We start from the raw sequence: 52,741 nt of genomic DNA on the forward strand, positions 1-52,741 counted from the left end.
ACCGCTGACGGCCCCGCTCACCGCCCTGCTCGTCGTCCAGGTCACCCTGTACTCCACCCTCACCACCGGGGTGCGCCGCGTGAACTCCGTCGTGGCCGGGGTACTGGTGGCGGTCGGGTTCAGCGCGCTCGTGGGACTGACCTGGTGGAGCCTCGGGCTGGTCATCCTGGCCTCGCTGGTCGTCGGGCACCTGGTCAGGGTGGACGAGTTCGTCCCCGAGGTGGCGATCAGCGCGATGCTGGTCCTCGGCGTCACCCGGGTGGCCGACACGGCCTGGGACCGGGTGCTGGAGACGCTCATCGGCGCGGTGGTCGGACTGGCCTTCAACCTGCTGTTCGCCCCGCCCGTCTGGGTGGAGCCCGCCGGCCGGGCGATCGACGACCTGGCCGCCCGCATGGCCGCGCTGATGACCGGCATGGCCGACGAACTCACCGGCCGCACCACCGTCGCCGAGGCCGCCACCCGGCTGCACGAGGCCCGCCGGCTCGACAACGACATCGCCGGGGTGGACGCCGCGCTGCGCCAGGCGGAGGACAGCCTGCGCATGAACCCCCGCGTCCGGGAGGGGCTGATGTTCCGGCTGGTCCTGCGCACGGGCCTGGACACCCTGGAGATCTGCGCGGTCGTGCTGCGCGTCTCGGCCCGGGCCCTCACCGACCTGGCGAAGGCCCGCACGGACGAGCCGCTGTTCTCCCCGCCGGTGACCCGCGCCCTGCAGGACCTGTTCGGCCACATGGCGCTCGCCGTCCACAGCTTCTCCCGGCTGATCACCGCCCAGGTCACCACCAACGCCGAGGAGCAGGAGGACCGGCTCACCCGGGAACTGGGCATGGCACGCCAGGCCCGCGACCGGCTGGCGCACCTCCTGCTGGAGCAGCTGCGGACCGAGCCGGGACACTGGCAGCTGCACGGCGCCCTGCTCGCCGACGTCGACCGGGTGCTCGACGAGCTCGACGTGGACAAACGCTCCCAGCGCCTCATGGAGGAACTGGACCGCCACTCCCGCCTGCGCCGCGAGGGCGGCACCGCCGTGCGCCGCGCCCTGCGCCGGGCGCGCAGGCCCAGCGGTCCTTGAGGAGGGCGCGGGCGAAACCGCCGAACCGCGACGGCGCCGTGGCGCCCTGACGCCGCCGCCGGGCGGAGCGGAGGGAGACGGCCATGAGCCCGGCCGGACCCGGCGGCGCCCCGCCAACCCCACGCCCGCGGTGGCGAGGCCCTTCCACTGTGTCGCCCGATCGTGGCTCCCCACGGCGACCGGCCTCCGGGCCCGCGGCGCCTGCGCTACGTTCACCGCCATGGACATCCTGCGCGAGAAGATCAGCCACGGCTTCGATCTGCTGGACGCCGACGGCGACGGGGCCCTGACCGAGGCCGACCACGTCATCATGGGCGACCGGGCCGCCGACCAGCTCGGGTACGCCCGCGGCTCGGCCGAGCACGCACGCATGGTCGACGCCTACGTCGCGGTCTGGCGCGACCTGCACGCCCCGTACGTCGGCGGGGCCGGCGGTCGCATGACCAAGCGGGAGTTCGTCACGAGCACCCTGACCCTGGCCGCCGACCCCGAGGCCGCGGCCACCACCGTCGGCGCGCTCGCCCGGGCGTTCTTCGCCATCGCCGACGCCGACGGCGACGGCCGGGTCAGCAGGACCGAGTTCGACGCCTTCCAGCGCAGCCACTTCCCGGGGATCGGCCAGGCGGACCTGGACGCGGCGTTCGCCCACCTGGACCGCGACGGCGACGGTGCCCTCGACCCGGCCGAGTTCGAGTCCGCCGTGGTCGAGTACTGGTCCAGCACCGACCCCGCCGCCCCGGGCAACTGGTGGATGGGGCGGCCCGACGCCCGGGCGTGACGCCCCCCTCACACCGGGACCGGTGACGGAGGGGTCACGGTCACGCCCTGCCTTCCAGGATGCTTTTGAGGGTGGCCAGTTCGGTGTCCACGAGGGCGGTCTGCTCGTCGAAGTAGGCGTCCGTGAAGGCGGGCGGCTGGAAGAAGGTCATCATGAACTCCGTACCGTCGCCGTTGGCGACGACGCGAGCGGGGACCTGCCAGGACGCCTGCTCGTCGACGTAATCGTGGTCGAGGAGGCCGCGTGCGGCGTCGGCGCGGATGCGGAGGCGAGCGGGCCCGTGCGGGGTGGTCATCAGCCACCAGTCGGGGTCGCCGGAGGGTTCGACGGCCTTGACGTTGACGACGGCCCAGGCGGGCCAGTTCGCGGGATCGCGGAGGAAGTCGAAGACCTCCGCGACGGGCCGGTCGATGCCGACGGTCTTGGTCACCGAGCGGGCGGTGGCGTGGCTGTGGTCCATGGCGGGGTCTTTCCGGGGGCAGGGGGGTCGGGCGGGACCTCGCCGACCAGACCACGGATCCAGTCCTCCAGCAGGAGGCGCTGGTCCGGGTCGAGGTGGGCGAAGAAGTGGGCGTCGTTGAGATCGGCGATCTCCGCGAGGCGCGGGGTGAGCTCGCGGCCGGCCTCGGTGAGGGTGAGCCGCATGATGCGCCGGGATCCGGGGTCGCTTTCGCGGGACATCAGCCCCTTGGCGATCAGCCGGTCGACCAGGCGGGAGACCGCGCCGGCGTCGATGCCGACGTAGCGGGCCACCTCGCGGGTGGTGCTGGCGTCGTCACGATGGACGGTGATGAGGACCGCCCACTGCGAGACGGTCACCCCGTGTTCCGCGAGCTGTTTCTCGAAGCGGCCGTGGACCTCGTCGGAGAGCCGGCGCAGCCAGTACCCGAGGTGGTCACGAAGACCGCTGCTTGATGCTGTCACCCTCCCAGCATTAATGCCTGGACAACTGTTGTCAAGACAACGAAAATGGGAGCCCAGCGGCCCCGAGGGAAGACGAGGAAGGACGAGTAAGGATGCAGATCGCGAGAGATGACCTCTCCGGACCCGAGATCGCCGGGTTCCTCGACGAGCACGTCCGCCAGATGCGGTCCATCTCGCCCCCGGAGAGCAAGCACGCGCTCGATCTCGATGCCCTCCGCGCACCCGGGATCACGTTCTGGACGGTGCGCGACCACGACGTCCTGGTGGGCTGCGGCGCGCTCAAGGAGCTGGACGCGGGACACGCCGAGCTGAAGTCGATGCGCACCACGGCGGCACGCAAGCGGAGCGGGATCGCGTCGCTGCTGCTGGAGCACATCATCACCGAGGCCGCGCGCGCGGGCTTCACCCGGCTGAGCCTGGAGACCGGCACCGCGGAGTTCTTCCTCCCGGCAAGGAGGCTGTACGAGAAGTTCGGGTTCGTCCCCTGCGAGCCGTTCGCGGACTACCGGCCCGACCCGAACAGCACATTCATGACGAGAAGGCTGTGGACGGCCCCGACGCCCCGGTCTTGACGGCCGGGCCGCCCGGTCGGCGCGACCGCATCGGGGCACGGTGAGCACCGTGACCTCCTCCCGACGCGCGCATCCTCCCGATCTCGCCTAGCTTGTCCAGCGACCGACCGTTTTCCGGAAAGGGAGTGTTTCCTCATGGCGGACAAGGCCAAGGGCAAGATGGAGCAGGCCAAGGGCAAGGCCAAGGAAGTCGCGGGCAAGGCGACCGGCAACGAGCGCATGCAGGCCGAGGGGAAGACGGACCAGCTCAAGGGCAAGGTCCGCGAAGCCGCCGACAAGGCGGAGGAGCAGGCCCGCGGGATCAAGGACTCGCTGCGCGACCGCCGCCAGGAACCCTGAGCCCGTCACGACCGCACGATGAGCACCGCGGCAGGTCCCCGGCAGCGCACGCCGGGGACCTGCCGTGCGTACCGGACGCCGTACGCGGCGGGCGAGCACCGGCCGTGGAGGAGGACCATCCGGCTCCACACCTGATCACGTCACCAGGCCGGAGGCCGGGACCGGTCACCGCCCTCGATCTCCTCCGGCCAGTCGACGGGCCCGCAGTCCGTCCGGCTCAGGATTCCGGGATCCGGCGCGTAGCCCTCCTGCGGCGGTCCGGACCACCAGGCCCGTCGGGTATGCGGAAGGGGTACCTCCCGCAGCCTGCCGCCGTGGATCATCCAGAGGCCGAAGCAGTCGTCCTCCTCGTCGTGGATCAGCACCTGCACCGTCTCCGGACGAGGCCACGGCAAGGACTCCAAGTGCTTCAACAGCCCCGATCTCCAGCTCATGTGCTCGAATTCCGCACCCCAGCCGAAACCCCAGTCACCGCCCGGGCGCATCTCGGAGAAGCAGCCCACCCAGGTACGAGTACGGTCGGGCCGCGTCAGCGGCCTCATCACCTCGTCCGCGTCCTGGGCCAGCACGATGACCTCAGCGATTCTGCTCATGCCCCGGAGTATCGCCGCCGATCACGGGTCTGACGCAACCGGATTGGGCTGCTGGGCACCGCGATCGGCGGCGATGCCCGCCGGACGACGGTACGTCCCCCGCCGGCGGTGACCCCGGGCGCCTCCGGGGCACACGAGGGGTGTACCGGCCGATGGGAGGAGAGACATGACGCAGGACCGCTCAGTGAGGGCTGTCGGATGGGCGCGTTCGCTGCCCGTCACCAGCGGCGTGAAGGCCGCGAGGGAATGGTCGCGCGAACACCTGAGGGCGCTCGGATGGGAACGGACGGCGCCGGACCTGGTGGACTCGGTCGTGCTGACGGTGTCCGAACTGGTCACCAACGCACATGTCCACGCCCGCAGCGGCGCCCAGCTCATCCTCGTCTGGGACGGCCGGTGTCTGCACGTCACGGTGCACGACGCGTCGAGCCGTGTGCCCGAGCAGCGCCGCCCCGACGACGGAGCCCTCGGGGGACGCGGGATGCTCCTGGTCGACGCCCTCGCCGACGGGTGGCAGGCGCGCCCCTGCCCCAGGGGCAAGGACGTCATCGCCTGCTTCCAACCGCCCGCGCGGTGACGCCCGGTGTGAGCCGGGCCGGTGCGGCCGGCCGGGCGGGGCGGGCGCGCTCGGCCCGGCCGGACCCAGCATGTACTCCTCGTAGCGGGCGAGCCCCAGGACGGCACACATCAGCAGGGGCGGTACGAGCAGCGCCAGGAACAGCACGGCGGGACTACCTGCGCCGGGTCAGCGTCGCCACCAGGACGAGAACGGCGAAGGCCATCACCAGCAGGTGGAGCCAGACGGGACCGGACTGGGCGGCCCAGGCCGAAGGCACGATCGGATTCGGAGTCCTGCACCGCGCATGCCCCCGCACCACACGGTGACACGGACGTGGCCGCCGGCATCCAGACGGTGACGGCGACGGTGACGGCGACGGCGACGGCACACCGACCGGTCGTCAGAACCAGTGCAGGCAGTGCGGGGAGCGCTCGGTCCGGAACAGGGTGTCCGCGAGGGCGGCCGCGCCCGGGTGGTGGGCCCTGATGTGCCCGGCGCGCACGAGGGTGCTCGGGGCGGTGCCGCCGAGGTAGACCGAGCCCAGGTCGCTCACGTCCAGGGACAGGTCGGGCTCCCGGTCCGTCGGGACGCAGTCGGCCTTGCCGCCCCGGACGGTCAGCAGGTGACGGCCGTGCTCGCCGAGGAACCGGTCCTCGACGTCGAGGACGATCTCGCCGTCCGCGAACCAGCCGCGCGCGGTCAGCGCCCCCGGCACGTCCAGCAGCCGCACCCAGAGCCAGTCGCCGGCTCCCGTCACCTCGCCGCCCCGGAAGTCCTCCAACTGCCAGCGCAGCGGGTGGTCGGTCGGGACGTGCTTGAAGGAGACCTGGTTGACGAGGTCGTGCTCCAGCAGGAACCGGGCCAGGGCCGTGTGGACGGCGTCGTCGGCGGTGATGATCTCGTCGACCTTCATCGTCCTGGAGGCTCCGGGCTCGATCGTGTAGCTCGCGTACCCGTCCGGGACGCCGTCGGCGTCCCGGTGGACGGCGACGTACCGAGGCGTGGGAGAGATCGGGGGCTGCCCCGCGCGCAGGGACCACCAGCGGTGCGGACGGGACAGCGCGCCGGGCTGTGAGCGGCGGTACCGGTCGTAGACCTCCTCCAGGACCTCGGCGCACTCGCCGCTGCGCACCACCTTGACCGAACCGCTCGCCGCACCCGTACCGCTCGCCGCCCCCGAACCCGCCCCCGTACCCGTGAGCGGATCGTCGTTCCCGCCGCGCGCCCGGGGAACGGCGAGCGCCGCCCGGTGGCGCGGCACCGTCAGCCCCGCCGTGTACGTCGCCGGCCCGTAGCCGAACCTGCGGTAGATGAGGGCCTCGGAGGCCAGCAGCACGGAGAGGAACTCCCCGCGGGCGCGCAGCTCGGCGAGCTGATGCCGCATCAGCGCACTGAGCGTGCCCCGGCGCCGGTGGGAGGGCAGCACGCCCACGGCGGTCACCCCGGAGACGGGGACGAGGGTCTCGCCGGGAAGGGTGAGCTCGAACGAGTAGGCGCCGGCGGTGCCGACGGGCTGCCCGTCCTCCGTCACGGCGAAAAGGCACCGGTCCATCTCGAGCGCCGACCACCAATGTCCGCCCCCGTCGACCGGGGGTTCCGGGTAGAACCCGAACGCGGCGAGCATCGTGTCGACGAAGACGTCGAAGTCCTGGTCGGTCGTGTGACGGATCTCCATGCGCGCCCGCTGCCTTCCCCCGGTACCGGCACCACCGCTCGCGGTGCCCCGCCCCAGTGCAACGCCGGCCCGCGACCGGGTCAACCGAATTACGGCCAGCAGGTTCAGCGCGGTCTTCCGCAGCAGTGCGGGATCACCCGCGACCGGTCCGGGCTCCGCCCACAGGCGCGCTTCCTGTCTCCGTCACTCGGCTTTACTCCGCAGGCGTCCGACCGGCGAGTGAGCACGGATTTCGTCGGTCTCCAAGGACACGCGCTTGTGCTGGCCGGCGAGCACAACGGTTCGCCCGCCAAGCCCGGCGACGGTCGTGGGCCAGCCGGACCAGCCGTCCACCTGGAAGTTCTTCACGCCGAGCCTCCGCTCTGGGTGCTCCGTACCCGGCAGGACCGGCGATTCCGGGCACTTGAGCTGGGAGGATACCGTTCGCCGGAGGCGCTACAACCCGCTACAACCCGCACCAGCCGGGCCGCACACATTCCCGCCACGTTCCGATTACCGATCGAGGTGAGGTCATCCGATCTTCCGCCATGTGTCCGCGCCGATCACTTTTTTACGAACGTACAGGAGAGCGCCCTTCGCTCTGCCGGTCAGTTCCTTACCGAAGTTCTTGAGGCCGAAGTAAGACTGCTGCCTGAACATGCTGTAGGTGATTGCGGAAAGGAGCCACGGAGATACCGTAAGCGCATCGGACGCCAGAGTGTCAGAATCAGAGGTAAGGACAAGACCGAGAGATCCGGTGAAAGCGACGATCATTTGCAGGGCGATATCGCTGAGTGTCATGACCAAACATCCGGCCCCGAGCCCGAGCAGCACGCCGACGGTCATGCGAACCGGATCAACCGGGCCACCTGACAGCAAGAGGCCGGTGGGGACCGACATGACTGACGCGCAGAGGAAGGCGATATTCCACGGAACTAGGAGTGTTGTCAGATTCCGACTCTCCCGCAGGACCTCATTCTTCTCGCAGGCTTTCACTCCTGGTGCCGGATCCGGGAGGGTCAGTGGAGACGCGCGGTTCTCGATGCGCGGAGAACCCAGGTAGTCAAGGAGGAGTCGCACGTGCCTCTTTCTACGGAGAGCCCCGGGGAAGATGAACCAGTTGTCATCGTCCTTCGCACTGCAGAAGCTGGTTCCTTCGAGAAGCCATGTCATCAGGACGAACATGACGCCGAAGCAGTGGAAAAAGACCGAAGCGACAACGGAAAGTGCGCTGTACGGCGGTTCTGATGCGGTGAACGCTCCCACCAGGAACCGAATAGCGTAACCCGCGCCGACACTGAACCAGAGAGATCGCGCGGCTGCGGGATGCTCGGCCTCGCAGGTGCGGAGCGCCTCATATACGACAGCAAAGAAGAAGACCGCCGCCACGAGGATGAGGACGGCTCCGAGGCGACCGAGCGCGAGGCCGACCACAAGGGCGGCCAGGAGCCGAAGCACGGCGACGGAAAGGCTGGAATATACGACGAATCGCGCGTGCCTTCGGGATTCAACCTGCGGGAGGCGGAGGCGCTCCGTGCTCAGCGGGTGCAGGTTGTCGTCCGACAGGCCGCGGATGTCGTTCCACTGGTATCGGGCCGAGTAGACGAGAAACTCCGTGACCACCACCGAGATGAGCAGGTTCGTCCAGTGGAAGTCACGCCCTTGTCCCCAGGACGTGGCGATGAAAGCCAGCGGGATGAACAGCCACTTCACCCAGTCCTCAGGCCGTGGTACCAGCAGATACGCGGCCAGGCTCCGGCCGTTGGACGTCTGCAACGAAGCACCCTCGAAGAGGCTGTGCTCCTGGCGGACGGCAAAGCGCCGGGCGATCCGGATGAACGTGCTTCGTGCGCCGAGAGTGACTGAGGCGACGTCGAAAACAAGGAACGCGAAGGCGGTGCCGTACACGATCAGCATCGGAACGCGATACGGCTTGGAAAAATCGAGGGCGATGTATACGGTCAGACCGGCGAACGCGAGGAACGTGATCAGCATGATCAGGATTGCGAGGATCCGGTACCCGCCCCTTCCCCTTCGCAGAGTCGCCAGCTCGGCCAGCAGCCCGGCGTATGAGGGCGGTCGAATCTCCGCAACCGTCGCGAGCTCGGGCAGTGGCGTTTCCGCGTAGTCTCTGAGTTCCTTTTCCAAAGCCCTCATGTAATAACTGCGCAACGCTGCTGATGCGCCGAGGATCTGCAGGAGGGCGAGCGCGGCAAAAGGGATGGAAGGTGCTGCGGCAAGCAGTTCCGGCGGGAGGTTCGTGCAATCGTCTGCCGAATTCACTTGGCACGTTGCGCTCAGAAGCGTGGCAAGACCGGCCAGCAGCGCCACCGTGATGGCCGCCACAGCCACCTGGATGTTGAAAAACGTCCGCTCGTCCTCGCGCGCCATGGTGTAGTCGAGTACGAGCACATCGAACTGTTTGCGCGGGTTCGCCATCGCCGAAATCCTCCCAGCCGGACTGCAGGCGGTCGAGCAGTATCAGCCGCGGTAGGACGACGCCACCGTCCAGCCCGTGCCGCAGGGGCCGGTCACCCGGTTGCGGGGACCCGCCGCGGCGAGCTGCGGGTTGCGTCAGCTCGACGCATGATGGAGGCGAGTGGTGGAATCCCCAGGGGTTGGATCGAGCGAACCCTCCGGCCCTCCTGCCGCTGAACCTGGCGCGGCCTGCCGGCCCGCCACGTCCGAGGGAGTCGCAGTGGCGCACCGTCAAGCAACCGTGAGAGCCGGCGCTGTGCTCGCGATCAGCCTGATTTTCAGCCTCTTCGGCACATCGGGTGCTCCAACCGCCCTGGGCGCGCCCGAAGCCGCGTCCCAACCCGCGCAGACGGTGACGGTACGTGTGGTGAGGCTGACCGGGTTCGAGCAGATCCGCGGAAACCCCGCGTGGATCGCCCGCGACCAGCAGCGGCTGTCAGGGTCCGTGTGGCAGTTCAACCCGGACGGCACGTTCGCCTGGTCGACGACGGATGTACGAACCGACCTGCTACCGGTCCGGGGTACGTACACGGCTTCCGGGTCTCAATGGAGTTTCGCGGGTCACAACTCGACCGCTATCGGCGGCAGCAGTGCTTTCATCGAGATCACTGGAAACTTTGATGTGTCCCGGTCCGAAATGAGGATGGCCGTAGCGTCCGGTGCCGGCTATGGCGCGGTGGTGAACGGGCAGGCGTTCGGTTCCAGCGCGAGCAGTGCCTACCAAGGCGTCATGGCGGTGGCGGCCCAGTAGTTCGCCGGACGTCGCCCCGATACCCGACGCCCAGGCGAATACAGCCGGGCCTCGTGCCGCAGGCCCGCGTGGCCGCCGTCTACACGTACTCCATCTGGCGGGCGGTGCGACGGGCGAGGCGCTCGCCGAAGAGCCGGCCCACGATGTGCAGGCTGGCGTCGATGCCCGCGCTGATCCTCGCAGAGGTGACGATGTCGCCGTCGTCGACCACCGGACGTCGGTGTGCAACCGGATGTCGGGCCGGCGCCGGGCCAGTTCCTCCCGGTCCTCCCTGTGGGTCGTGGCCGGACGCCCGTCCAGAGCCCCGGTGGCGGCCAGCAGGAAGGCCCCGGTGCAGATGCTGAACGTCAGTGAGAAGGTCTTCCGGCGCCGGGCGAGCCAGTCGATGACCTCCGCGTCCCTCAAGACCGCCGTGGTGACGCCGCCGGGGATCACCAGCACGTCGAAGGGCGGATCCTCGTCGAGGATGTGGTCCGCGACGATCCGCAGTCCGCCGCGGGCACGGACCGGCCGCCTGGTCGCCGCGACCGTCAGCACGCGCAGCAGCAGGGGCTCGTCGGAGACGAGCATGCCGAACGTCAGCGGAGCACCAGGCGCCGAGACCCCCGGGGCGCACCGGGTCGTGGGCGGCCTCGACATCGTGGTGCACCACGGCCTCGGCCGGCTCCGGCATGCCGACGCCGGCACCGTCCCGGGAGGTATCCATCTGCAGCGGCGCGTTCGCCCTGGCCGCCGCGGGCCTGCTGGACGGGAGGGAGGCGACGACGCACTGGCGGCACGCCCGTCGGCCTCCAGGAACGCCATCCGGAGGTGACGGTGAACGCGTCGGTGCTCTAGGGCGAGTATTGAGTCGTGATCAGCGGGTGGTTCGGGTGAGGCGCGCCTGGGCCGAATGGCCGCGCCACTGCGACCCAGGGTGGTGCGCGCAGCGGGTGCACGCGTGTCCGGAGCCGGCTCCCAGCCGGTGCGGGCCATGCTCGGTGCGTGAGCGAGGCCCTGCCGTTGGGCGGACAGGGTCCCGACGGTGACATCGAAAGGCAGCGGTGGATGAGTCCCACCCGGATCCGAGCGGCCCTGGCCTGCGCCGCTCTGGCGACCGTACTGACGACCCTGGGAAGCGGCACGGCTCACGCGGACAAGGGCTGGGAGGAGACCGCGGCGCAAGGGGTGACGGCACCGACCCCGTCCGACGGAGGAAACCACTGCCTCTCCTCGGAGGGGGTCGACATCAATGCGCGGCTGTCGATCCGGGAGCCGATCATCGGCCCGCCCAACTGCCGCGTCGCAGTGGCGTGGAAGCCGTGGGTACGGGTCTTCCCGAGCTGGGGCACGGCCGCCGACGCGGCCACCGCCGTCTATCCGGCGGGGTACACACCCTCGCTGCCGAAGCCCTTCGACGACTTCCTCCTGAAGTTCCTTGGCGTCCGCATCACCCAGGACATCGGCACCCCGCAGGAACGGAGCTACTCCTTCGGCCCCGAGGTCCTGCGTCTGGTGACGATCGAGGAGGGGTTGCCCTTCGGTAACTTCGCGTCGCCCGCGCTGCCTGGCCTCAGGCCCGGTACGCACACGACCACGGTGTTCTTCAGGATGGCCTTCGAGCACTGCGACGGGGTCGGCACCGTTCGGGAGGAGAACTGCCTCCCCGCGGGCGAGACCCAGTACACGGGCAACACGCCGTTCGAGGTCGTCAAGAAGCATGCCCCCGACGCCGGTTGACCTAGGGCGCGTATGTGGTCGTGATCAAGCGCTGGTTCTGGTGAGGTCTTTGATCCAGATCATTGCGCCGCGAAGGTGGGACGAGTAGGCCTTGTCCCCGGCGACCGTGTCGGGCCGGGTCCTGGGACGGCCGACCGGCCCGCGGACCCGGACTTTCCGCAGCACGAGGACGAATTGCGGGCTGTCGGCGGCCTGCCCCTCGGTCAGCACGAACGCCAGCGGGCGACACCTGCGCTCGCCGGCTATGTGGACCTTGCTGGTCTGCCCGCCTCTGGAGCGTCCGAGCAGAGCAGTCTTCAGGCGGAGCTTGCGCCGGCGTCGGATGCGCCGCCGCTCTTGCCGTTCCGGGTCGTCCTGCCCGTCTTGTTCCGGCGGGCCTCCCCTTTTTGCCGGGCCTTCTCCGCCTCCTCGGCGGCCCTCTCCAAGGCGGCCAAGGCGTCGGGCTCCAGGTGCATCCCGGCGGCGTCGTGATGGGCCCGGACGGTGGTGGAGTCCACGCTCACGCCACTGGCTGCCGGTCTTGAAGTGCCAGATCACGTCCTCGAACTGCTGGCGCAGCCGTTCGGGGTACGGGCCGTACTCGCCGATCGGCAGGTACGGCTCGATGAACTCCCATTCCACATCCGATAGTTGCACTCGCGTCACGGCATACGGTCTACCGGGTCAGGCCGCGTCGCGAGGACAACTTCCCAGAATGATCACGACCAAATACGCGCCCTAGGTCGGCCACGGCTCGGTCGTCACCGCCGCCGGCACAGTGGCCGGCATCGACGCCTGCCTGCACCTCATCCGCAAGGACCACGGCTCCGATGTCGCCGCCCGGGTGGCGCGCGGCATGGTCGTGACCGCACACCGCGAGGGCGGCCAGGCCCAGTTCGCGGAACACCCGGTGAGCAGGGCGCCGGCCGACGACCTGGTCGCCAGCGCCGTGCGGTACGCGCTGGACAACCTCCACCGGCGGCTCACCGTCAACGAACTGGCCGGTATCGCGCACCTGTTGGTGCGGCAGTTCGAGCCTACCGGCGCCAGTTCCGACCCTGACCGGCAGTCCTTCCGCCCCCGGTCCGGTCCTCGGGGCGCCGTAGGATCCGCCGCATGTCCGAGACGGCGCCGCCGCCGTCATCCCCGTGGCACTCCCACCACGCCGCTTGCTAGGTTATGGCCCGCTCGGCGTAATGGACATGCCAAGCATCGCCGCCGGAGACGACCCGAGCCGCACCAGGCGCGACGGGCGGCCTCCCGACCGGGAAGGTTCGCCGACATGCTGGCCCAGCGCAAGACCCATGTCCTGATACTCATCTGCCTCTGGGCTGCGTTCAGCGGGGTGCTGACGCCGTTCCTCGGCCCATGGGGCGCCGTGATCGCCGGGGCGGGCGCGACCCAGCTCGCCTATCGCATCGCCAGACCTCTGCTGGCCGACGCGAAGAGCCTGTGGGCCACCGGCATGATCTTCACCTGGGTGGGCGCGATCGCGCTCACCGTCCATGACTGGCGCATCGTCGGCGCCGGCACCGGCATCGTGGAGTCGCTGTGCCTGGCGTTCGTCGCCGCCGCCGGGACCGTGTGGCTGGTCCGCAAGGCGAAACTGGGAGTGGCCGCCTTCCAGGCCGAGTTCAAGGCCTCGTCCCTCAAGGCCGCCGAGATCAGGGAGCGCGCCGCAGCCGAACGGGCCGAACGGAGCGCCGGCCGGCCCGAAGGGTTCGACGGGCTGGGGCTGCGCCGGTCGGCCCGGCTGGGCTCTCTCACCACCACCCTGCTGGATCACGCCCGTAAGACGGTCGCCGAGGGCCGTCCGGCCGAGGGCGCCGTCGCCGACGTCCGCGCGAAGCTGGCCAAGGACCCCGGCCTGCTGCCGCTCCTGCACTACAACGTGGGCAGGGCCGAGGTGGACGACACCGTACGAGCGGCCGCGGCGGCCCTGCTCGCCGAGGTGGCCGGGCCGCCGCCGCAGTCCCTGTAGAGCCCGTCTCCGCCGCGCCCGCGCCGCGAGCGGCGGGGTGGTGGGCCGTGGCCGGTGGCGTGGCGGCGGGGCCGCTGTTCCTGGCCGCCGGGCTCGCCCAGGGACTCGCGCGGGACGGCTTCGACTTCACGCGGAACGCCATCAGCCAGCTCGCCCTCGGCGAGGCGGGCTGGATCCAGACGGCGAGCTTCGTGCTCACCGGCGCACTGCTGATCGCCTGCGCGGCCGGCCTGCGGCAGACCCTGCGCGGCGGCCCCGGCGGCACGTCGGGGCCGGCCCTGGTCGGGGTTTTTGGCGTCTCCTTCTGGCTCGCGGCCGCGTTCCCGGCCGACCCCGGGGCGGGCTTCCCGGCCGGGGCGCCCGAGGCGACCGTGATGAGCGGTCACGGCGCCGTCCACATGTTCGGCGGGATGGTCGGCTACCTCGCCCTGTGCGCCGCGTTCCTCGTCCTGGCCCGTCCGCTCGCGGCCCGGGGCCTGCGGGGCTGGGCCGTGGCGTCCCGCGTCGTCCCCGTGGCCGTACTCGCCGGCTTCATGGCCTCGGCCGCCTCGGTCCTGGCGTTCACCGTCGGGGCCGGCCTCGGTCTGCTGTGGCTGAGCGCGGTGACGGCCCGCCTGGCGGGCGGCCCGGCGGGACGCTAGGGGTCCGGCGGCATCGGTGCCCCCGCCCCGACCGGCCCCGTCAGACGAACCGTCGTCCGCGCCCCAGCCCTCGACGAGTTCGGCGGCAGGTGATCAGGCCGGGACGCCCAGGTCCGAATCGGCGCCCAGCCGGTCCGGCAGGCCGAACAGCGGGAAGAGGCGCGCGGTGTCGCGGAAGGCCGTGATGCTCGTGATCCGGTCCCCGGAGAACTCGACGACCTGGAGCGCCCACGGCTCGTAGCCGGATCCGTCGGCGCGGGGGCGGTACTGGCCGAAGGCCGGGGAGCCGTTCGCCACGGTGGGGACGAGCCGCGATCCACGACAGCCGACGGCCGGCCCCGACAGCCACGATCCGATGTCGCTCACCCCGCGCATCCACTTCGCGTACGGCGGCAGCGACAAGGTGGCGTCGACGTGCAGCAGGAGGTTCAGCTCCGCCACGTCGTAGCGGGAGAACGCCGCCGCGTACCGCTCGGCCAGGACCCGTCGGACGCCCTCGGGCGCAGGCGCGGCCGGCCCGCCCGCTTCCTCCCTGCGGTCGGCGAGGGTGGCACGGGCCCGCTGGAGGGCGCTGTTGACGGACGCGACGGTGGAGCCGTGCAGGTCCGCGACCTCACGGGCCGAGAACCCCAGCACCTCCCGGAGGATCAGCGTGGCCCGCTGCCTGGGCGGCAGGTGCTGGAGCGCCGCGACGAACGCCAGCCGCACCGACTCGGCGGCCTCCGCCGCGCCCCCCGGATCGGCCCCCGGATCGGCCCCGGGAAGCGGCTCGACCCACGCCACGTCATCCGCCGGCGGTCCCGGCGGCGTGGCACCGTCCGCCGGCCCGGACAGGTCCATCGGCAACGCCCGCCGCTTCCCCGCGGCGAGCGCGTCCAGACACACGCGGGTGGCGATGCGGTACACCCACGAACGGACCGACGACCTGCCCTCGAACCCGTCAGCACTCCGCCACGCCCGGACCAGCGCCTCCTGCACGGCGTCCTCGGCCTCCGCGTACGACCCCAGCATCCGGTAGCAGAATCGGGTCAACTCCCCCCGGTACGCCTCCAGTTCCTCCACCACCGAACCGGCCCCCGTGTCCCTCATGCCGTACTCCCCCCATCCCGGGCCCCCGGCGCACAGGAAAGGCGCCGGTCGGCTGCCGCAACGATATGCGCGGGTCATGAACCCGGAACCGGCACCGGTCGGCTCCGGTCGGCACCGGTCGGGAGAGACCCCGAGCGCCCTCCGCGCCGGCCCGGCGGTGGCTAAGGTGTCGGTCATGCGCCCGATGACCCAAGTGGAACGCGAGGCCTTCCTCGCAGAACCGTACGTCGGAATCCTGAGCGTCACGGCCGAGCCGGAACGGGCCCCGCTGACCACCCCGATCTGGTACGAGTACCAGCCGGGCGGGGTCGTCAAGGTGATCACCGCCCCCGGCGCGCGCAAGGCCCGGCTCATCGAGGAGGCGGGCCGGTTCGCGTTGTGCGCGCAGGTGGCCGAGGTCGAGGACTACCGGTACGTCTCGGTGGAAGGTCCGGTGACCGGGATCAGGCCGACCTCGAAGCAGGAGCGCTTCGACATGGCCGCCCGCTACATGGGCGACGCCGCCACCGACTACGTGAACGCGACGGAGGAGTCCGCGGCCGACTACGTCGCGATCCACATGCGGCCCGAACGGTGGAACACCTTCGACTTCCGCAGGCTGCCCGACCTTCAGGAGCGCAACGCCTGATCAGCGACCGCCGCCCGGTCGGTGGGCGCTGAGTTCGCCGTAGGCCCGCAGGGCGCCGGCCGGGTCGCCCGGTCCGCCGTGTCCGTCCCACCCGCCGCGCAGTACGGCGTCCAGGAAGGCGAGAGTGGCTCCGGCGACTACCTGCGGGCTCCGGGTACGGCCCAGGGAGCCGACGATCGTGGGCACCGGCGGCAGGTACAGGGGGCCGTCCGTGAAGGTGAGGTGCGCGGCGCCGGGGACGGTGAGCCGGTAGCTCGTCGCGGTGTTGGCGTCGAGCGCCTCGGTGAGGCGGGGCAGGTAGCGCGGATCGGCCCCCGCGGTGACCTCCTGGGTGAGCGCGAGCACCGGCCGGTCGAGGGCGGGGGTGGCGGGGCCGTGCGGGAAGCCGTCCAGATCGACGACGGCGGCGAACCGGTGGTCCTGGCGGGCCGCCTGGAGTGCGGCGGCGCCGCCCATGGAGTGGCCGGCCACCGCGACCCGGCCGGTGTCCAGCCGCGCGGCCAGCGGGTCGGCGGCCCCGCCCGGCCCCCGGCCGCCCTGACCGCCCGTCAGCCGGGTGAGGACGAAGCCGAGGTCGGCGGCCCGGATCGCCGTCCAGCCGGCCGCCAGCTTCGCGTCCTCGTCCGCGTCTCCGGAGGAGTGGGTCGCGGTGGTGATCGTCCGGCCGTCGGAGAGGACGACGGCGGCCGAGTCGTACGGGTGGTCGAGGGCCGCGACCACGTAGCCGTGACTGGCCAGTTCCTCGGCCCAGGCGGTGTTCTGCGTGCGCACCCCGCCCGACCCGGGCGAGAACAGCACGACGGGGAACCACCCGCCCCCATCGGCCACCGGGGCGTCGAACACCGCACGGCTGCGGGCCCGCGGCACACCGTCGATCAGGAAGCCCGGCAGCCCCACCCCGCGGGCGAGCGCCTCGGAGACGGTGCGCGCCTCCTGCGCCGTGCGTCCGAGGTACTGGGCCCGCCGCACGCCGTCGGGGCTCCTGCGCGCGGGGTACCAGAGCTGGACGACGACCGTGCGCCGGTCGTCCGGATCGGCGGTGAAGGTCTCGGGGCGCTGCGGATCGGTCCACTGCTCCACGCGGGTACCGACCGCGAAGTCGCCCGTCGGCTCGGGGAACACCGGCACCGGGAACGCCCAGGCGGCCACCGGGCCGGCGGCGATCAGCCCCAGGCAGGCCGCCGATGCTGGCAGCGCCAGCCACCAGCGGGCCCGCCGCACCGGTCGGCCGGCCCGGCGTCGCAGCAGTGGGGCACAGGCGAACGGCAGCGCGCAGCCGGCGCCCGCCAGTACCGGCAGCAGCTGCCAGCGGACGCCCGTCACCACCAGGACGAGCGCGGACGGTACGCACAGCGCCCCCGCCGCGACGGTGACGCGCGAGCGGGCGGCCGGAGGAAGCCAGCGCGCCGACACCAGCGCGAAGGCACTCGACAGGACAAGGATTTCGAGGGGGGACAGGGAGAGTCCCGCGATGATCTCGGTCACCCGGCCATCGTCGGCGCCGGGTGCGCGCCGCCACATCGGTCCACGGTCGCCCTCGCGGCCCTCCGGGGGCGACCCGGGTCGCAGTCCGCGACGCCCGCCGGTGCCACCGGAGCGGCAACCGGACACACCCCGACGGGGTCCGCGTTGCGACCGGGGGAGGGGGCCGGGCTCCTCCTGCGGTCGCATCCCGGCCCCTCGTCATCAGACGGTGGGCGCATGCGCCGCGCAGGGCCCGCGCCCTACCGTGTCAGGGCCGCGGCAACCGCCGGGCGGCGCGCGGCGTGCGAGCCCCGTGCCCGGCCCGGATCCCGACGCCCGCGGCGGCGGCCCCGACCGGGGGCGCCAGGGCGCCGAATCGACGGGACGTGGGATGACCGAGGGGGCAGCGGAAGCCGGCAGGGCGTTCCGCCGGGCGCACCGACCGGGTTTGAGCCCGGGCCCGGGACGTGCGCGGTGGGCGCGGTGGGCGGGGGTGGCCGCCGTCGCGCGACGGGGCACCCGGCTGCCGGCCCCCGTGTGGGACTCGCTGCTGCCGGCGCTCCTCCTCGTCAACGTCCTGATCACGCACGCGCCGCCGGAACCGCCGGTGGCCGTGGCCCTCACCGCCGCCCTCGTCCTGCCCCTGCCGTGGCGGCGCCGCGCCCCGCGCGCGGTGTTCGCCGCCGTCGCGGCCGCCGCTTTCGTCCAGTGGCTGGTGGGCGTCCAACTCCCGGCGGACGTCGCCCTCCTGGTGGCCCTCTTCACGGTGGCCGCGCACTCGGGCCGACGTGACACGCTCCTGGCCGGCGCCGTCGTGCAGGGCGGGGTCCTGCTGGCCTGCCTGCGCTGGGCGCCGGAGGGCGCGTTCCTGCCCCCCTTCGTAGCGGTGACCGCGACGGTCGTCGCCGCCGCCGTCCTCGGTGTGAACGTACGCACCACGCGCGCCTACCTCGCCGCCGTGGAGGAGCGGGCCGAACGCCTGGAGCGGGAACAGGAGCAGCAGGCGTGCCTGGCCGCCGCCGAGGAACGGACCCGGATCACCCGGGAGATGCACGACATCGTCACCCACAACCTGTCCGTCATGGTCGCGCTGACCGACGCCGCGCTCTACGCCCAGCACCGGTCGCCCGGACGGGCCACCGCCGCGATGCTCCAGATCTCCGAGACGGGCCGGCAGGCCCTGACCGACATGCGGCGCTCGCTGGGCGTCCTGCGGTCCGGTGAACCCGACGCGGAGCGCCACCCGCTGCCCGGCATCGCCCAACTGGAGGCCCTCACCGACCAGATGTGCGCCGCCGGCCTGCCGACCCGGCTGGAGGTCCGCGGCAGCCACGAGCACGTCCCCGCCACCGCCCGGCTCACCGTCTACCGCCTGGTGCAGGAAGCCTTGACCAACACCCTGAAGCACGCACCCCCCGGCACGGCCGCCGAGGTCCGCGTCCACTGTTCGACCAGGGACGTCACCGTGGACGTCACCGACAACGGCCCATGTCCGCCGCCGCCCGCCGCCGCGCCGCCCGCCGCCGCGCCCCCCGGCCACGGCCTCCCCGGCATGCGCGAGCGCGCGGCCGCGTACAGCGGGGAACTGCGGGCCGGACCGCTCCCGGGCGGCGGGTGGGGGGTCAGCACCCGCCTCCTCCTCGACGGCGCGGGGGCGGCGTCCGCATGACGATCCGCATCCTGGTCGCCGACGACGAAGCACTGCTGCGGATGGCCTTCGGCACCGTCCTGGAGACCCAGCCCGACATGACACCGGTCGGCGAGGCCGCCGACGGAGATCAGGCCGTACGCCTCGCGCGGGAGCTGCGTCCCGACGTCGTCCTCATGGACGTCCGCATGCCCGGGACCGACGGCATCGAGGCGACCCGGCGGATCGTCGAGGTCTCGCCGGGGAGCAGGGTGCTGATCCTGACCACCTTCGACCTGGACGAGTACGCCTTCGCCGGACTCCACGCCGGGGCCTCGGGCTTCCTGCTGAAGAACACCAGACCCGAGGAGCTCCTCACCGCGATCCGCGACGTCGCCGCCGGGGACGCGGTGGTCTCCCCGCGGATCACCGGGCGCCTGCTGGAGAGCCTGCGCCCGCACCTCCCCGACGCCAGCGGCGGCCCCCGCGCGGTCCCGTCCGGGCACGCCGAGCGGCTGGCCCGGCTCAGCGCGCGGGAACGCGAGGTGCTGGTCCAGGTGGGCCGAGGCCTGTCCAACACCGAGATCGCGGCCACCCTGCACCTCGCGGAGGCGACCGTGAAGTCCCACCTGGGGCGGATCCTGCCGAAGCTCGGACTCCGCGACCGGATCCAGGCGGTGGTCTTCGCCTACGAGAGCCGCCTGGTCCACCCGTCCTGAACCCGCCGCCGGTTCACACCCGGCGGGCGGGGTTCGTGATCACCAGGGGACGACGCCGGCGTCCTCGAAGAACCCGCCGGTCGGGCCGCCGTCGGGCAGGGTGGCCAGCCGGATCGCCGCGGCCGCGCCCTCTTCAGGCGTGCGGGGCCCGTGGAAGCCCGTGAAGTCGGTCGCCACCAGGCCCGGGCAGGCGGCGTTGATCAGGATGTTCGTGCCCGCGAACTGCCGGGCGTACTGCAGGGTGAGGCCGTTGAGGAACGACTTCGACGGCGCGTAGGCCGCCATGACCGGGCCGACCTCGGTGTCGGGGTCCGCCTGCCGGGCCAGGGAGCCGACGCTGCTGGAGACGTTGACGATGCGCGGCGAGGCCGAGCGCCGCAGCAGTGGCAGCATCGCGTTGGTCACCCGGACGACCCCCATGACGTTGGTGTCCACGACCGTGCGGAGCACCTCCAGGTCGAGCGCGGTCGGGTCCTGCTCCCACCCCGGGCCCATCTCGCCCGATATCCCGGCGTTGTTGACCAGGGCGTCCAGGCGCCCGGCCAGCCGTTCGACCTGCTCCGCGGCGTCGGTGACGCTCCGGTCGTCGGTCACGTCCAGCGGTACCCCGAACGCGTCCACCCCGGCGGCGCGCAGCTTCCCGACGGCGGTTTCGCGCCGGGTCTCGTCCCGGGCCCCGACGCCCACGCGGTACCCGAGGCCGCCCAGCCCGGCCGCGATCTCGTACCCGATGCCCTTGTTCGCGCCGGTCACCAGCGCGATCTTCTTTTCGCTCATGCCGATCATGGTGGCTCGCGGGCGAGTGGCGCGGCCAACACCGATACGGTGTCCTGTCATACCTGCCGGGTATCACCGCGTATGCTGCGGCCGTGGACACCCTGGAGACCCGCGAGTTGAGGTACTTCGTGGCCGTCGCCGAGGAACTGCACTTCGGACGCGCCGCCGAGCGCCTCGGTATGGCCCAGCCGCCGCTGTCGCGGGCCATCCAGCAGCTCGAACGGCGCCTCGGGGTCTGCCTGCTGGAGCGCAACCGTCGTGGCGTCCGCCTGACCGGGGCCGGAGAGGTGCTGTTGCACGAGGGCCGGGCGGCCCTCGACGCGACCGCCGCCGCCGCGCGCCGCACCCGGCGCGCCGGCGGTGCCGACGGCCCCGGCGGCCCCCGTGGCCGGCTGGTCCTCGCGGTGAAGGCCGCCGCCTCCCACGACCTGCTGCGCAGACTCCTCGACGCCTACGCCGCCGAGCCCGACGGCGCCGGGATCGAGGTCCTGCCGTGCGGCATCGCCGAGCAGGAAGAGCTGCTGCGCGACGGACGCGCCGATGTCGCGCTCATGCACACGCCGTGGAACTCCCTCGCCGGGTTCGACAGCGAGGTACTGGCGACCGAGGGTCAGGTCGCCGTCCTGCCCGCCGGGCACCCCCTCGCCGCCCGCGCGACCTTGTCCCTGGCCGAGGTCAGGGACATCCCCGATCTGCCGCTCGCCCGCTGGCCCCGCCACGGCACCTACGCACCCGGCCCGGGCCCCGAGATCCACAACCAGACGCAGCTGGCCCAGTTGATCGCCCTCGGCCGCACCGTGGCGGTCGTCCCGGACTCGGCCCGCTCCTGGCTGTGGGCCGAGCACATGGCCGTCCCCTTGACCGACGCGTCCCCGGTCGTCACCCACATCGCCTGGCCCGCCCACAGCCGCTCCCTCGCCCTGGCCGGCCTGATCCGCACGGCCACACGGCTATGACCCGCTCCCGCCCAAGGCCGGTCCGTCCGGCGGCGCCGGGTTCCCCGCCGCCTCAGGTCTACTGCCGTCTACCGGATGGCCGGCAGGCGCAGGATGCGGGCAAGGCTGCGCCGGGCCCGTAGCAAGTGGCCCGACACGGTGGCCTCGGACACGCCGAGCAGCTCGGCCACCTCTCGCCCGCTATACCCCATGACGTAGTACAGAAGCACCGTTTCACGCTGCCGCTCGGGAAGGCTGACCAGTGCGTCGTTGAGGACCTCTCGATGCGCGATGGCTTGCGTGGATTCCGTAGCGGGGACCGAGGGTTCCGGGATGTCACTCATCGCCAGCTCTCGCGCCGCACGACGGGACCGCTCCCGATGAGAGTCGACGATGCGCATCTTGAGGATCGCATAGGCATAGGCCATCGGTTGGTCCGCACTGGAAACCTGATCCCACCGGCGCAGCACCTCCAGAAAGACCTGGTGCACCACATCTTCCGCCGAATGGTGATCAAGGCCGCGCATGGACGCGAACCTGTGGAAGCGGTCGTAGTTTCCCGTGAAGAAATCCTCAAAGCCTGATGGCGAGGGAAGGGGGCCCACCCCCTTCACCTCGCCCTCTATCTCTTGCGAGATTTCCTTCAAGAATCGCTCGAATCGTCGCGCTTGCTTCCCCACTCCACCGTGAACGACCCCTTCACCTTGACGCGCTGCACGATCCGCACCAGCGCCAGAGTGGTCAGCTGGACGCCAAGGGTCACAAGGGAGGCCTCGTGCCCCCGCCATGCGATATCCCCTGCCAGCGTGTGGGGTTCCACCAGATGGACCGCGACGCCGGTCGCGACCGCCGACGCGGCGGCAAGCCATTTCCGCGCGCCCATCAGAAGCCCGTCCGGGACGGGTCGTCCGACCTGAAGGGTACTCATTGCACTCCCAATTGCCTTGTCTCGGTTTGGCAGCCAACAACCCAGGTCTCCGGCAAGTCGCCCGCGAGGTCGGCGTCGACAGGAACGCTCTCGGATGAGGGGGGAGGTTCGCAAGCCGAAGGCCCCCGCCTGGGTGGAGTCAAGGCATAACGAAGACGCGTTCCACAACTACGTGGTACGCGCCGGGGTGTTCGGCTGCCGGCGACTCTTGCCGGAGACCGGCAGCCGAACAGACGAGCCTCTTGGGAGTGCTTCGCCAACCCCTTGTCGACTGCGCGGCCGCTATCCTTTAATCGAGATCGAAAGTTTTCCTAAGAGATCGAAATCAATCCGACTTCGAACCAACTTGATCGCACTGCATGCCACAGATATCCAGTTCACCCTATGAGGGGCCCGTGGGGCCGCTGTCACAGCCTGCGGTTACCTTGCTCGGGAACAGGCAAGGGCACAGCAGCAGGGAGCGGTCGTGGTCGTCGAGGTGGGGTACGCGCAGGCGTGGGACCCGGAGTCCCGCGCGGCCTGGCGGACACTGTCCGCCGGGGAGGCCCGGGAGCGCGACGCGGCCGGGCTGCCGTACGTGGTGGTGTACCGGACGGCGGGCCGGGAGGCGCCGCTGGAGGTCCGGCTCGTCTCCTGGCGGGACCACCACGTCGGGCTGTGGGTGTACGACGACCAGGGCCGCCGTACCCAGGACCTGGACCTGAGACTGCTGGACGACCCGGCGCGGCTGTTCCACCGGTACTCCGTCGCCTGGAACTACCCGGACCCGGAGACGGCGGAGTTCGACCCGCAGTGCCCGCGCGTCATCCTGGACCTGTTCCCGGACGGCAGGGGGCGGCGGGTGGAGGAGCCCCGGGGTTACACCACCTCGGCCGGCCTCCGGGAGGACGAGCGCTGGATGGACCGGCCCGCCTTCGGGGAGTGGCCGCTGCTCTCGGCGCGGGTGCACGGGTTCACGGAGCCGCCGGTCTTCGAGGCGGCCGAGCCCCTGGAGGACAAGGGCGAGGGCGACGGCGGAGGAGAGGCGCCCGCCTCCTGCTGGCGGCCGCCGCGTCCCGCGCGGCCGGGCCGGATCGGCGAGTTGTTCCGGCCCGGGGTGCGCGTCACCGACGGGTACCACCCCGAGCAGACGGTCATCGAGCCGCGCCGGGTCGGTACCGTACGCGTCCCCAGTGGGCTGCTGGCCGTCTCGGGACTGTTCATCAGCCATGAGAAGGGGCCGCACATCACGGTCCCCGTCCCGCCCGGGGAGTACGTGCTCGACGAGGCACGGGTCGCATACGCCTACCACTGCGAATGGCGCGACGCCGAGGTCGAGACCACGGACCCCACGGCCGTCCGCCTGCTCCTCAGCGAGACCCCTGCCGTGTCCTGGGAGATGGCCCTGGGGGCGGACGACGACCTCCGCCTCTTCATCGAGGATCAGATAGCCGGATTCGACACGGACGGCGCCACCGGCTGCTTCGCCGACGCCGGGTCCTTCGCGTCACTCCTCTCGCTCTTCGAGCGGGGGCTGATCGACGGGGAGCCGGGCCTCGACGGGTACGAGGACCTGGCCGACGGGTCGATGTTCATCCACCGCACCTGGGACACGGCCACCGGCGGCGAGCTGATGGCCTTCGCGACGACCGGGGACGGTACCTATCCCGTGTGGTTGGGGCGTTCCGCAGCCGGCGAGCCGGTCAGCGTCGTGGTGCTGATCGAGGGGATGCCCGAGATCCTCGCCGAGCGGGACGGGGCCACCGCCGATGCCTGACACGGTGTACGTGACGTACGAGGAGTCCTGGCACGCGGAGTCCCGTACCGGCGGGCGGGAGCTGTCCCCCGACGAGGCGCGGGCGCGGGACGCGGAGGGGCTGCCGTACGTGGTGGTGTACCGCGCTCCGGGTCGCGAAGTGCCGCTCGGGGTGCGGACGGTGGCGTGGCAGGCCGGGTTCGTCGACGCCTGGGCGTACGACGGGCAGGGCCGCCGGACCGCCGAGGCGGAGCTGCGGGTACGGGACGACGAGGGGCGGCTGCTGCTGCGACGGCTGCTCGTGCGGCGGTATCCGGACGCGGGGACGGCGCAGGACGCGGTGGACTGCCCCCGCACGGCGGTGCAGGTGTCCGCCGCCGGCACGGCCTGGATCTCGCACCAGCCCGGGGGCATGCGGGGCGACTCCCTGGAGGCCGAGGTGGAGGTGGCCGACGGGGACCTGTGGATGGTCCGGCCGCGCTTCGACGACTGGCCGGCGCTGCCCGTGGCGGACGTGCTCCCGGAGTGGGCCGGGGCGCTGCCCGACGCGGAGACGCCCGGCTGGCGGCGGGTGCCGTCGCGGCTGCGCGGGCCCGTCGACTTCGACCGGGTGTTCCGGGCCGGGACGGAGATCCCCGGGCTGAAGGTCCTCGACCCGGTGGCGTGCGGGAGCGTGCGCGTGCCGAGCGGGGTGCTGGCGGTGGCCTGCCCGGACACCGGGGAGGGGCTGTCCGGGATCACGGTGGAGGTGCCGCCGGGCGTCTACCCGATGGAGGCGGCCTTGGTCGAGGTGGGGGAGGAGTACTGGGGGTCGTACGTGGACGCGGTGGCCGTCCGGCTGCTGATCGGTGAGGGCCCCGTGGCGGCCTGGGAGATGGCGCTCGGGCCGGGTGACGACACGCTCCGGCTCCGGCCCGGTGCGGCCTTCGGCTTCGGCACGGACGCGGCTGCGGGCGCGTTCGGCGACGCCGAGGTGTGGGAGGAGTTGCGGGACCTGCTGGAGCGGGCGAGGCGGCAGGGCTCCCCGGAGCACGACCGGCTGACCGACTCCGTCGTCGGCATGAACCTGGACGGCGGGAGCCTCGACGCGGACCTGGCGGTGTTCTGCACGGGCGGCGACGGGGTGTACCCGGTGTGGGTGGGGCGGTCGGCGTACGGGGAGGTCGTACGGGTGGCCGTGCAGACGGCCGGGCCGGATCTCGAAGGCTGACGCCGCGGTGTCACCTGCGGTCGCGGTGCGACCCGGGGGCGGGCCGGCCGGCTCGCCGGCCCCGGACGTCCGTCTCGCTCGACCTCGTGCGCGTCAGTCCCGCAGCCAGTGCAACTCGTGCGCCAGGGCCGTGGCGACGCTGCGGATGCGGCGGTGCAGCGGCGACTGCTCGCGGGGGAGGACCAGGTGGATCGTCAGGCCGGGTGCCCCCCGCAGCGGTCGCCAGGTGAGACCGGCCGGTTGTACCGAGGCCGCGGCCTCGCCGGCCGGGGCGAGGGTGACCCCGTCGCGCAGGTCGCGCTGAGACATGTCGAAAGAGACCGCGGGCGTATGGAACCGGGGGTGCGGCCGGGCGTCCCGGAACAGTGCGGACAGCTGATCGTGGATCACGGGGTTGGCCGCACGGTCCGGGAGCCGCAGCGGATACGCGGCCGCGTCGGCGATCTCGATCTCCGGGTGTCCGGCCAGCGGATGGTGCCGCGCCAGCTGGACCCCGACGCGCGCACGCCGCAGCAGGAACCGGCGCACGCCACGGCCCGGCTGTTCACCGCGGGTGATCCCGGCGTCGATGCGGCCGTCGGCGACCGCGGGGGAGATCTCCGGTGTCGTCATCGGGACCGCGCCGACCTCGAGTCCCGGGCTGCTCCGCATGAGCCTGTCCACCAGGGCCGGTACCGTCTCGGCCCCCGTGCTGAGGCTGTACCCGATGCGCAGCGTGCCCAGTTCACCGGCCGCCGCGCTGCGGGCGGTGTCCCACGCCCGGTCCAGCGCCGCCAGCGCGGGCGGCGCGGACTCCGCCAGAGCCGCACCGGCCGTGGTCAGTACGACGCTCCGCGTGTCGCGGACCAGCAGGGCCGTACCGAGTTCCGCCTCCAGCCGGCGCATCCGGGCGCTGAGTGCGGGCTGTGCGATACCGATCCGTGCGGCCGCGCGGGTGAAGTTCAACTCCTGCGCCAGCACCAGGAAGTACCGCAGGCTCACCGTGTCCGGCGCCACGTGCCCTCCCCGCGGATTGATAACGATCCGTTCTGAGCCTATCCCGAACCGGTCTTTCCCTCGGCCGCCCACCCAGCCCTAACCTGCGGGTACCACGATCCGGCCGAACACAGGGGGTTTCCATGGCCAAGGGCTACTGGGTCAGTGTCTATCCGGCGATTTCCGACCGCGAGAGCCTGACCGCATACGACGAGCTGGCCGGTCCGGCCGTACGGGCCGCGGGCGGGCGCCTCCTGTCCCGTGGCGACCGAGTCGTCGCCCACGAGGCAGGCATTACGCAACGCGCCGTTCTGGTGGAGTTCGACAGCCTTGAACAGGCCGTCGCGGCATACGAGAGCGAGGCGTACCAGAAGGCGCTGGTGGCCCTCCCCGACGGCGTCGAGCGGGACTTCCGCATCATCGAAGGCACCGACTGACGGGCGGGGCTCCGCCGTCCGGCGGCTCCGCCGTCGGGCGGGCTGCGTTCAGTGCGGGAAGTGGTGCGGCAGCTCCGCGGTGAATGCGGCCGCCGCAGGGGAGAGCCAGCGCCGGCGGTGGCGGGCCAGTTGGACGGTGACGTCGGGGAACTCCGGGCCGGGCACCTGCGTCAGGCGGCCCGCCGCGAGCGCGTCCGCGACGTTGGCGCGGGCCAGCAGACTGAGGCCGAGGCCGGCGGCCACGCAGGACCGGGCGGCCTCCAGACTGCCGAAGCGCGCGATGCGGGGCCGTGTGCCCTCGGCGGCGGTGAGCAGCCGCTCGATGAAACGGTCGCTGTAGGAGCAGCCCTGCTCGTGCAGGAAGTACTCCTCGCGGGCCAGATCCGCCAAGTCGGTGGGCACATCAGGGGCTCTGCGGGCGGCGGGGTGCTCGGGTGAGCAGACGAGGACCAGCGGTTCGCGGGCCAGCGGCGTGCATGCGATGTCGGGGAAACCAGCCTCGTCCTCCAGGAGCAGGGCCAGGTCCAGGTCGCCGGTGCGGAGCGCGGCGACGGCGGTCGCGGTCCCCATCGTGCGCATGTCCACTTCGATCCCGGGATGGCTGCGCCGCAGCGCCGCGATGACTCCCGGCAGCCGGGCGGACACCAGCGTCTCGCCGGCCGCGAGCACCACGCGTCCGGTCACCCGGCCGCCGGTGCCACCGGCCGAGGCGGCGACCGCCCGCAGCCGGGACTCGGCCTCCAGCAACGCCTCGGCCTGCGCCAGTACCTCACGCCCGGCGCCGGTGAGCACCACCCCGCGCGGCAGCCGGTCGAACAGGCACAGGCCGAGCTCCTTCTCCAGCGCCTGCACCTGGGCGGTGACGGTGGACTGGACGAGGTGCAGTTGCTCCGCGGCGGCGGTCAGGTTCCCGGTCCGGGCGACGGTGGTGAAGGTCCGCAGGAGTCTGGTGTCCATGGTGTGGACCATATCCACTGCCATCGAACCCATCGAACGAATCGATGACTTCGATCAGGATCCATCGTTTGTGAGGATGCCTTCGCGATGTGACAGTGAGGGCATGGACCTGAGGACACACCCCGAAATCCTGCGCTACACCGCCTTCACCACCGACCCCGCCGGTGGCAACCCGGCCGGCGTCGTGCTGGACGCGGCCACTCTGGACGATGCCGCCATGCTCGCGACCGCCGCCGAAGTCGGCTACTCCGAGACCGCTTTCGTCACCGCCTCGGACCACGCGGCGCGCCGGTTCCGCGTGCGCTACTTCAGCCCGCTGGCCGAAGTCGCCTTCTGCGGCCACGCGACCGTCGCCACCGCCGTCGCTCTGGCCGAGCGGATCGGGCCCGGCCCGCTCGTCTTCGACACGCCGGCGGGTGAGATCGCCCTGGACACCTCGGCAGAGCCCGCAGGCTCCGTGACGGCGACGCTCACCAGCGTCCCCACCCGCTCCCGGCCGGCCAGCGACGAGGAGGTGAACGCCTCCCTCGCGGCCCTGCACTGGTCCCTGGACGACCTCGACCCGGCACTCCCCCCGCATGTGGCCTTCGGCGGAATGGAGCACCTGGTCCTGGCCGTGGCCACCCGCGAGCGTCTCGCGGCCCTCGACTACGACTTCGACGCCCTGGCCGAGGTGATGCACCGTCACGGCTGGATCACGCTCCAGCTGGTCTGGCGTGAGACCCAGGACCTCTTCCACGCCCGCGACCCCTTCCCCGTCGGTGGTGTCGTCGAGGATCCGGCCACCGGCGCCGCGGCCGCCGCCTTCGGCGGCTACCTGCGCACCCTCGGCGCCCTCCCGCCCTCCGGCGCCTTCACCATCCGCCAGGGCGAGGACCTCGGCCGGCCCAGCCTGCTCCGCGTCGAGGCGTCCACCGCGGACCCACGCGTGCGGGTGAGCGGGCAGGCGCTGGCGATCCCGGGTCCGGGCGCGCTCACCGTCGAGGGAGGAGCCTGAGCGGGCAGTGACCGTGCGTGCCGGATGGCGTCAAGGAATTCTTGACAAGTGGGCCGTGTCAATGTTTCCTTGACGCATGTTGATCTTGCGTTCGAAGGACCGGCACCGGGACCTGTTTCCCGCGACCGCATCGATGGCCGCCGTGCTCCCGCTCGGTGTGAGCCTGCCGGCCGTGACGGTGATGTTCGGTGAGCGGTTCGGTACCCCTGGCACCATCGCCCTGATCGTCGTCGGTCTCGCGCTCATCGCCGCTACGGCCGGCCTGGCCGCGCGGGCCACGGCCCGCGACTCTGCGGAGCGGGCGCGCCGCGACGAGGCGGTCCTCGACGCGCTCGAACCTCTTGAAGGGCTGCGTCGATGAACGATGTGCCGCTGCTCCACCCGGTGGAGATGGACCGGATTCGCGAAGGGATCGCCGCGACCGTCCTCGGTGCCCCCGAAGGGCTGGCCGACGCGCTCGAGAGTGACCCGCACGGCTACCTGCGCCTGCTGGACGCCTCGCGCGTCGGCGCCGAGGAGGCGAGTCGGCTGCTGCGCGAGGCCGTCCAGGGTGCCAGGGCCGCCGGCCACAGCTGGGACACGGTGGGCCGGGTCCTGGGAGTGAGCCGCCAGGCCGCCCAGCAGCGCTTCGCGGTCAAGACCGCGGACGCGAGTCCGCCGGCGGCGGCCAAGGGGCCGAACGCCCCGAAGCGCCGCACCCTCAGCGGGTTGACCGCGTTCAACGAGATGGCCGCTCTGGAGGAGGCGGGCCGCGACGGCTGGCACATGGTCGGCTATGGCCCCTTCTTCCACGAGGTGGAGGCGTCCGGCCATGCCTGGGAGCACTGCAGGGTCACGCTCCCCTCCACCGCGCGACACCGGCGGATGGAATCCGAAGGCTGGATTCCGGTCGGCGCGGGATGGTTCCCGTGGCGCTACTACAAGCGCCCCCTCGACCCCCGCGCCTGAAGGGTGCCGCCGAGGGCCGATCTCCCCGTCCCGCCCGCCGGGACGGGGGCAGGGGCGGGGGCAGCGCCGGCGCCCGGCGAGGCGACCGGGCGCGGCCTGGGGCGTGCTTGACCTCCGGTTACGCGCGTGGGGGCAGCTGTGCGCGTACCCATGCGGGATCAGGGTTGGTGTGCGCCTGGCCGGCCACGATGACGGTGGGGACGGTCTCGTTGCCGTTGTTGGCTTCCCTCGCCGCCGCGGCTCCGGCCGGGTCACGCCATATGTTGACCCAGTGCAGCCGGGAGGCGTTGCGGCCGAGCCGGAAGCGTAGCCGTATGCAGTACTTACAGCCCGGCCGCCACAAGACGACCGGCCGGCCGTCGGCCGCGCTGCGGCGTCGTGCCTCCTGCACATCGACCGGCCTCGGGAAGATCAGGGGCGAATGCACGCCCGCGAGCACCAGAAACACCAGCAGGAGCACTGCGGCCTTGGCAGGGCTGCCCGAGATGGCCGAACTCGTCGCCACGGCTGAGCCGCAGACCACCAGCAGCAGGGGCAAGATCCAGGAGCGCGTCATGGTGACCCAGGCTACCCATGCGTCTGAGGTGCCGATGCGCCCCCGCCCGAACGGAGACGGACGTCCCGGGCGTGGTCAAGTCCCCAGCGCTCGGGGTGGTTTCCGCGTGAGCGGAGGGGTCTCCCTCCGTCGTCTCCGGTGACCGCGACCGGACGGCCTTCCACCACGGCCCTCACCGTGCCGTCGTGGCCGTCGTGGCTGGCGCGGCCGTCCTGCGGTACCTGGCGTTGACGGCCGCCGCCCGGGCCACCGCCGCGGGGTTCAGGAAGCGCCCCACGCCGATCAAGCGGGACCCGAAACGGTGCATGTGGCGCGCCAGGACCTCGTCACGCGCCGCCGCCGCGAACATCAGCCGCTCCACGGGGTTGAACGGGCGGGACGTGGCGTAGTCGACGGCCAGCGCCTGGTGGCCGCGCAGCCGGCGCCGGTGCGTACGGGCGTACGCCGCGAGCGACCGGTCGAGATCGCCCCGGCCCGCCGCCGGGCCCGCCGCCGGGGCCACCGCCTGGGCCAGCCAGCTGGCGGACTCCAGGGCCCAGCCGCACCCCACGCCCCACAGGGGGTCGCCCGTCAGGGCCGCGTCGCCGATCAGCGCGAGGCCCGGCGCGGTCGGTTCGCGGGTGATCAGCGGGTAGTCGACGGTGCCGATGATCTTGCCGACCCGCTCGGCGGAGTCCACGTCCGGCGCATCGGGCAGGCCCCGGACGAAGGAGAGGAAGCTGCCCTCCAGGTCCTCACGGAAGGCCGGCAGCCGCTTCTTGTCCGGGAGCACCGCTACGACGGTCACCCCGTCGTCGTTGGGGAACGCGTACGCCATGTCGGGTTCCAGGAACCAGGTCCGGCCGAGCCCCCCGTCCAGCGGCATGCCGCGGAAGTGCGCGAGGTACCCGAACCGGGAGTTCTCGAACCGCTTGGTGGGCACTCCGGCGAGTTCGGCCACGGCCGAGTCCTTGCCGTCGGCGCCGACCACCAGCCGCGCCCGGATCTCCCGCTCACCCCGGGGCGTCCTCGCCCGTACGCCGACGGTCCGCCCGCCCTCGGTGAGCAGCCCGGTCACCTGGTGGCCCAGGAGCAGGTCGACGCCGGGGGTCTGGGCGGCGTGGGCCCGGATCATCGGGTCGAGGGTGCTGCGCCGGACGTTGTAGCCGTACTGAAGCGCGGGTCCCGAGGGGGCGGATCTCGGGTGGATCCATCCCCAACGCGTGTACCAGCGGGCCTCGTTGCGGACGGCTCCCGCCTCCTGGAGGGCGGGGAGGAGGCCGAGCTCGTCCAGGACCGGGGAGGCGTTGGCGGTTATGGAGTGGGTGCACAGCACCTTGTACGCCTCGGGGTCCGAACGCCGTTCCAGCAGTGCGACGCGGACACCTCGCCGCGCGAGCAGGATCGCCGCGGTACTGCCGGCGAGGCTGGCTCCGCTGATGACGACGTCGTAGCCGTCTCCCGCGCTCTCAGGCTCGTTCATGCGCTGATCGCCCCCTTCGGGGTGTGGTGCGGTCGTGGAGTGGTGCGGTGTGGTGTGGTGCGGTGTCCAATGCAGTCGGGAGTCCGCCCGGTTGTCAATGCGTCCTTCGGCGCGTGGTTAGCCTGGGCGGGTGACGCACGCCGATGACCGACAGCCGCCGCCCGTCCCGCCCGGCCACGGGCCGGCCGGGGCGCCGCCGCTCGACCCGGAACTGGGCGCCGTGCTGGACGCGTTGGGCCCGCAAGCGTGGGAGCCCGTGACGCCGGAGACGCTCGCCGCGTGGCAGGCGCGGGACGCCGCGCAACGGCCCCGGCCGACGCTGCGGGACCTGCGGGCGGACGGGCTGTTCGAGGTGGCGGAGCTGTCCGTACCGGGGCCGGCGGACGGGCCGGAGGTCACGCTGGTCAGCGCGCGGCCGGCCGGGGCGGCCGGACCGCTGCCGTTGCTGTACTACCTGCACGGCGGCGGGATGATCGCGGGGAACGCGTGGTCCGTGCTGCCGCGCGTGCTGCGCGAGTGGGCGCTGCCGCTGGGCCTGGCGGTCGTCTCGGCCGAGTACCGGCTGGCGCCACGGGCGCGGTACCCGGAGCCGCTGGAAGACTGCTACGCCGGGCTTCTCTGGGTACTGGCCCACGCCGGCGAACTGGGCGTCGACCCGGACCGGTTCGTCATCGGAGGCAAGAGCGCGGGCGGCGGCCTCGCCGCGGCGCTCGCCCTGCTGGCCCGCGACCGGGGCGGCCCGGGGGCGCTGGGGCAGCTGCTGCTGAGCCCGATGCTCGACGATCGCGGCGCCACCTTCTCCACGCGGCAGCTGAGCGGCACTCGCGTATGGGGGCCGGTCTCCAACGCGGTGGCCTGGCAGGCGGTGCTCGGTGAGTGGCGGGGCGCGGCGGACCTGCCGCCGTACGCGGCGCCGGCGCGTGCCACCGACCTCTCCGGGCTTCCGGCGGCCTACGTCGAGGTGGGGTCGGCGGAGATCTTCCGGGACGAGGGCGTGGCGTACGCGAACGCGATCTGGCGGGCGGGCGGTCAGGCCGAGCTGCACGTGTGGCCCGGCGCCTGCCACGGCTTCGACGGCCTGGCCCCGCACGCCGCCCTCACGAAGGACGCCCGCGAAGCCCGCACCCGCTGGCTGCGCCGCGTGCTCACGCGCCCTGCCGCCCCCTGACGCGTACCGCGCTCAGTGGGCCCGGTGTCCGTCGACCGCCGCACCGTCGCCCGCGCGGTCCCGTCACCGGACGGTGCGGACGGTGTCAGTGGCTGGTGACAGGATCGAAGGGTGCTGATCAAGGGATACGACGCCGGCCCGTTGGTGCCGGGCGAGTCACTGCCGGCCCGCCCGGGCTTCTGGTCGAACCACCTTCTGCCGATGTGCGGCCTCGGGGGGTGTGCTGAGCGGCCGGATCCGGAGTGGTTCGGTGAGGACGGCGCCGATGCCGATGCCCTGTCCGACGTACTCTTCGATCCCGGACGCTGGCCGGTGTTCAGGATCCCGGCGGAAGACGGCCCCGGAGCCGTGGTGATCTACCGCAACCTGGAAGGCGACTACGGCACCGACTACCTCCTCACCCAACCGGGCAGAAGCCGCGCCGAGCGGATCGCCGGCTGGGACGGAGACTTCTCGGGCACGGGGCTGACCTGGCACGAACTGATCCGGATCGCCGACCACCCGTCCCCCGCCGCCGAAGGCATCCACGACACGGCCGTCCGCTTCCTGCTGCTGCTTCCCGTCCTCACCGACCCGGACGTGCCGGAATCAGCACCGGCGAGGCTCATCACCGCCCTGACCGCAGTCGGCGCCGCGCAGGACACGGCTTCCGTCACGGCGGAGCATCTGCTGGCCCACCTCACGAAGAGATCCCGGCACGACCCCACGTGGACGTCGCCGCTGAGCGGCAGCCAGACGCCAGCCGGTCGCGGAGTGCCCGCAGCCGGCGGTGAGACGGGGACGGGCGCCGCCCCGTCTCCGTCCCCGTCGTCCGTCCCCGCTCCACCGCCCTCACCCTGTCGCTGCGGGCGGCGCCCGGCCGTCCGTCATTCGAAGGCGGCGGCCGCCTCCCGGAGGGCGCGGGCCACCAGCGCCGGGTCGTAGGGCGCCTGGTCACCGGGGGTGTACGTCACCGAGCGCAGGCGGCCGGTGTAGCGGAAGCTGCGGTGGCGTTCGTACACCGGCCAGGAGACCGGGGATTTGCGGTCCACCCCCACGCTGATCCCCTGGAGCGGTGCCATGCCGATCAGCTGGTGGACGCTGTCCGACCGGCCGGACTCCACCCCGTCGATCAGGATGCGGAACTCCCAGCGCAGGCCCTCCACCGCGGCGGCCGACAGTGTGATCGTCCGTCGGCCCGCGGGCAGCGGGCCGCCGTCGGTCTCGTGCAGCTCGCCGTACTCGTTGTACGCGAAGCGCAGCCGCCCGTCTTCCACGTACAGGCTGTAGCCGCCGCCCTGGTCGCCGTGCGAGACCAGTACCCCCTGGTCCGAGGCCGCGTGCTCGTCGAGTTCGACGGTGACGTCGAAGGACCGGAACGAGATGAGCCGGGAGGAGCGGTAGCGCTCCAGCTCGGGAGTGCCCGCCAACAGGGTCAGGGGGCGGTGGAACCGCTCCTCGGCGGGGTTGCGCCGGGCCAGTGCGCCGCTGCCGTCGGCGAGGGGGAAGACGCCGTTGCGCCAGGCCGCCGCTTCCCACGCCGCGGCCAGCTCCTTCACCACCTCCGGGTGCGCCCCGGCGACGTCGGTGGTTTCGGTGGGGTCGGTGCGCAGGTCGTACAGCGCCCACTCGCCGTCGTCGTACGGTGCGCCCGGCCGGTGCAGCGTGACCAGCTTCCAGCCGTCGCGGTAGTAGCTGCGGTTCCCGGACATCTCGCAGTACTGCTCGGTGTGGGCGCCGGGCGTCCGCCCGTCGTGGAGGACGGGGGCGAAGCTGACGCCGTCGAGCTCCTGGGCGGGCCGCGAGCGCCACAGCTCCGGGCGGCGCACGCCGGCGAGTTCCAGCAGGGTGGGGGTGATGTCGGTGACGTACTGGTACTGCTGCCGGACCCCCGGGTCGCCCTCGGCGCGCCGCAGCCCCTCGGGCCAGGAGATGACGAACGGTACGCGTACGCCGCCCGCGTAGGTCTGGCCCTTGTAGAGCCGGAACGGGGTGTTGGAGGCCATGCCCCAGCCGCGCGGGTAGTGCACCAGGCTCTGCGGACCGCCGATGAGGTCGGTGTCCCGGTCCACGTCCTCGTTCCAGTCGTCCGGCACGGGCTGGTGGACGAAGCGGCTGAAGTAGCTGCGCGTGCCCTCGGCGCCGCCTTCGCCGGTGCCGCCGTTGTCGGAGGTGAAGACGACGATGGTGTTGTCGAGTTCCCCGAGTGCGCGCAGGGTTTCGGTGAGCCGTCCGAGGTTCTGGTCGATGTTGTCGACCATGGCCGCGTAGACCTCCATGTAACGGGCGTAGCGGCGCTGCTGCTCGGGCGTCAGCTCGTCCCAGGGGCCCACGTCGAAGCCCGCCTCGGAATTGCGTTCCGGCAGGGCGGTCCCCTCGGGGAACAGGCCGTCGGCGATCTGCCGGGCGAAACGGGTGCCGCGCAGGGCGTCCCAGCCTCCGTCGTAGCGTCCGCGATGACGTTCGATGTCGGCGGGCTTGGCCTGGAGGGGGCCGTGGACCGCGTTGTGGGCGACGTACAGGAAGAACGGCTTGTCGGGGTCGTGCGCGCGCAGCGACTTGACCATGGAGATGGCCTGGTCGGTGATGTCGTCGGTGTAGTAGTAGCCGTCGGGCAGTTCGTCGATGTCCAGCGGGCTGTTGTCGCGGACCAGCTGGTGCGGATGGAAGAGGCTGGTCAGGCCCTCCAGTACGCCGTAGTACTGGTCGAAGCCCTTCTGCAGCGGCCAGTTGCGCCGGTCGTCGGCGGCGTTGGACGCCGAGTCGCGGGTCAGGTGCCACTTGCCGACGGCGTAGGTGGCGTAGCCCGCGTCGTGGAGGACCTCGGCCAGGGTGGGGATGTCCTCCCCGACCTCCATGCCGTACCCGGGGAAACCGGGGTCGAAGTTGGCGACCGTCGAGTATCCGACGCGGTGCGGGTTGAGACCCGTGAGCAGGGCGGCACGGGCGGGGGAGCACAGCGGCATGGTGTGGTAGTTGGCCAGGCGCACGCCGCCCGCGGCCAGTCCGTCGAGTACGGGGGTGGGGACCTCCGAGCCGAACGGGCCGATGTCGCTGTAGCCCATGTCGTCGACCAGGACCACGACGACGTTCGGGGCACGGCCCCCGGGCCGGCGCGGCGGCTGCCAGGAGGGCTGGGAGTCGGCGAAGGTGCGGCCGACCCGTCCGGCGAAGCCGGCGTAGGGATCGCGACGGGTCGGTGCGGCCGGGGTGGCGGGGGTGGCCGGGGTGGCCGGGGTGCTGGTGGTGGTCACGGACGGAGCTCCTTGGGAGAGGGTACGGACCCGAGAAGGGCGCGGGTGTAGGGGTGTGCCGGGCGGGTGCAGAGCTCGTCGGCGGGGCCGGTCTCGACCACCCGTCCGCGGTGCATCACGGCGATGCGATGGCTGATCTGCCGTACCACCGCGAGATCGTGGGCGATGAACAACAGGGCGAGCCCGAGGTCGCGCTGCAGGTCGGTGAGGAGATTGACGACCTGTGCCTGGACGGAGACGTCGAGTGCGGAGACGGGCTCGTCGCAGATGAGGACGGACGGCTCGGGGGCCAGCGCCCGGGCGATGCCGATGCGCTGGCGCTGACCGCCGGAGAACGCGCGCGGGTGGCGCCCGGCGGCCTCCGGATCCAGTCCGACCTGCCGCAGCAGCGCGGCCACCCGCTCCGCCCGCCGCGCGCGGTCGCCGAGACCGTGCGCGATCAGCGGCTCGGCGATGATCTGGCCGACGGTCATCCGGGGGTTGAGCGACGAGAAGGGGTCCTGGAAGACCATCTGCACTTCGCGCCGCAGCGCCCGGGAGGTTTCCGGGGAGGCCCCGGACAGCTCCCGTCCCCGGAACCGCACGACTCCGGAGGTCGGTTCGTACACCTGGACGATGGTGCGCGCGAGGGTGGACTTGCCCGACCCCGATTCGCCCACGATCCCCAGCGTTTCGCCGGGGTGCAGGACGAGGTCCACCCCGTCCAGGGCGACCAGCGGATCGCGGCGCCCGGCACGCCCCCGGCCGGGGAACGTCTTGCGCAGCCCGGTGACCTCCAGCAACGGCGCGGCGGCCGGGTCCGGGGCCGGGTCCTCGGCCGGCCGGCTACGGAGGTCCTCGGGAGGTTCCGCGATGACGACGTCCTTCGGACCGGTGACCCAGCACGCGGCGCGGACCCCGTCCGAAACCCGGGCCAGCACGGGCGCCTGGTCGTGGCAGCGGTCCTCGGCCAGCGCGCAGCGAGGCGCGAACGCGCAGCCCCGGAGGGTGGCGGCGGGGTCGGGCGGGCTGCCGGGAATGCTCCGCAGCCGGGTTCCCGAGGCGGACTCCAGCCGGGGCACGGCCGCCAGCAGTCCGGCGGTGTAGGGGTGCCGGGGGTCCGTGAGGACCCGGTCGGTGGGCCCGTCCTCGACGACCGTGCCGCCGTACATGACCAGCACGCGACGGCAGGAGCGGGCGACGACGCCGATGTCGTGGGTGATGAGCACGAGAGCGGTGCCCGTTTCCCTGTTCAGCCGTTCGAGCAGGGTCAGGATCTGGTCCTGCACCGTGGCGTCGAGCGCCGTGGTCGGTTCGTCGGCGATCAGCACGTCGGGTTCGTTGGCCAGCGCGAGGGCGATCATGACGCGCTGGCGCATACCGCCGGAGAACTGGTGCGGGTGGTCGTCGATGCGCCGCGCGGGGTCGGGAATGCCCACCAGGTCCAGGAGTTCCAGCGTGCGGCCGCGGCGCGAGCGCCGGTCGCCGCGCCCGTGTGCGCGCAGCGCCTCGTCCAGGTGCTGTCCGATGGAGAGCACCGGGTTGAGGGAGGCCATGGGGTCCTGGAAGATCATCCCGATCCGCCCGCCGCGTACCCGGCGCAGTGCCTCCTCGGGAGCGGTGGCGAGATCCTGGCCGTCGAGCAGCACGGAGCCGTCCGTGATGCGGCCGGTGCCGGGGAGCATGCGCGTCAGGGCGAGGGCCAGGGTCGATTTGCCCGAGCCGGACTCGCCCACGATTCCCAGCGTGTCCCCGGCGGCGAGGGAGAGGTCGACGCCCCGGAGCGCGTGCGCGGTCCGGCCACCGAGCGGGAACTCGACGTGCAGGCCGCGCACGTCCAGCACGGGGCGGGCGCGCGGGCCGGAGGTGGTGGTGCCGGTGGTGCCGGTGCTGCTACTGGTACTGGTCGTGGCCTGGGTCACTGCCGGATCCCCCGGTTCAGGGCTTCCGCGACGAGGGTGAAGCCGATGACGAGTGCGGTCACCGCGATCAGCGGTGCCACCGCGAAGGCGGGGTGGGTGCCCATGTAGCCCGTGGACTGGCTGAGGATGCTGCCGAGCGAGGGCTCCGGGGGCCTGATGCCGACCCCGATGAAGCTCATGGCGCCCTCGATGAACACGGCGATCGACAGGGCGGTGGCGATCTGGACCACGATGGGGTCGATCGCGTTGGGCAGGACATGCCGGAACAGCACCCGCAGCCGCCCCGCGCCGCCGACCCGTGCGGCGACGGCGTACTCGCGTTCGCGCTGGACGAGGATGCCGCCCCGCAGCAGCCGGCCGAACGCGGGTGTCTCCGCCAGGGCGATGACGGCCACGACGGGCAGCCGGCCCGGCCCCCAGATGGCGGTGACGGTCAGGGCGAGGATCAGCCCGGGGAAGGCCAGCACGAGGTCGAACGCCCGCTGGACGGCGGCATCGGCGGCCCGGGAGGAGACGGAGAGCAGGGCGAGGGCGCAGCCCGCGGCGGCGGCGAGGGGCACGGCCGACAGACCGATGGCGAGGTCCGCGCGGATGCCGTGGAGCACCCGGCTGAAGAGGTCCCGTCCGAGGTCGTCCGTGCCGAACGGATGCCGCGCCGACGGACCGAGCAGGGCGTCGCCGCTCTGCGCCAGCGGGTCGGCCGAGGTGAGCAGCGGCGCCAGCAGGGCGGCCAGGGCGATCGCGGACACCAGGGCGAGTCCGGTGATGCCCCGGACGGTGAGCAGTCCGCCCACGTAGGCGTTGCGGGCGCGGAGCGGGAGGGTGGTGGTCGTGGTCGTGGTCGTGGTCATGGGCGTGGTCGTGGGCGTGGTCGTCATGGTTCACTCCCACCTGATCCGGGGGTCCAGCCAGGCGTAGGCGATGTCGGTGAGCAGCTGGACGGCGACGAACACCGCGACCAGCAGCAGGAGCAGGGCCTGGACGACGGGGTAGTCGCGGCGGACCACCCCCTGCTCGGCGAGCATGCCGAGCCCCGGCCAGGCGAAGACGGCCTCGACCACCACGGCTCCGCTGAGCAGTTGCCCGATCTGCATGCCGAGTACGGTGACGGACGACGGCAGGGCATTGGGCAGCGCGTGCCGCCAGATGATGCGCCGGCGGGTGACGCCCACGGCCGTGGCGGTGCGTACGTAGTCCTCGGCCAGGGCGCGCTCCAGCCCGTCCTTGAGGTAGCGGCCGAGGACGGCGCCGCTCGGCAGGGCGAGGCACAGAGCGGGCAGCAGCAGGTATTGCAGGCCGATGTCGGGGGCGTCGAGCACCGACCGGTACCCGCCGGCGGGCAGCAGGCGCAGGGCCACCGCGAACACCAGCACCAGCACGATGCCGGTGACGAACGGCGGCACGGCCAGCGCGGCGGTGGCCACCGCCCGCGCCGCGCCGCGCACCCCGCGACCGCGCCCGGTCGCCCCGAGCAGCCCCAGGGCCAGGCCGAGCGCGACCGTCAGCGCCAGCGCGCCGATGGTCAGCTCCACCGTCCGGCCCAGCCCCTGGCCGATGAGGTCGGAGACCTCGCCGCCGATGGCGTACGAGGGTCCGAGGTCACCCCGTACGAGATCGCCGAGCCAGGCGACGTACTGGACCGGCAGCGGCCGGTCCAGGCCGAGCCGGGCGCGGATCGCCGCGACGGCCGCGGGTCCGGCGTCCGGCCCGGCCAGGGTGGTGGCCGGGTCGCCCGGGATGAGGCGCAGGATCACGAAGATGACGAACGAGGCGAGCGCCAGGACGAGCAGCGCGGAGGGAACCCTCTTCAACAGGTAGGAGCGCACGGCGTCACACCAGGTACGCGTCGTCGAGGATGAGGTAGCCGAACTTGTTCAGGTCCGCTCCGCGCACCTTGGCCGTGGCGACCTCCACCTGGGCCTCCACCGCGAGGTCGATGATGAAGGCCTCGTCGAGGAGCTGGTCGCTGATCCGCTGGTAGGCCGCCAGAGCCTCGGGGCCCTCCGCGTCATCGCGCACCCATGCCGCCCGTACCGCCTCGGTGTAGGCGGGAGAGCTGAACTGCGAGGTGTTCTTGGCCTCGTTGAAGGGGTAGGCGCTGACGGCCAGGGTGGACGGGTGGACCTGGGCGAACCCGTGGCCCATCGTCCACAGCGCCGGCATCTGCTGGGCGATCAGCTTCTTCTGCATGGTCGCCGAGTCGTACGGCTGGAGCTCGGTGGTGATGCCGATCTGCTTCAGGTCGTACTGGATGATCTGGGCGATGGCCGTCACCCTGGGGACCGACGCGTGGGCGAGCGGCAGGGACAGGCTGTCGTGCCCGGCCTCCTTCAGCAGGGCCCGCGCCTTGTCCGGATCGTGCGTGTAGCGGGTGGCGTTGGCGTCGCTGTACGCCGGGGAGGACTTCGGCCAGGGGGCCGCGCTCGCCTGGCCGTAGCCGCCGAGGACCTGCTTGACGATGCGCTCGCGGTCGACGGCCCAGGACAGCGCCTGGCGCACGCGCTTGTCGTCGGTGTACTGCTCCTTGACGTTCGCGCCGAGGTAGAGGGCGCCGGCGCCGGTGTCGTAGCCCTTGATCCGGAACTGCTTGTCGTCCTTCAGCTGCGCCACGTCCTGACCCCGGACGTCGAACGAGAGCTGCGACTGGGCGGTGCGGAGCGAGGAGAGCAGCGCGTCGGGCTGCGGGATGACGCGTATCTCGACCTTGTCCAGGTAGGGGCGGCCGGGCTGCCAGTAGCGCTCATTGCGCGCGAAGCTGAGGGAGGCGCCGGGGTTGCGGCCGGTGAAGGTGTAGGGCCCGGTGCCGATGAGCCGCTTGCCGGCGACGGCGTCCTCGACGGAGTCCTTGTCGGCGATGAACATGAACTCGAAGAGGTCGAACAGGTTGCTGACGGGGTGGGCGAGGCCGAGGGTGATCTCGTGGTCGCCCCGCTTCTCGAACGAGGTGACCGCGGCCGCCGTGGATCTCAGCTGGGCGGCCCGTACGGGGTTCTGGAGGTTCTGCACCGCGAAGATGACGTCGTCCGCCGTGAACTTGCGGCCGTTGTGGAAGGTGACGTCGTCGCGGAGCGTGAAGGTGATGCTCTTGCCGTCCGGGGCCACCTGCCAGGACTTCGCCAGCTCCGGCTGCGGCCGCAGCTTGTCGTCGTAGCGGGTGAGGGTGTTGAAGACGAGGCGTGGGACGAGGGTCATCGCGCTCACCGCGAAGAGCAGGGCCGGAGTGAAGTCGACCCCGTGCGCGATCGTCAGCGTGCCTCCCCTGCGGGGGCTCGCCGCGGCGGCCGGCGCGCTGTCGTCGACCGCGGAGCGGCAGGCCCCCAGCGTCATGAGGAGGGAGCCGGCACCCACGGCGCGCAGCAGGCCCCGCCGGGAGAGGGGAGGGAGCGTGGTCATGAGGGAACCGCCTTGGGGAGAGGAAGCGAAACTTAATTGCAATCTGAGCGGAACTAATTCACCCCAGGTGGGACCGGGTGCGGTCCATCGCAGGGGGAACGGGGAGCAGGGGGAGCCGCGACGCGGAGATCCGGTCAGGATCGCGAAACGCGGTGCGGGGGAGCGGCCGTGGCGCCCGGGCGTCCCGCAGAACGCGGAACGGGAAGGGCGGGTACGGCGGGGCCGCGGCCCGGGCGGGCCGGCCGGCGTCAGGCTGAAGTCGAGATCAGCGGGGACAGCCCGGCGACGGCACGGCACAGATCGCGCTGGCATGGCGACAGAGGTCGACATGCCGGCGGGAAACGAGCCGCACGGTCGGGGTCATGCGCGCAGATTGTCAGACACCCGATGATTGGTCAAACGCCACCGCCCGTAGCGGATCGGCGTAGATGTTGGCCAGAACGGCCGTGCCGGCCGCGACGTCCAGTGCCCGTTCCCCGGTTCCCGGAGCGACGATCCGCTCCGGGTCGTCACACAGGTGCGAGCGCTCGACCGCCTCCTCACGGATCGCGTCGAGGTACCGGGGATGGGCCCCCGAGAAGGTCTCGTGCACCACCACCACGTCCGGATTGACCAGGTCCGCCAGGAGCGCGACCGCCCGGCCGATCAACCGCGCCCGGTGCCGCACCAGATGATCAGCGCCGGGATGTCCCGCCGCCACGGCCTCGCAGAGCAGAGTGCGGTCCGGTTCGGCGACGATACCCCGCCGAGCGGCTTCCGCGAAGAGGACGGTGTCGGAGACCACCGCCTCGAAGCAGCCGGTCCTGCCGCAGGGGCACTTCGCCCGGCTGCCGGGTACGGGCTGGTGCGCCACGTCGCTGGTGGCCGCGCGCGGGCCGAGGTGCACCCGGCCGCCGCTGCCCAGGGCCGCGTCGACCACATGGCCCACGAAGACCGCCACGATGCTGTGCTGCGCATCGGGATGGCCGAAGAGGATCTCCGACTGGGCGAGGGCGCGGGCGTGGTTGTCGACGTACACCGGCAGTCCGGTGGCCCGCTCCAGCGCGTCGCGCAGCGGTACTTCGTACCAGCCGAGCGGTTCGTGCCGCACCGCGATCCCCCGCTCCGGATCCACCCTTCCGCCCAGCACCGCACCCACACCCGCGAGGGTGAGGCCGCCCCGGTGGGCGTCGAGGAAGGCGGGCAGCCGGCTGGTCACCCGTCCCAGGATCCCGGCCGGGCCGGGATCCCGGCCGCTCACGTCCTCCCGGGCCAGGACGCGCCCGCGCAGGTCGATCAGGGACAGCGTCGCGCCCGGCACCCCGATGTGCACACCGGCCACCGCGACCCGGCCACAGTCGATGTCCACCGGAACCTGCGGGCGGCCGACGCCCGCCGCGGCGACCAGTTCGGGGCGCTCCCGCACCAGCCCCAGACCGGCGAGGTCGGCCACCTGCCGTGAGACCGCCGCCGGGCTGAGCCCGGTGAGGGCCGCGATCCGCCTGCGCGCCACCGGACCGTGGTCGAGCACGGTCCGCAGCACCGCGGAGGTGTTCACCTCCCGTCGGCCGTCGCCGCCGCGGAGTTGCCGGTAGGGGCTGTTCAGCGGGGCGGGCATCTGCGGTTCCTCACTCGGGCACGGGTGGTTCCAGCGGGGCGGTCGCGCGTACGGACCACGCGGGGGAGCGGAGTGCCCCGGTGCTGATCGTAAGCGGGCCGCCGTCGTGGGCGGACCGGCCACCCGCGCCGGCCGCCACACGACCGCAACGCCGCCGCAACAACCGGCGGCGAGAGTGGTTCTCTACGATCGTGCCGTGCCCACCTTCTCCTTCGAACGCACGCCCCCGCTCGCCCCCTCGGAGGCGTGGCGCAGGCTGACGGACTGGCCCCGCCACGCCGACGCGGTCCCGCTGACCGGGATCGAGCTGCTCACCGCGCCGCCGACCCGTGAGGGAACGCGTTTCGTGGCCCGGTCGGGCGTCGGACGGGTGGCCGTCGACGACGTCATGGAGGTGACGGTCTGGCGGCCGCCGGTGGGCGACGAGCCCGGCCTGTGCCGGGTGGAGAAACGCGGCCGGGTCGTCCTGGGCTGGGCGGAGATCGAGGTCCGGCCAGGCCCGGGGGGCCGTAGCCGGGTGGTGTGGCGGGAGGAACTGCGCATCCGCTTCCTGCCCCGCCTCTTCGACGGAGTCCTGAAAGGGACGGCCCGCCTCATGTTCGGCCGCGCGGCGACCCAGCTCCTCAGGAAGACCTGAGGGCTACCAGCCGCCGGTGACGTCGTGGGCGGCGTGGAAGGTGGCATCGCCTCGGCCCGGCCAGGCTCTGAGTGTGCCGGTGGCGTTGTCCCGGGCGAGGATGTCGGCCTTGCCGTCGCCGTCGATGTCACCCGCCGCGGTGGTCTGGCTGAAGTTCCAGCCGCCGGTGACGTTGACGGGGGCGTTGAAGTAGCCGCCCGCGTTGTGGGTCCACATCTTGAGCGTGCCGGTGGCGGGGTCGCGGGCGATGATGTCGGCGGCTCCGTCGCCGTTGAAGTCGGCCGCGGTCGTCTGGGTGAAGTTCCAGCCGGCGGTGAGGTGGGCGGGGGCATTGAAGGTGCCGTCGCCCCGGCCGGCCCAGATCTTGAGGTTGCCGTCGGTGTCGCGGGCGATGAGGTCGGTCTTGCCGTTGCCGTCGAAGTCGGCTGCGGTGGTCTGGGTGAAGTTCCAGCCGCCGGTCACGTTCGTGGGCGGCAGGAAGGTGCCATCACCCCGGCCGACCCACAGGCGGAGCGTGTTCTGGGGGACGTTCTCGTCGGCCGGACCTTCATAGCGGGCCATGATGTCGGCTTTGCCGTCCCCCGTGAAGTCCGCCGCGACGGTCTGCGCGTAATGCTGCCAGCCGCCAGTGACGTTCTTCGCCGCGGCGAAGGTGCCGTCGCCGCGCCCGAGCCACACCTTCAGGGTGCCCGTGGGGTCGTGCCGGGCCAGAAGGTCGGAGACCGAGTCGCCGTTGAAGTCGGCGGACGTGGTCTCCCCCATCGGGAGCTGCGCCCGAGGGGCGCGGTCGGCCAGCGTGCGGGCGAGGAGCTCCGTGCCGGCGTCGTTGAAGTGCAGTTTGTCCGTGCTCGCGACCGCGGGCCGGATGGCGTAGGGATCGTCGAGGTCCTTGGTGGCGACGTCGAAGTCGACGTAGTCGTCGATATCGTCCGTGGTGCGGATGTAGGCGTTCACCGCCTGCCTCACCGCTTCGCGGGAGCGGAAGGCCGTGCCGGCGCCGTAGCCGGAGAAACCGGGGATGGTGGCGACGGTGACGCGGATCCCGCGGGCGCGTGCCTGGGCCGCGATGCTCCGGATGGAGTCCGTGACCGTGGTCGCCGTGGCGCCGCCGCCGATGATGTCGTTGACGCCCTCGTAGAGGACGACCTCACGGACGTCGGGCTGCGCGAAGACGTCGCGGTCGAGGCGGCTCAGCGCACTGGGCCCGTTACCGTTCGCGAGGTCGTCCAGGAGACGGTTGCCGCTGATGCCGGCGTTGAGGACGCCGCTGACGTCGCCCTTCTGCTTGAGGAAGGCCGCGTAGAAATCGGGCCAGCGGCGGTTGGTGTTCAGGGTGCTGTGCGCGGCGTCGGTCTGCGAGTCGCCGAGGGCGACCACGGTGCCCGGGTTTCCGCTCGCGGCGACGTCGACCCCGCTGACCACGCCCCAGAAGGTGACCTTGTCGAACGGGAAGGCGCTCTGGCCCACATCGGCCGACCGGTCACCGCCCTTCCACGCGGTGGCGTACGAGGTGGTCTTGGTGTAGCCGTGGTGGGCGAAGGACTTCACCGTACCCGGCAGGTAGTAGCTGACCAGCAGGTTCTTCCCGGCGGTGACGGCCAGGGGAACGGGGTCGCTGACCAGTTCGGCGCCGGCCGCCAGGGTGACCTGCTGGCTGCCGCCGAACGTCACGGTGACAGGGGTCTGCGTGGCCGTTCCCCCGGCGGACTGTGCCGCGACCGTGACGTGACCGAGTTTCAGGGGCTCGGGCGAGAAGGTGCTGGCGAACCGCAGGCGGACCGTGCTGCCGCTGGTGTGGGGATTGACGACCATGCGGAACGTCTGGTTCGTCCAGTCGGGATACGCCCCCTCCCCCATGGCGGTGGGTTGCGCCGAGTCGGTGGACGCCGCCCAGCTTCCCGTCCAGGAGGCCCCGCCGGGTGCGGGGGCCGTGCTGCGTACCGCCGTGGAGAAGACGTGGAGGCGCTTGTCCGCGGTGGCGGCGGGCAAGGTGACGGCGGTGACCGTCTTGCCCCGGGTGACCGGAACGGTGACGGCGTAGAGCTTCACCGGCCTGCCTGCCCGGGTGGCCGTACGGTTCATGGTGACGGCGGCCACGAGGGGGTTGCCGTCGGCCCAGTCGCCGACGCCGTCCAGGGCGTATGCCGAGGTGGTGCCGTCGCTGTAGTGCACGCTTCCGGTGCCGCTCACCGTACCGCCGCCGGTGGCGGTGAGCAGGAAGCCGAGGGCGTTGCCGGAGCCGGACACCGGTACCCGCTGGCCCTCGGCGACGACGTTGTCCGGCTGGCCGGGCGCGACGTCGGGCAGGGTGTAGGTGGTGCCGCTGACGGTGACCCGGGCCCCGCGGGTCCATCCCGCGGCGTCGAGCGCGTCGGCGGAGAGGCTGTCGCCGTGCCCGTCGAGGTTCGCCGCCCCGGGGTTGGCCTGGGTGGCGATGCCGACGTTGTTGAAGGCGGCCGCGAACGACGGATAGACGCTCTCGCTGGCGCTCGCGGCGGTGGTGGCGAGACCGGTGGTGGCCAGTGCGAGAACGAGGGCGGTCGCCACCACTGGTGTCCTGGCGGCCCCGAATGCGGTGCGTGACATGGGGATGAGTGCCTTTCGTGGCTTGGTCGATGCCGGCGATGTCGGCGACGTCGCCGACGTTGGCGATGTCTGCGGCCGGGGCCGTGGTGGGGGTTACCAGCCGCCGCTGAGCTTGGCGGGGCTGCTGAAGGTGCCGTTGCCCTGGCCGGCCCAGATGGTGAGCTCGCCGTTGTTGTCGTTGCGGGCGATGAGGTCGGTCTTGCCGTTGCCGTCGAAGTCGGCTGCGGTGGTCTGGGAGAAGTTCCAGCCGCCGGTGACGTTGACGGGGGCGTTGAAGTAGCCGACCGCGTTGTGGGTCCACATCTTGAGGGTGCCGCCCGCGTCCTTGGCGATGATGTCGGCGGCTCCGTCGCCGTTGAAGTCGGCGGCGGCGGTCTGGGTGAAGTTCCAGCCGGCGCTGAGGTGGGCGGCGGCGTTGAAGGTGCCGTCGCCCCGGCCGGCCCAGATCTTGAGGTTGCCGTCGGTGTCGCGGGCGATGAGGTCGGTCTTGCCGTTGCCGTCGAAGTCGGCGGCGGCGGTCTGGGAGAAGTTCCAGCCGCCGGTCACGTTCACGGCCGCGTTGAACGTGCCGTTACCCCGGCCCGTCCACAGCTTGAGGGTGCCGTCGGAGTCGCGGGCCATGAGGTCGGCCTTGGCGTCGCCGTTGAAGTCGGCGGCCACGGTCTGGGTGAAGTTCCACCCCGCCGTCACGTTCACCGGCGCGTTGAAGTAGCCGCCGGCGTTGTGCGTCCACATCTTCAGATTGCCCGCGCTGTCCCGAGCCACGATGTCGGCCGCGCCGTCCCCGTTGAAGTCCGCGGCCGCCGTCTGCGTGAACACCGGCGCGGGCGGTACGTCCACGGGGAACGGGTCGGCGTGGTCGGCGCCGAGGCCCACCAGGGGACCGCAGTAGGGCCACTGGCTCTCACCTGCGGTATCGAGGAGCTTCTGCCCCATAAGTATCTGCTCGTTCTTCGTGGCCTGGTGCGGATAGGGCGCGTACCGCGTCCCGCCGATCGACTGCCAGGTGTCGAGAGTGAACTGGAGCCCACCGTAGTGCGGGCTGTGGACGTTGCTCCAGTCACCGCCGCTCTCGCACTGGGCGAGCTTCTCCCAGGTGCTGAGCGAGGCGGCGTGGGCGGCTCCCGCCGACCCTGCGAGTGCGGTCATCGTGCAGCAGGCCGCGAGCGAGAGGGCGAGGAGGCGGTGACGGGTGACGCGGACGGGGACGGGGACGGGAGAGGACATGGCGAAGGAACCTTCCGGACAGGGGGAGAGGAATCGAGAACCCGGCGTCGCCGGGGCCGGTGCCGTGCGGAGACGTCCGCACGGCACCGGCGGGGTGGGGTGGTGCGGGGTCACCAGCCGCCGGTGAGCTTGGCGGGGGCGCCGAAGGTGCCGTTGCCGCGGCCGGCCCAGATGGTGAGGTCACCGTTGTTGTCGTTGCGGGCGATGAGGTCGGCCTTGCCGTTCCCGTCGAAGTCGGCCGCCGTGGTCTGGGAGAACTCCCATCCGGCCGTGACGTCGACGGCCTGGTTGAAGTAGCCGCCCGCGTTGTGGGTCCACATCTTCAGGTTCCCGTCGGCGTCCTTCGCGACGATGTCTCCTTGACCATCGCCGTTGAAGTCCGCGGCCACGGTCTGCGTGAAGTTCCAGCCGCCCGACAGCTGCGCCGGCGCCCCGAACGTGCCGTCACCCCGGCCCGCCCAGATCTTCAGGTTGCCGTCGCCGTCACGGGCGATGAGGTCGGCCTTGCCGTTGCCGTCGAAGTCGGCCGCCGCCGTCTGCGTGAAGTTCCAGCCGCCCGTCAGCTGTACTGCGGAGCCGAACGTGCCGTCACCTCGGCCCGGCCACAGTTTCAGGTTGCCCGAGCCGTCCTTGGCGATGAGGTCGGCCTTGCCGTCACCGGTGAAGTCGGCCGCCACGGTCTGAGTGAAGTTCCACCCCGTGGTCACGTTCACCGGGGCGTTGAAGTAGCCGCCGGCGTTGTGCGTCCACATCTTCAGCGTCGCCGAACCGTCCCGGGCGATGATGTCCGCCGCACCGTCACCGTTGAAGTCCGCTGCCACCGTCTGCGTGAACACCGGAGACGGGGTGTCGGTGACCCGCTTGTACCGGAGCGCCTTGTAGTCGCCGTTGGGGTGGCCGTCGATGGAACCCGCGTTGATGGACATACCGGTGACGTGCTTCACCGGGGTCGATCCGAAGGAGTAGTAGGAGAACTTGGTGTGGGCGGCGTCGTCCCACTGGTCGAAGAGGATGACGTGGTCGTAGTAGCTGTTGAGGATGTCGCCCGGCTTGAGGTCGCCGCGCGGTATCTCGTAGACCTCCGGGGAGCTCTCCAGAGACTGGGTGTTCAGGCTCGTCGACAGGTGCCAGGCCATCGAGACGTATCCGGAGCAGTCGGTGCGGTAGTTCCGCCCGTTCACGTCGGCGTAACTGCCGCCCTGGTCGTACGGGATGCCCTTGCCGAGCCAGTACTTGGCGCGCTCGATGATCTCCGTCCGGGTGATCGCACCGCCGACCGTGGATTCCGCGACCGTGGCCGCCTGCACGACGCTCGGCGCGGGAGCCGCCACTGCCGGCTGCGCCGCGGTGGCGGCGAGGGTGAAGGAGGCGGCGGCGATCGACAGGGCGAGGGCGCGACGGGGAGTGACCATTGCGGACATAAACATGGACATGACAAAGCTCCAATTGGCGAGGAATGAGGAATGAGGAAGGAAAGGGCCGAAGCCGAGTGAGGTGTGAGGGCGCGGGAGGGGATCGTGCGCCGGCCCCGCTTCTAGGGGAGCGGAAGGGCGGTGAGGCCGTGAGTGGCGATCGGCGCACGAGCCCGCAGGAGCAGCGCTCGTGCGCAACCCACGGCGGCCTCGTCGGAGACGGCGGTGAGGAAGAAGGTGGCCTCCATCCCGTGCGGGACGGACCGCACGGCGATGTGCTCGACCCCGTCGCCGGGGGTGGCGTGCGCCCAGAGCAGATCGAGCAACACGTGAGAGCCCTGGACGGTCGTGGCGGCTTCAGGCGCGGCCCTCATGAGGGTGCGGACGATGTGCATGGTCGGCGTGCTGGATGGGGGCGTCCTGCGGGGGAGAGTCAGTCCCAGCCTATGGAGCCGGCGCGCGGCGCGTCCCACCCGATGGCCACGGCCGGCCCGTTGACGGCGGTCGTGGTCTCCGCGGGGTGAGCGTCCCACCCGATGCCCGCCCCCGCGATGGTCAGGGCGCCGAAGGCGAGGGCGAGGGCGAAGGTGAGGGCGATGCGGCTCACGGACGAAGAAAACGACATGGACACGTTAAGGCTTCTCTCGATAGGGCAGCGCCCGGCGGGCGGTGCGGGGTGGTGGCGAGACGGTTCCGATCGGGCCTGCACCCGGCTGCCTCGCCGGTGTCGCCCCTCTCGGTGATCAACATCTTGTGCCACCGGGTGCCAGGGCTGAAGACCTTGCGCAGGTCACCAAAGTGTCTTGGCAGCAAGGTGACGTCCGCGTGCCGCACGCCTCACGGACGCCGCGGTCGTCGCGGTCGTCGCGCTCGAAAGCCGGGCACCGACGTGGCGTTCACGTTGAGCCCCGCTAAACGCGGGTTCCCGTATCCCTCATTGAACAACGAGGCACCGGCGGGCACGCTGGTCAAGGCGACCGCTTCGCGCGCGATCACTCGGTTCCCTTCGAGGGACACGGGTCGGGCGGAACAGCCGTGTCGCCCTGGCATCCCACAGTGAGCGGCGCGGCCCCCATGTGTGAGGTCACGCCCCAGGACCAGGCGGTCTGACCAACCGCCGGATGCCCGGACGTTTCGCATACGACGGGCACGCCTTCCGGCGTGCGTGGGGGTGGGGGAATGAACGACACATCAGGACTGGAGATCCTCGGTCTGGACCGAACCCAGGAGGCCGTCTACCGGAGCCTGCTGGCAGGATCGGCCGAGGGGGTCGAAGACCTCGCGTCCCGCCTGGGCATCTCCACAGGTGACGTGGGCGCCTGCCTGGAGCATCTTCTCGACATGGGGCTGCTGCAGCCCTCCCGGGACCGGAGCGGCACGCTCCGGGCGGTCAGTCCCGAGATCGGCTTCGACATCATCCTGCACCGCCACGAAGCGGAACTCCTGCACCGCCAGCGGCAGATCAGCCTGGGCAGGGAAATCGCCGCCCGCACCGTAGCCGCCCTCGCCCGGGAGCCCGGCCCGGCCGACACGGAAGTGGGAGAGCGCCTGATCGGCCTCGACGCGATCCAGAGAAGGCTCGAAACCCTCACCCGGGGACTACGCGGCGAGTGCCTCGCCATCGAACCGGGCGGTGCCCAGTCCCAAGCCAGTCTGGACGCCGCACGTCCCCTCGACGAGAGCGCACTGGACAGGGGCGTCCGCTTCCTGACGATCTACCAGGACACCGCCCGCAACGACCCCGCCACCCTCGCCCACGCCCGCTGGATCAACGATCGGGGCGGTCAGGTGCGTACCAGTCCGGCCACCCCGCCCCGGCTGATCGTGTTCGACCGCCGGACCGCCATCGTCCCGATAGACCCCTCCCACACCCGCAAGGGCGCTCTGTGCACCACAGCCCCCGGGATCGTCGCCGCGCTCGTCGCTCTGTTCGAACAGACCTGGGAGAACGCCCTGCCCCTGGACACCGACCCCCGCGTCGACAGGGACGCGGAAGGCCTCGCCTCCGCAGAGCGCAGCCTGCTCAGACTTCTCGCGGCCGGCATGACCGACGAAGCCGCCAGCAAGCGCCTCGGTCTTTCCCTGCGCACCGTCCGACGCCAGATGGCCGCGCTGATGGAACGCCTCGACGCCACGAGCCGCTTCGAAGCGGGCCTGAAGGCCGGCCGACGCGGCTGGCTCTGAACGGTTCGCAGGACGCCCCACAGAGATCATCGGTGGGGGAGGGCGGGGGATCGGGTTCCCCGCCCTCCGCCGCTGGTACCGGCCCGGTCGGCCGACGACCTTCCTGCGGCCGGATCCGCCGCCGATGGCGATCTTGCGGGGCTCGACACGCTCGGCGACCCGGATGCCTCGCAGCGTGTCCTCGGCGCACCTGCCTTGAGTCGGGTCTTGTCAACTTTATTGCCGCGAGCTATATAGGTGGTGTGTGCATCTGGGGATGAGTGGCGAGAGGAGTGACCGGTGATGGCCTCCTACGAGGCCGGTGTGTGCGGCTGAGCATTCCGGTGGCTGAGAAGGCGAAGCCCCGGAAGATCGGGATCAGGCCCCGCAGGTGGTCAACCGGGACGAAAGCGAGGTTGCGGTCATGGCCGAAATGCCGCCTCTGACGGCCGCGATCCGGCAGCGCCCCGACGCGCACCTCAACGTCGCCGTCTCGGGAGAGATCGACATCCAGAGCGCGCCGCAGCTGCGACTCACCCTGGATGAGGCGCTGTCCGACGGCGCGCATGTGGTGGAGGTCGACTTCAGCGGAGTCGAGTTCTGTGACTGCTACGGACTCGGCGTCCTGCTGGAAGCCCGCCGCCGGGCAGCCCGAAAAGGCACCGCTCTGAGGTTGGTGAGCGTCACGTCACCCCTTGTACGGCACCTTCTGCGGCGGACCGGTACAGCGGCGGTCCTGCTCGGGTCGCCCGGAGGAGTCAGCAGTCGAGAAGTTCATGGATCTGAGAGGAGCGGATGATGACACGCGCAGTCGGGATCGACCTGGGCACGACCAACTCCGTCGTCGCAGTCCTCGAAGGCGGCGAGCCCACGGTCATCACCAGCACCGAAGGAAACAGGACCACCCCTTCCGTCGTGGCCTTCGGCAAGGGCGGAGAGGTCCTGGTCGGCGAAATCGCCAAGCGGCAGGCGGTGACGAACGTCGACCGCACCGCCCGGTCCGTCAAGCGCCACATCGGCGAGGCGGACTGGCGTTTCCCGGAGGCCGCCGACATCGACGGCAAGCGGTACACGGCGCAGGAGATCTCGGCCCGCGTCCTGCAGAAGCTGAAGCGCGACGCGGAGGCGTATCTCGGTGAGGACGTCACGGACGCCGTGATCACCGTTCCGGCGTACTTCAACGACTCCCAGCGCACCGCGACGAAGGAGGCCGGAGAGATCGCCGGTCTGAAGGTGCTGCGGATCATCAACGAGCCGACCTCCGCGGCGCTGGCGTACGGCCTGGACAGGGAGACCGACCAGACGATCCTCGTCTTCGACCTCGGAGGCGGCACCTTCGACGTGTCCCTCCTGGAGATCGGCGAGGGCCTGGTGGAGGTCAAGTCCACCAACGGCGACACCCACCTCGGCGGCGACGACTGGGACCAGAAGATCGTCGACCACCTCGTGAAGCAGTTCCGGAACAACTACGGCGTCGACCTGTCCAAGGACAAGATGGCGCTCCAGCGTCTGCGCGAGGCCGCCGAGAAGGCGAAGATCGAGCTGTCCGCCGCCACCGAGACCAACATCAACCTGCCCTACATCTCCGCCTCCGCCGAGGGCCCCCTGCACCTGGACGAGAAGCTCACACGCTCGCAGTTCGAGCAGCTGACCGCCGACCTGCTGGAGCGCTGCAAAGCACCGTTCCACAACGCGGTCGAAGACGCGAAAATCAAGGTCTCGGACATCGACCACGTCATCCTGGTCGGCGGCTCCACCCGCATGCCCGCCGTGACGGAGCTGGTCAGGGAGCTGACCGGCAAGGATCCGCACAAGGGCGTCAACCCGGACGAGGTCGTCGCGATCGGCGCCACCCTCCAGGCCGGTGTGCTCAAGGGTGAGGTCAAGGACGTCCTGCTCCTCGACGTGACCCCGCTGTCCCTCGGTATCGAGACCAA

53 protein-coding genes and 3 pseudogenes (1 of these 56 cut by a window edge) are annotated in these 52,741 nt (G+C 71.8%); 26 read left to right on the top strand and 30 right to left on the bottom strand.

The window, feature by feature from the left end:
- Window positions 1-1,075, top strand: the 3' portion of a protein-coding gene (locus ABT403_RS15870) for an FUSC family protein (RefSeq protein ID WP_344152848.1). The gene continues 164 nt to the left of window position 1, outside the view; 1,075 of the gene's 1,239 nt are visible here — the last part of the coding sequence; the start codon falls outside the window, past its left edge; the stop codon is at window positions 1,073-1,075.
- A gap of 220 nt (window positions 1,076-1,295) precedes the next feature.
- On the top strand, window positions 1,296-1,853 hold the full coding sequence (locus tag ABT403_RS15875; RefSeq protein ID WP_344152851.1) for an EF-hand domain-containing protein: 558 nt from the start codon (window positions 1,296-1,298) through the stop codon (window positions 1,851-1,853).
- Between the two features lie 40 nt (window positions 1,854-1,893).
- Here the strand turns inward: ABT403_RS15875 and ABT403_RS15880 are convergent, their stop codons facing one another.
- Entirely contained in the window at window positions 1,894-2,313 is a 420-nt protein-coding gene (locus tag ABT403_RS15880; protein WP_344152854.1) for a hypothetical protein, read from the bottom strand.
- Complete coding sequence (locus ABT403_RS15885; protein ID WP_344152857.1) at window positions 2,280-2,777, bottom strand: MarR family winged helix-turn-helix transcriptional regulator; 498 nt, start codon at window positions 2,775-2,777, stop codon at window positions 2,280-2,282. Before ABT403_RS15885 ends, ABT403_RS15880 begins: the two co-directional genes overlap by 34 nt.
- Window positions 2,778-2,869: 92 nt before the next feature.
- Between ABT403_RS15885 and ABT403_RS15890 the strand changes: the two genes are divergently transcribed.
- Complete coding sequence (locus tag ABT403_RS15890) at window positions 2,870-3,349, top strand: GNAT family N-acetyltransferase (RefSeq protein ID WP_344152859.1); 480 nt, start codon at window positions 2,870-2,872, stop codon at window positions 3,347-3,349.
- 135 nt (window positions 3,350-3,484) lie between these two features.
- Window positions 3,485-3,688, top strand: coding sequence for a CsbD family protein (locus ABT403_RS15895; RefSeq protein ID WP_344152862.1), 204 nt, complete (start codon window positions 3,485-3,487; stop codon window positions 3,686-3,688).
- A gap of 140 nt (window positions 3,689-3,828) precedes the next feature.
- Here ABT403_RS15895 and ABT403_RS15900 read toward each other — a convergent pair whose 3' ends face one another.
- Window positions 3,829-4,281, bottom strand: coding sequence for a hypothetical protein (locus tag ABT403_RS15900; RefSeq protein WP_344152865.1), 453 nt, complete (start codon window positions 4,279-4,281; stop codon window positions 3,829-3,831).
- A 166-nt stretch (window positions 4,282-4,447) separates the two neighbouring features.
- Here ABT403_RS15900 and ABT403_RS15905 point away from each other — a divergent pair, with 166 nt between their 5' ends.
- Window positions 4,448-4,858 carry an ATP-binding protein gene (locus ABT403_RS15905; RefSeq protein ID WP_344152868.1) on the top strand — a complete coding sequence of 137 codons (411 nt, stop codon included), beginning with the start codon at window positions 4,448-4,450 and terminating at the stop codon, window positions 4,856-4,858.
- 382 nt (window positions 4,859-5,240) lie between these two features.
- On the opposite strand, the gene ABT403_RS15910 is transcribed toward ABT403_RS15905, so the two are convergent.
- From ABT403_RS15910 to ABT403_RS15920, 3 genes are all read right to left on the bottom strand, one after another.
- The gene (locus tag ABT403_RS15910; RefSeq protein WP_344152871.1) at window positions 5,241-6,515 is read right to left on the bottom strand and encodes a GNAT family N-acetyltransferase; all 1,275 of its coding nucleotides are present in this window, start codon (window positions 6,513-6,515) and stop codon (window positions 5,241-5,243) included.
- Between the two features lie 183 nt (window positions 6,516-6,698).
- Window positions 6,699-6,863, bottom strand: a complete 165-nt coding sequence (locus ABT403_RS15915; protein ID WP_344152874.1) for a hypothetical protein — start codon at window positions 6,861-6,863, stop codon at window positions 6,699-6,701.
- 162 nt (window positions 6,864-7,025) lie between these two features.
- A complete protein-coding gene (locus ABT403_RS15920; RefSeq protein ID WP_344152877.1) occupies window positions 7,026-8,933 on the bottom strand; it encodes a hypothetical protein in 1,908 nt (635 codons plus the stop codon).
- Between the two features lie 295 nt (window positions 8,934-9,228).
- On the opposite strand from ABT403_RS15920, the gene ABT403_RS15925 reads away from it, so the two are divergent.
- Window positions 9,229-9,723 (top strand): hypothetical protein, encoded by a 495-nt coding sequence (locus ABT403_RS15925; RefSeq protein ID WP_344152880.1) that lies wholly within the window; start codon window positions 9,229-9,231, stop codon window positions 9,721-9,723.
- Window positions 9,724-9,802: 79 nt separating this feature from the next.
- Here ABT403_RS15925 and ABT403_RS15930 read toward each other — a convergent pair whose 3' ends face one another.
- Entirely contained in the window at window positions 9,803-9,934 is a 132-nt protein-coding gene (locus tag ABT403_RS15930) for a type 1 glutamine amidotransferase family protein (protein WP_344152882.1), read from the bottom strand.
- A 53-nt stretch (window positions 9,935-9,987) separates the two neighbouring features.
- A pseudogene (locus ABT403_RS15935) lies at window positions 9,988-10,362 on the bottom strand (DJ-1/PfpI family protein); the annotation flags it as partial.
- A gap of 44 nt (window positions 10,363-10,406) precedes the next feature.
- On the opposite strand from ABT403_RS15935, the pseudogene ABT403_RS39030 reads away from it, so the two are divergent.
- Together ABT403_RS39030 and ABT403_RS15940 are read left to right on the top strand one after the other, a co-directional pair.
- Window positions 10,407-10,557, top strand: a pseudogene (locus tag ABT403_RS39030) (DJ-1/PfpI family protein); the annotation flags it as partial.
- 213 nt (window positions 10,558-10,770) lie between these two features.
- Complete coding sequence (locus tag ABT403_RS15940) at window positions 10,771-11,442, top strand: hypothetical protein (protein WP_344152884.1); 672 nt, start codon at window positions 10,771-10,773, stop codon at window positions 11,440-11,442.
- Window positions 11,443-11,520: 78 nt separating this feature from the next.
- Here ABT403_RS15940 and ABT403_RS15945 read toward each other — a convergent pair.
- Window positions 11,521-12,087: pseudogene (locus tag ABT403_RS15945) on the bottom strand (transposase family protein); the annotation flags it as partial.
- Between the two features lie 616 nt (window positions 12,088-12,703).
- On the opposite strand from ABT403_RS15945, the gene ABT403_RS15950 reads away from it, so the two are divergent.
- Both ABT403_RS15950 and ABT403_RS15955 read left to right on the top strand, forming a co-directional pair.
- Window positions 12,704-13,402 carry a hypothetical protein gene (locus tag ABT403_RS15950; protein WP_344152885.1) on the top strand — a complete coding sequence of 233 codons (699 nt, stop codon included), beginning with the start codon at window positions 12,704-12,706 and terminating at the stop codon, window positions 13,400-13,402.
- Window positions 13,403-13,449: 47 nt separating this feature from the next.
- Window positions 13,450-14,043, top strand: a complete 594-nt coding sequence (locus ABT403_RS15955) for a DUF998 domain-containing protein (protein ID WP_344152888.1) — start codon at window positions 13,450-13,452, stop codon at window positions 14,041-14,043.
- Window positions 14,044-14,136: 93 nt separating this feature from the next.
- Here ABT403_RS15955 and ABT403_RS15960 read toward each other — a convergent pair whose 3' ends face one another.
- Window positions 14,137-15,132 carry a sigma-70 family RNA polymerase sigma factor gene (locus tag ABT403_RS15960; RefSeq protein WP_344152891.1) on the bottom strand — a complete coding sequence of 332 codons (996 nt, stop codon included), beginning with the start codon at window positions 15,130-15,132 and terminating at the stop codon, window positions 14,137-14,139.
- A gap of 175 nt (window positions 15,133-15,307) precedes the next feature.
- On the opposite strand from ABT403_RS15960, the gene ABT403_RS15965 reads away from it, so the two are divergent.
- Window positions 15,308-15,760, top strand: coding sequence for a pyridoxamine 5'-phosphate oxidase family protein (locus tag ABT403_RS15965; protein WP_344152894.1), 453 nt, complete (start codon window positions 15,308-15,310; stop codon window positions 15,758-15,760).
- Here the strand turns inward: ABT403_RS15965 and ABT403_RS15970 are convergent, their stop codons facing one another.
- Window positions 15,761-17,281, bottom strand: a complete 1,521-nt coding sequence (locus ABT403_RS15970) for an alpha/beta hydrolase family protein (RefSeq protein ID WP_351649105.1) — start codon at window positions 17,279-17,281, stop codon at window positions 15,761-15,763.
- Window positions 17,282-17,717: 436 nt separating this feature from the next.
- Between ABT403_RS15970 and ABT403_RS15975 the strand changes: the two genes are divergently transcribed.
- Window positions 17,718-18,893, top strand: coding sequence for a sensor histidine kinase (locus ABT403_RS15975; protein WP_344152900.1), 1,176 nt, complete (start codon window positions 17,718-17,720; stop codon window positions 18,891-18,893).
- Window positions 18,890-19,570: a response regulator gene (locus tag ABT403_RS15980; RefSeq protein WP_344152903.1), complete on the top strand. Its 681-nt coding sequence runs from the start codon at window positions 18,890-18,892 to the stop codon at window positions 19,568-19,570. The genes ABT403_RS15975 and ABT403_RS15980 overlap by 4 nt, the downstream gene beginning before the upstream one ends.
- 39 nt (window positions 19,571-19,609) lie before the next feature.
- Here ABT403_RS15980 and ABT403_RS15985 read toward each other — a convergent pair whose 3' ends face one another.
- Entirely contained in the window at window positions 19,610-20,347 is a 738-nt protein-coding gene (locus tag ABT403_RS15985; RefSeq protein ID WP_344152906.1) for an SDR family oxidoreductase, read from the bottom strand.
- A 92-nt stretch (window positions 20,348-20,439) separates the two neighbouring features.
- Between ABT403_RS15985 and ABT403_RS15990 the strand changes: the two genes are divergently transcribed.
- On the top strand, window positions 20,440-21,303 hold the full coding sequence (locus ABT403_RS15990) for a LysR family transcriptional regulator (protein WP_344152909.1): 864 nt from the start codon (window positions 20,440-20,442) through the stop codon (window positions 21,301-21,303).
- A 68-nt stretch (window positions 21,304-21,371) separates the two neighbouring features.
- Here the strand turns inward: ABT403_RS15990 and ABT403_RS15995 are convergent, their stop codons facing one another.
- Together ABT403_RS15995 and ABT403_RS16000 are read right to left on the bottom strand one after the other, a co-directional pair.
- Window positions 21,372-21,929, bottom strand: coding sequence for an RNA polymerase sigma factor (locus ABT403_RS15995; RefSeq protein ID WP_344152912.1), 558 nt, complete (start codon window positions 21,927-21,929; stop codon window positions 21,372-21,374).
- Entirely contained in the window at window positions 21,926-22,210 is a 285-nt protein-coding gene (locus ABT403_RS16000; protein WP_344152915.1) for a hypothetical protein, read from the bottom strand. Before ABT403_RS16000 ends, ABT403_RS15995 begins: the two co-directional genes overlap by 4 nt.
- A gap of 466 nt (window positions 22,211-22,676) precedes the next feature.
- Between ABT403_RS16000 and ABT403_RS16005 the strand changes: the two genes are divergently transcribed.
- Window positions 22,677-23,966: a DUF4241 domain-containing protein gene (locus ABT403_RS16005; protein WP_344152917.1), complete on the top strand. Its 1,290-nt coding sequence runs from the start codon at window positions 22,677-22,679 to the stop codon at window positions 23,964-23,966.
- Entirely contained in the window at window positions 23,959-25,155 is a 1,197-nt protein-coding gene (locus ABT403_RS16010; protein WP_344152920.1) for a DUF4241 domain-containing protein, read from the top strand. The genes ABT403_RS16005 and ABT403_RS16010 overlap by 8 nt, the downstream gene beginning before the upstream one ends.
- Window positions 25,156-25,248: 93 nt before the next feature.
- Here ABT403_RS16010 and ABT403_RS16015 read toward each other — a convergent pair whose 3' ends face one another.
- Window positions 25,249-26,151: a LysR family transcriptional regulator gene (locus ABT403_RS16015; RefSeq protein ID WP_344152923.1), complete on the bottom strand. Its 903-nt coding sequence runs from the start codon at window positions 26,149-26,151 to the stop codon at window positions 25,249-25,251.
- A 122-nt stretch (window positions 26,152-26,273) separates the two neighbouring features.
- Here ABT403_RS16015 and ABT403_RS16020 point away from each other — a divergent pair, with 122 nt between their 5' ends.
- Window positions 26,274-26,567: a DUF1330 domain-containing protein gene (locus tag ABT403_RS16020; RefSeq protein WP_344152926.1), complete on the top strand. Its 294-nt coding sequence runs from the start codon at window positions 26,274-26,276 to the stop codon at window positions 26,565-26,567.
- A 48-nt stretch (window positions 26,568-26,615) separates the two neighbouring features.
- On the opposite strand, the gene ABT403_RS16025 is transcribed toward ABT403_RS16020, so the two are convergent.
- Complete coding sequence (locus ABT403_RS16025) at window positions 26,616-27,524, bottom strand: LysR family transcriptional regulator (RefSeq protein WP_344152929.1); 909 nt, start codon at window positions 27,522-27,524, stop codon at window positions 26,616-26,618.
- A 103-nt stretch (window positions 27,525-27,627) separates the two neighbouring features.
- Between ABT403_RS16025 and ABT403_RS16030 the strand changes: the two genes are divergently transcribed.
- The 3 genes from ABT403_RS16030 to ABT403_RS16040 all read left to right on the top strand — a co-directional run bounded on the left by ABT403_RS16030 (window position 27,628) and on the right by ABT403_RS16040 (window position 29,469).
- Entirely contained in the window at window positions 27,628-28,521 is an 894-nt protein-coding gene (locus ABT403_RS16030) for a PhzF family phenazine biosynthesis isomerase (RefSeq protein WP_344152932.1), read from the top strand.
- A 76-nt stretch (window positions 28,522-28,597) separates the two neighbouring features.
- The gene (locus tag ABT403_RS16035) at window positions 28,598-28,882 is read left to right on the top strand and encodes a hypothetical protein (RefSeq protein WP_344152935.1); all 285 of its coding nucleotides are present in this window, start codon (window positions 28,598-28,600) and stop codon (window positions 28,880-28,882) included.
- Entirely contained in the window at window positions 28,879-29,469 is a 591-nt protein-coding gene (locus ABT403_RS16040; protein ID WP_344152938.1) for a hypothetical protein, read from the top strand. The genes ABT403_RS16035 and ABT403_RS16040 overlap by 4 nt, the downstream gene beginning before the upstream one ends.
- Before the next feature lie 118 nt (window positions 29,470-29,587).
- Here the strand turns inward: ABT403_RS16040 and ABT403_RS16045 are convergent, their stop codons facing one another.
- Both ABT403_RS16045 and ABT403_RS16050 read right to left on the bottom strand, forming a co-directional pair.
- Entirely contained in the window at window positions 29,588-30,025 is a 438-nt protein-coding gene (locus tag ABT403_RS16045) for a glutaredoxin domain-containing protein (RefSeq protein WP_344152941.1), read from the bottom strand.
- A 172-nt stretch (window positions 30,026-30,197) separates the two neighbouring features.
- On the bottom strand, window positions 30,198-31,487 hold the full coding sequence (locus ABT403_RS16050) for an NAD(P)/FAD-dependent oxidoreductase (RefSeq protein WP_344152944.1): 1,290 nt from the start codon (window positions 31,485-31,487) through the stop codon (window positions 30,198-30,200).
- 223 nt (window positions 31,488-31,710) lie between these two features.
- On the opposite strand from ABT403_RS16050, the gene ABT403_RS16055 reads away from it, so the two are divergent.
- Window positions 31,711-32,655 (top strand): alpha/beta hydrolase, encoded by a 945-nt coding sequence (locus tag ABT403_RS16055; protein WP_344153022.1) that lies wholly within the window; start codon window positions 31,711-31,713, stop codon window positions 32,653-32,655.
- Window positions 32,656-32,766: 111 nt separating this feature from the next.
- Window positions 32,767-33,579, top strand: a complete 813-nt coding sequence (locus ABT403_RS16060) for a hypothetical protein (RefSeq protein WP_344152947.1) — start codon at window positions 32,767-32,769, stop codon at window positions 33,577-33,579.
- On the opposite strand, the gene ABT403_RS16065 is transcribed toward ABT403_RS16060, so the two are convergent.
- The 7 genes from ABT403_RS16065 to ABT403_RS16095 all read right to left on the bottom strand — a co-directional run bounded on the left by ABT403_RS16065 (window position 33,522) and on the right by ABT403_RS16095 (window position 42,779).
- On the bottom strand, window positions 33,522-35,888 hold the full coding sequence (locus ABT403_RS16065) for an arylsulfatase (protein ID WP_344152950.1): 2,367 nt from the start codon (window positions 35,886-35,888) through the stop codon (window positions 33,522-33,524). The two genes, ABT403_RS16060 and ABT403_RS16065, sit on opposite strands and share 58 nt — an antisense overlap.
- Window positions 35,885-37,711 (bottom strand): dipeptide ABC transporter ATP-binding protein, encoded by a 1,827-nt coding sequence (locus tag ABT403_RS16070; protein ID WP_344153025.1) that lies wholly within the window; start codon window positions 37,709-37,711, stop codon window positions 35,885-35,887. The genes ABT403_RS16065 and ABT403_RS16070 overlap by 4 nt, the downstream gene beginning before the upstream one ends.
- Before the next feature lie 74 nt (window positions 37,712-37,785).
- Window positions 37,786-38,667 carry an ABC transporter permease gene (locus tag ABT403_RS16075; protein WP_425580122.1) on the bottom strand — a complete coding sequence of 294 codons (882 nt, stop codon included), beginning with the start codon at window positions 38,665-38,667 and terminating at the stop codon, window positions 37,786-37,788.
- Between the two features lie 3 nt (window positions 38,668-38,670).
- Window positions 38,671-39,615, bottom strand: coding sequence for an ABC transporter permease (locus ABT403_RS16080; RefSeq protein WP_344152953.1), 945 nt, complete (start codon window positions 39,613-39,615; stop codon window positions 38,671-38,673).
- Between the two features lie 4 nt (window positions 39,616-39,619).
- Window positions 39,620-41,182: an ABC transporter substrate-binding protein gene (locus ABT403_RS16085; protein ID WP_344152956.1), complete on the bottom strand. Its 1,563-nt coding sequence runs from the start codon at window positions 41,180-41,182 to the stop codon at window positions 39,620-39,622.
- Between the two features lie 265 nt (window positions 41,183-41,447).
- Window positions 41,448-41,546: a putative leader peptide gene (locus ABT403_RS16090; RefSeq protein ID WP_328740532.1), complete on the bottom strand. Its 99-nt coding sequence runs from the start codon at window positions 41,544-41,546 to the stop codon at window positions 41,448-41,450.
- Window positions 41,547-41,558: 12 nt separating this feature from the next.
- Window positions 41,559-42,779: an ROK family transcriptional regulator gene (locus ABT403_RS16095; RefSeq protein WP_344152963.1), complete on the bottom strand. Its 1,221-nt coding sequence runs from the start codon at window positions 42,777-42,779 to the stop codon at window positions 41,559-41,561.
- A 196-nt stretch (window positions 42,780-42,975) separates the two neighbouring features.
- Here ABT403_RS16095 and ABT403_RS16100 point away from each other — a divergent pair, with 196 nt between their 5' ends.
- On the top strand, window positions 42,976-43,416 hold the full coding sequence (locus ABT403_RS16100; RefSeq protein WP_344152966.1) for an SRPBCC family protein: 441 nt from the start codon (window positions 42,976-42,978) through the stop codon (window positions 43,414-43,416).
- Window positions 43,417-43,419: 3 nt separating this feature from the next.
- Here the strand turns inward: ABT403_RS16100 and ABT403_RS16105 are convergent, their stop codons facing one another.
- The 5 genes from ABT403_RS16105 to ABT403_RS16125 all read right to left on the bottom strand — a co-directional run bounded on the left by ABT403_RS16105 (window position 43,420) and on the right by ABT403_RS16125 (window position 49,248).
- Window positions 43,420-46,002, bottom strand: coding sequence for an FG-GAP-like repeat-containing protein (locus ABT403_RS16105; protein WP_344152969.1), 2,583 nt, complete (start codon window positions 46,000-46,002; stop codon window positions 43,420-43,422).
- A 93-nt stretch (window positions 46,003-46,095) separates the two neighbouring features.
- Window positions 46,096-47,229: an FG-GAP-like repeat-containing protein gene (locus tag ABT403_RS16110; protein WP_344152971.1), complete on the bottom strand. Its 1,134-nt coding sequence runs from the start codon at window positions 47,227-47,229 to the stop codon at window positions 46,096-46,098.
- A 110-nt stretch (window positions 47,230-47,339) separates the two neighbouring features.
- Window positions 47,340-48,641: a C40 family peptidase gene (locus tag ABT403_RS16115; protein WP_344152974.1), complete on the bottom strand. Its 1,302-nt coding sequence runs from the start codon at window positions 48,639-48,641 to the stop codon at window positions 47,340-47,342.
- A gap of 122 nt (window positions 48,642-48,763) precedes the next feature.
- Window positions 48,764-49,036 (bottom strand): hypothetical protein, encoded by a 273-nt coding sequence (locus ABT403_RS16120; RefSeq protein WP_344152977.1) that lies wholly within the window; start codon window positions 49,034-49,036, stop codon window positions 48,764-48,766.
- A 38-nt stretch (window positions 49,037-49,074) separates the two neighbouring features.
- Window positions 49,075-49,248, bottom strand: coding sequence for a hypothetical protein (locus ABT403_RS16125; protein WP_344152980.1), 174 nt, complete (start codon window positions 49,246-49,248; stop codon window positions 49,075-49,077).
- Between the two features lie 572 nt (window positions 49,249-49,820).
- Here ABT403_RS16125 and ABT403_RS16130 point away from each other — a divergent pair.
- From ABT403_RS16130 to dnaK, 3 genes are all read left to right on the top strand, one after another.
- Window positions 49,821-50,825, top strand: a complete 1,005-nt coding sequence (locus tag ABT403_RS16130) for a LuxR C-terminal-related transcriptional regulator (RefSeq protein WP_344152983.1) — start codon at window positions 49,821-49,823, stop codon at window positions 50,823-50,825.
- Between the two features lie 403 nt (window positions 50,826-51,228).
- Entirely contained in the window at window positions 51,229-51,603 is a 375-nt protein-coding gene (locus ABT403_RS16135; RefSeq protein ID WP_344152986.1) for an STAS domain-containing protein, read from the top strand.
- A partial coding sequence (gene dnaK, locus ABT403_RS16140; RefSeq protein WP_351649119.1) for a molecular chaperone DnaK occupies window positions 51,603-52,741 on the top strand: 1,139 nt, incomplete at its 3' end. The genes ABT403_RS16135 and dnaK, both read left to right, overlap by 1 nt.

This window comes from Streptomyces sp. NPDC000075 (assembly GCF_040301925.1).
In the GTDB taxonomy this organism is placed as follows: domain Bacteria; phylum Actinomycetota; class Actinomycetes; order Streptomycetales; family Streptomycetaceae; genus Streptomyces; species Streptomyces polychromogenes.

What these genes read in the sequence shown, in the direction of transcription:
- ABT403_RS15970 (WP_351649105.1), bottom strand. Translation starts at nt 17,281, where the DNA reads ATGTGGCGGCGCGCACCCGGCGCCGACGATGGCCGGGTGACCGAGATC.
- ABT403_RS16085 (WP_344152956.1), bottom strand. Translation starts at nt 41,182, where the DNA reads ATGACCACGCTCCCTCCCCTCTCCCGGCGGGGCCTGCTGCGCGCCGTG.
- ABT403_RS16030 (WP_344152932.1), top strand. Translation starts at nt 27,628, where the DNA reads ATGGACCTGAGGACACACCCCGAAATCCTGCGCTACACCGCCTTCACC.
- ABT403_RS16000 (WP_344152915.1), bottom strand. Translation starts at nt 22,210, where the DNA reads ATGAGTACCCTTCAGGTCGGACGACCCGTCCCGGACGGGCTTCTGATG.
- ABT403_RS15910 (WP_344152871.1), bottom strand. Translation starts at nt 6,515, where the DNA reads ATGGAGATCCGTCACACGACCGACCAGGACTTCGACGTCTTCGTCGAC.
- ABT403_RS16090 (WP_328740532.1), bottom strand. Translation starts at nt 41,546, where the DNA reads ATGACCCCGACCGTGCGGCTCGTTTCCCGCCGGCATGTCGACCTCTGT.
- ABT403_RS15875 (WP_344152851.1), top strand. Translation starts at nt 1,296, where the DNA reads ATGGACATCCTGCGCGAGAAGATCAGCCACGGCTTCGATCTGCTGGAC.
- ABT403_RS16035 (WP_344152935.1), top strand. Translation starts at nt 28,598, where the DNA reads ATGTTGATCTTGCGTTCGAAGGACCGGCACCGGGACCTGTTTCCCGCG.
- ABT403_RS15880 (WP_344152854.1), bottom strand. Translation starts at nt 2,313, where the DNA reads ATGGACCACAGCCACGCCACCGCCCGCTCGGTGACCAAGACCGTCGGC.
- ABT403_RS15960 (WP_344152891.1), bottom strand. Translation starts at nt 15,132, where the DNA reads ATGAGGGACACGGGGGCCGGTTCGGTGGTGGAGGAACTGGAGGCGTAC.
- ABT403_RS15890 (WP_344152859.1), top strand. Translation starts at nt 2,870, where the DNA reads ATGCAGATCGCGAGAGATGACCTCTCCGGACCCGAGATCGCCGGGTTC.
- ABT403_RS16120 (WP_344152977.1), bottom strand. Translation starts at nt 49,036, where the DNA reads ATGCACATCGTCCGCACCCTCATGAGGGCCGCGCCTGAAGCCGCCACG.
- ABT403_RS15920 (WP_344152877.1), bottom strand. Translation starts at nt 8,933, where the DNA reads ATGGCGAACCCGCGCAAACAGTTCGATGTGCTCGTACTCGACTACACC.
- ABT403_RS16050 (WP_344152944.1), bottom strand. Translation starts at nt 31,487, where the DNA reads ATGAACGAGCCTGAGAGCGCGGGAGACGGCTACGACGTCGTCATCAGC.
- ABT403_RS16020 (WP_344152926.1), top strand. Translation starts at nt 26,274, where the DNA reads ATGGCCAAGGGCTACTGGGTCAGTGTCTATCCGGCGATTTCCGACCGC.
- ABT403_RS16045 (WP_344152941.1), bottom strand. Translation starts at nt 30,025, where the DNA reads ATGACGCGCTCCTGGATCTTGCCCCTGCTGCTGGTGGTCTGCGGCTCA.
- ABT403_RS16025 (WP_344152929.1), bottom strand. Translation starts at nt 27,524, where the DNA reads ATGGACACCAGACTCCTGCGGACCTTCACCACCGTCGCCCGGACCGGG.
- ABT403_RS15985 (WP_344152906.1), bottom strand. Translation starts at nt 20,347, where the DNA reads ATGAGCGAAAAGAAGATCGCGCTGGTGACCGGCGCGAACAAGGGCATC.
- ABT403_RS16105 (WP_344152969.1), bottom strand. Translation starts at nt 46,002, where the DNA reads ATGTCACGCACCGCATTCGGGGCCGCCAGGACACCAGTGGTGGCGACC.
- ABT403_RS16010 (WP_344152920.1), top strand. Translation starts at nt 23,959, where the DNA reads ATGCCTGACACGGTGTACGTGACGTACGAGGAGTCCTGGCACGCGGAG.
- ABT403_RS16075 (WP_425580122.1), bottom strand. Translation starts at nt 38,667, where the DNA reads ATGACGACCACGCCCACGACCACGCCCATGACCACGACCACGACCACG.
- ABT403_RS16130 (WP_344152983.1), top strand. Translation starts at nt 49,821, where the DNA reads ATGAACGACACATCAGGACTGGAGATCCTCGGTCTGGACCGAACCCAG.
- ABT403_RS16040 (WP_344152938.1), top strand. Translation starts at nt 28,879, where the DNA reads ATGAACGATGTGCCGCTGCTCCACCCGGTGGAGATGGACCGGATTCGC.
- ABT403_RS15980 (WP_344152903.1), top strand. Translation starts at nt 18,890, where the DNA reads ATGACGATCCGCATCCTGGTCGCCGACGACGAAGCACTGCTGCGGATG.
- ABT403_RS16135 (WP_344152986.1), top strand. Translation starts at nt 51,229, where the DNA reads ATGGCCGAAATGCCGCCTCTGACGGCCGCGATCCGGCAGCGCCCCGAC.
- ABT403_RS16110 (WP_344152971.1), bottom strand. Translation starts at nt 47,229, where the DNA reads ATGTCCTCTCCCGTCCCCGTCCCCGTCCGCGTCACCCGTCACCGCCTC.
- ABT403_RS15900 (WP_344152865.1), bottom strand. Translation starts at nt 4,281, where the DNA reads ATGAGCAGAATCGCTGAGGTCATCGTGCTGGCCCAGGACGCGGACGAG.
- ABT403_RS15895 (WP_344152862.1), top strand. Translation starts at nt 3,485, where the DNA reads ATGGCGGACAAGGCCAAGGGCAAGATGGAGCAGGCCAAGGGCAAGGCC.
- ABT403_RS15950 (WP_344152885.1), top strand. Translation starts at nt 12,704, where the DNA reads ATGCTGGCCCAGCGCAAGACCCATGTCCTGATACTCATCTGCCTCTGG.
- ABT403_RS15905 (WP_344152868.1), top strand. Translation starts at nt 4,448, where the DNA reads ATGACGCAGGACCGCTCAGTGAGGGCTGTCGGATGGGCGCGTTCGCTG.
- ABT403_RS16095 (WP_344152963.1), bottom strand. Translation starts at nt 42,779, where the DNA reads ATGCCCGCCCCGCTGAACAGCCCCTACCGGCAACTCCGCGGCGGCGAC.
- ABT403_RS15965 (WP_344152894.1), top strand. Translation starts at nt 15,308, where the DNA reads ATGCGCCCGATGACCCAAGTGGAACGCGAGGCCTTCCTCGCAGAACCG.
- ABT403_RS15940 (WP_344152884.1), top strand. Translation starts at nt 10,771, where the DNA reads ATGAGTCCCACCCGGATCCGAGCGGCCCTGGCCTGCGCCGCTCTGGCG.
- ABT403_RS16115 (WP_344152974.1), bottom strand. Translation starts at nt 48,641, where the DNA reads ATGGTCACTCCCCGTCGCGCCCTCGCCCTGTCGATCGCCGCCGCCTCC.